Source organism: Sphingomonas sp. CFBP 8765 (assembly GCF_014841445.1).
In the GTDB taxonomy this organism is placed as follows: domain Bacteria; phylum Pseudomonadota; class Alphaproteobacteria; order Sphingomonadales; family Sphingomonadaceae; genus Sphingomonas; species Sphingomonas aerolata.
In genome coordinates, this window is sequence record NZ_JACYTY010000002.1 from 675,569 (window position 1) to 733,239 (window position 57,671).

48 protein-coding genes (2 of these 48 running past the window's edge) are annotated in these 57,671 nt (G+C 68.0%); 24 read left to right on the plus strand and 24 right to left on the minus strand.

Features of this window, described 5'->3' with window-relative positions:
- Positions 1-850 carry the 5' portion of a Ca2+-dependent phosphoinositide-specific phospholipase C gene (locus IFT87_RS07780; RefSeq protein WP_037532924.1) on the minus strand. 236 nt of this gene lie to the left of the window's left edge, so the window shows 850 of its 1,086 coding nt (coding positions 1-850); it begins with the start codon at positions 848-850; the stop codon falls past the left edge of the window.
- 243 nt (positions 851-1,093) lie between these two features.
- On the opposite strand from IFT87_RS07780, the gene IFT87_RS07785 reads away from it, so the two are divergent.
- The 3 genes from IFT87_RS07785 to IFT87_RS07795 are packed head-to-tail and all read left to right on the plus strand — an operon-like array spanning position 1,094 to position 5,434.
- The gene (locus IFT87_RS07785; protein WP_157840588.1) at positions 1,094-1,582 is read left to right on the plus strand and encodes a YfiR/HmsC family protein; all 489 of its coding nucleotides are present in this window, start codon (positions 1,094-1,096) and stop codon (positions 1,580-1,582) included.
- Between the two features lie 2 nt (positions 1,583-1,584).
- Complete coding sequence (locus IFT87_RS07790) at positions 1,585-3,624, plus strand: TonB-dependent receptor plug domain-containing protein (protein WP_192008022.1); 2,040 nt, start codon at positions 1,585-1,587, stop codon at positions 3,622-3,624.
- The gene (locus tag IFT87_RS07795; protein WP_192008024.1) at positions 3,614-5,434 is read left to right on the plus strand and encodes a methyl-accepting chemotaxis protein; all 1,821 of its coding nucleotides are present in this window, start codon (positions 3,614-3,616) and stop codon (positions 5,432-5,434) included. Before IFT87_RS07790 ends, IFT87_RS07795 begins: the two co-directional genes overlap by 11 nt.
- 38 nt (positions 5,435-5,472) lie before the next feature.
- On the opposite strand, the gene IFT87_RS07800 is transcribed toward IFT87_RS07795, so the two are convergent.
- A complete protein-coding gene (locus IFT87_RS07800; RefSeq protein ID WP_037532916.1) occupies positions 5,473-6,156 on the minus strand; it encodes an HPP family protein in 684 nt (227 codons plus the stop codon).
- 113 nt (positions 6,157-6,269) lie between these two features.
- Here IFT87_RS07800 and IFT87_RS07805 point away from each other — a divergent pair, with 113 nt between their 5' ends.
- Positions 6,270-6,941: a DUF6445 family protein gene (locus IFT87_RS07805; RefSeq protein ID WP_037532914.1), complete on the plus strand. Its 672-nt coding sequence runs from the start codon at positions 6,270-6,272 to the stop codon at positions 6,939-6,941.
- Positions 6,942-6,943: 2 nt separating this feature from the next.
- On the opposite strand, the gene IFT87_RS07810 is transcribed toward IFT87_RS07805, so the two are convergent.
- Positions 6,944-7,738 carry a ThuA domain-containing protein gene (locus IFT87_RS07810; protein ID WP_037532912.1) on the minus strand — a complete coding sequence of 265 codons (795 nt, stop codon included), beginning with the start codon at positions 7,736-7,738 and terminating at the stop codon, positions 6,944-6,946.
- Between the two features lie 105 nt (positions 7,739-7,843).
- Here IFT87_RS07810 and IFT87_RS07815 point away from each other — a divergent pair, with 105 nt between their 5' ends.
- Positions 7,844-8,788: a 3-keto-disaccharide hydrolase gene (locus IFT87_RS07815; RefSeq protein WP_192008026.1), complete on the plus strand. Its 945-nt coding sequence runs from the start codon at positions 7,844-7,846 to the stop codon at positions 8,786-8,788.
- Here IFT87_RS07815 and IFT87_RS07820 read toward each other — a convergent pair.
- A complete protein-coding gene (locus tag IFT87_RS07820; protein WP_249403238.1) occupies positions 8,751-9,800 on the minus strand; it encodes an alpha/beta hydrolase in 1,050 nt (349 codons plus the stop codon). The two genes, IFT87_RS07815 and IFT87_RS07820, sit on opposite strands and share 38 nt — an antisense overlap.
- 211 nt (positions 9,801-10,011) lie before the next feature.
- On the opposite strand from IFT87_RS07820, the gene IFT87_RS07825 reads away from it, so the two are divergent.
- The 3 genes from IFT87_RS07825 to IFT87_RS07835 are packed head-to-tail and all read left to right on the plus strand — an operon-like array spanning position 10,012 to position 14,008.
- Positions 10,012-11,301: a cytochrome c gene (locus tag IFT87_RS07825; RefSeq protein WP_192008028.1), complete on the plus strand. Its 1,290-nt coding sequence runs from the start codon at positions 10,012-10,014 to the stop codon at positions 11,299-11,301.
- On the plus strand, positions 11,298-11,789 hold the full coding sequence (locus IFT87_RS07830) for a (2Fe-2S)-binding protein (RefSeq protein ID WP_192008030.1): 492 nt from the start codon (positions 11,298-11,300) through the stop codon (positions 11,787-11,789). The genes IFT87_RS07825 and IFT87_RS07830 overlap by 4 nt, the downstream gene beginning before the upstream one ends.
- Positions 11,786-14,008 carry a molybdopterin cofactor-binding domain-containing protein gene (locus IFT87_RS07835; RefSeq protein ID WP_192008032.1) on the plus strand — a complete coding sequence of 741 codons (2,223 nt, stop codon included), beginning with the start codon at positions 11,786-11,788 and terminating at the stop codon, positions 14,006-14,008. Before IFT87_RS07830 ends, IFT87_RS07835 begins: the two co-directional genes overlap by 4 nt.
- Positions 14,009-14,046: 38 nt before the next feature.
- Here IFT87_RS07835 and IFT87_RS07840 read toward each other — a convergent pair whose 3' ends face one another.
- From IFT87_RS07840 to IFT87_RS07875, 8 genes are all read right to left on the minus strand, one after another.
- A complete protein-coding gene (locus tag IFT87_RS07840) occupies positions 14,047-14,412 on the minus strand; it encodes a DUF4440 domain-containing protein (protein WP_031395307.1) in 366 nt (121 codons plus the stop codon).
- 150 nt (positions 14,413-14,562) lie between these two features.
- Entirely contained in the window at positions 14,563-17,433 is a 2,871-nt protein-coding gene (locus tag IFT87_RS07845; RefSeq protein ID WP_274602528.1) for a TonB-dependent receptor domain-containing protein, read from the minus strand.
- A gap of 151 nt (positions 17,434-17,584) precedes the next feature.
- Positions 17,585-17,905 (minus strand): HNH endonuclease, encoded by a 321-nt coding sequence (locus IFT87_RS07850; protein WP_037531130.1) that lies wholly within the window; start codon positions 17,903-17,905, stop codon positions 17,585-17,587.
- A gap of 31 nt (positions 17,906-17,936) precedes the next feature.
- Positions 17,937-18,434, minus strand: coding sequence for a metallophosphoesterase family protein (locus tag IFT87_RS07855; protein ID WP_037531117.1), 498 nt, complete (start codon positions 18,432-18,434; stop codon positions 17,937-17,939).
- Positions 18,431-18,943, minus strand: coding sequence for a peptide-methionine (S)-S-oxide reductase (locus tag IFT87_RS07860; RefSeq protein WP_192008033.1), 513 nt, complete (start codon positions 18,941-18,943; stop codon positions 18,431-18,433). Before IFT87_RS07860 ends, IFT87_RS07855 begins: the two co-directional genes overlap by 4 nt.
- The gene (locus tag IFT87_RS07865; RefSeq protein WP_037531123.1) at positions 18,940-19,743 is read right to left on the minus strand and encodes an SDR family NAD(P)-dependent oxidoreductase; all 804 of its coding nucleotides are present in this window, start codon (positions 19,741-19,743) and stop codon (positions 18,940-18,942) included. The genes IFT87_RS07860 and IFT87_RS07865 overlap by 4 nt, the downstream gene beginning before the upstream one ends.
- A gap of 10 nt (positions 19,744-19,753) precedes the next feature.
- Entirely contained in the window at positions 19,754-21,292 is a 1,539-nt protein-coding gene (locus IFT87_RS20855; protein WP_192008034.1) for a GMC oxidoreductase, read from the minus strand.
- Complete coding sequence (locus tag IFT87_RS07875) at positions 21,289-22,647, minus strand: alpha/beta hydrolase (RefSeq protein WP_192008035.1); 1,359 nt, start codon at positions 22,645-22,647, stop codon at positions 21,289-21,291. The genes IFT87_RS20855 and IFT87_RS07875 overlap by 4 nt, the downstream gene beginning before the upstream one ends.
- Positions 22,648-22,819: 172 nt before the next feature.
- On the opposite strand from IFT87_RS07875, the gene IFT87_RS07880 reads away from it, so the two are divergent.
- Together IFT87_RS07880 and IFT87_RS07885 are read left to right on the plus strand one after the other, a co-directional pair.
- Positions 22,820-23,584 (plus strand): hypothetical protein, encoded by a 765-nt coding sequence (locus IFT87_RS07880; protein ID WP_192008036.1) that lies wholly within the window; start codon positions 22,820-22,822, stop codon positions 23,582-23,584.
- A 37-nt stretch (positions 23,585-23,621) separates the two neighbouring features.
- Complete coding sequence (locus tag IFT87_RS07885) at positions 23,622-24,635, plus strand: alpha/beta fold hydrolase (protein ID WP_192008038.1); 1,014 nt, start codon at positions 23,622-23,624, stop codon at positions 24,633-24,635.
- Positions 24,636-24,647: 12 nt separating this feature from the next.
- Here the strand turns inward: IFT87_RS07885 and IFT87_RS07890 are convergent, their stop codons facing one another.
- A complete protein-coding gene (locus tag IFT87_RS07890; protein WP_084215291.1) occupies positions 24,648-25,604 on the minus strand; it encodes an alpha/beta hydrolase in 957 nt (318 codons plus the stop codon).
- Between the two features lie 842 nt (positions 25,605-26,446).
- Here IFT87_RS07890 and IFT87_RS07895 point away from each other — a divergent pair.
- Positions 26,447-26,614 carry a hypothetical protein gene (locus IFT87_RS07895; RefSeq protein ID WP_157840578.1) on the plus strand — a complete coding sequence of 56 codons (168 nt, stop codon included), beginning with the start codon at positions 26,447-26,449 and terminating at the stop codon, positions 26,612-26,614.
- 17 nt (positions 26,615-26,631) lie between these two features.
- Here the strand turns inward: IFT87_RS07895 and IFT87_RS20860 are convergent, their stop codons facing one another.
- From IFT87_RS20860 to IFT87_RS20865, 5 genes are all read right to left on the minus strand, one after another.
- Positions 26,632-27,801 carry an AMP-binding enzyme gene (locus IFT87_RS20860; RefSeq protein ID WP_192008040.1) on the minus strand — a complete coding sequence of 390 codons (1,170 nt, stop codon included), beginning with the start codon at positions 27,799-27,801 and terminating at the stop codon, positions 26,632-26,634.
- Positions 27,798-29,087 (minus strand): sensor domain-containing diguanylate cyclase, encoded by a 1,290-nt coding sequence (locus tag IFT87_RS07905; RefSeq protein ID WP_192008042.1) that lies wholly within the window; start codon positions 29,085-29,087, stop codon positions 27,798-27,800. The genes IFT87_RS20860 and IFT87_RS07905 overlap by 4 nt, the downstream gene beginning before the upstream one ends.
- Before the next feature lie 9 nt (positions 29,088-29,096).
- Positions 29,097-29,465 (minus strand): phosphonate transporter, encoded by a 369-nt coding sequence (locus tag IFT87_RS07910; protein WP_037530251.1) that lies wholly within the window; start codon positions 29,463-29,465, stop codon positions 29,097-29,099.
- A 68-nt stretch (positions 29,466-29,533) separates the two neighbouring features.
- Complete coding sequence (locus tag IFT87_RS07915) at positions 29,534-30,136, minus strand: response regulator transcription factor (protein ID WP_037530253.1); 603 nt, start codon at positions 30,134-30,136, stop codon at positions 29,534-29,536.
- Positions 30,126-31,580: an ATP-binding protein gene (locus IFT87_RS20865; protein ID WP_192008044.1), complete on the minus strand. Its 1,455-nt coding sequence runs from the start codon at positions 31,578-31,580 to the stop codon at positions 30,126-30,128. The genes IFT87_RS07915 and IFT87_RS20865 overlap by 11 nt, the downstream gene beginning before the upstream one ends.
- 350 nt (positions 31,581-31,930) lie before the next feature.
- On the opposite strand from IFT87_RS20865, the gene IFT87_RS07925 reads away from it, so the two are divergent.
- The 7 genes from IFT87_RS07925 to IFT87_RS07955 all read left to right on the plus strand — a co-directional run bounded on the left by IFT87_RS07925 (position 31,931) and on the right by IFT87_RS07955 (position 46,286).
- The gene (locus tag IFT87_RS07925) at positions 31,931-32,518 is read left to right on the plus strand and encodes a LuxR C-terminal-related transcriptional regulator (RefSeq protein ID WP_192008046.1); all 588 of its coding nucleotides are present in this window, start codon (positions 31,931-31,933) and stop codon (positions 32,516-32,518) included.
- A 157-nt stretch (positions 32,519-32,675) separates the two neighbouring features.
- Positions 32,676-33,872, plus strand: coding sequence for a hypothetical protein (locus tag IFT87_RS07930; protein WP_192008048.1), 1,197 nt, complete (start codon positions 32,676-32,678; stop codon positions 33,870-33,872).
- 20 nt (positions 33,873-33,892) lie between these two features.
- A complete protein-coding gene (locus IFT87_RS07935; protein ID WP_192008050.1) occupies positions 33,893-34,960 on the plus strand; it encodes a multicopper oxidase domain-containing protein in 1,068 nt (355 codons plus the stop codon).
- A 74-nt stretch (positions 34,961-35,034) separates the two neighbouring features.
- Positions 35,035-35,619, plus strand: coding sequence for an SCO family protein (locus IFT87_RS07940; protein ID WP_192008052.1), 585 nt, complete (start codon positions 35,035-35,037; stop codon positions 35,617-35,619).
- A 369-nt stretch (positions 35,620-35,988) separates the two neighbouring features.
- The gene (locus tag IFT87_RS07945) at positions 35,989-43,212 is read left to right on the plus strand and encodes a peroxidase family protein (protein ID WP_192008054.1); all 7,224 of its coding nucleotides are present in this window, start codon (positions 35,989-35,991) and stop codon (positions 43,210-43,212) included.
- Positions 43,213-43,215: 3 nt separating this feature from the next.
- Positions 43,216-44,976: a type I secretion system permease/ATPase gene (locus IFT87_RS07950; RefSeq protein ID WP_192008055.1), complete on the plus strand. Its 1,761-nt coding sequence runs from the start codon at positions 43,216-43,218 to the stop codon at positions 44,974-44,976.
- Positions 44,973-46,286, plus strand: a complete 1,314-nt coding sequence (locus IFT87_RS07955) for an HlyD family type I secretion periplasmic adaptor subunit (protein WP_192008057.1) — start codon at positions 44,973-44,975, stop codon at positions 46,284-46,286. The genes IFT87_RS07950 and IFT87_RS07955 overlap by 4 nt, the downstream gene beginning before the upstream one ends.
- Positions 46,287-46,298: 12 nt before the next feature.
- On the opposite strand, the gene IFT87_RS07960 is transcribed toward IFT87_RS07955, so the two are convergent.
- Both IFT87_RS07960 and IFT87_RS07965 read right to left on the minus strand, forming a co-directional pair.
- Positions 46,299-47,180, minus strand: a complete 882-nt coding sequence (locus IFT87_RS07960) for a polysaccharide deacetylase family protein (protein ID WP_192008059.1) — start codon at positions 47,178-47,180, stop codon at positions 46,299-46,301.
- A 102-nt stretch (positions 47,181-47,282) separates the two neighbouring features.
- Complete coding sequence (locus IFT87_RS07965) at positions 47,283-48,227, minus strand: GGDEF domain-containing protein (RefSeq protein ID WP_192008065.1); 945 nt, start codon at positions 48,225-48,227, stop codon at positions 47,283-47,285.
- A 550-nt stretch (positions 48,228-48,777) separates the two neighbouring features.
- Here IFT87_RS07965 and IFT87_RS07970 point away from each other — a divergent pair.
- From IFT87_RS07970 to IFT87_RS07985, 4 genes are all read left to right on the plus strand, one after another.
- Positions 48,778-50,169, plus strand: a complete 1,392-nt coding sequence (locus tag IFT87_RS07970; protein ID WP_341786131.1) for an exopolysaccharide biosynthesis polyprenyl glycosylphosphotransferase — start codon at positions 48,778-48,780, stop codon at positions 50,167-50,169.
- Positions 50,170-50,252: 83 nt separating this feature from the next.
- Positions 50,253-50,576, plus strand: a complete 324-nt coding sequence (locus IFT87_RS07975) for a hypothetical protein (RefSeq protein WP_192008072.1) — start codon at positions 50,253-50,255, stop codon at positions 50,574-50,576.
- Positions 50,577-50,589: 13 nt separating this feature from the next.
- The gene (locus IFT87_RS07980; RefSeq protein WP_159512266.1) at positions 50,590-51,078 is read left to right on the plus strand and encodes a PilZ domain-containing protein; all 489 of its coding nucleotides are present in this window, start codon (positions 50,590-50,592) and stop codon (positions 51,076-51,078) included.
- Between the two features lie 202 nt (positions 51,079-51,280).
- The gene (locus IFT87_RS07985; protein WP_156360375.1) at positions 51,281-51,421 is read left to right on the plus strand and encodes a hypothetical protein; all 141 of its coding nucleotides are present in this window, start codon (positions 51,281-51,283) and stop codon (positions 51,419-51,421) included.
- Positions 51,422-51,708: 287 nt separating this feature from the next.
- Here the strand turns inward: IFT87_RS07985 and IFT87_RS07990 are convergent, their stop codons facing one another.
- Positions 51,709-52,839: a glycosyltransferase family 4 protein gene (locus tag IFT87_RS07990; protein ID WP_192008074.1), complete on the minus strand. Its 1,131-nt coding sequence runs from the start codon at positions 52,837-52,839 to the stop codon at positions 51,709-51,711.
- Positions 52,840-52,923: 84 nt separating this feature from the next.
- Here IFT87_RS07990 and IFT87_RS07995 point away from each other — a divergent pair, with 84 nt between their 5' ends.
- Positions 52,924-54,078, plus strand: a complete 1,155-nt coding sequence (locus IFT87_RS07995) for a GumK N-terminal domain-containing glycosyltransferase (RefSeq protein WP_192008076.1) — start codon at positions 52,924-52,926, stop codon at positions 54,076-54,078.
- Between the two features lie 223 nt (positions 54,079-54,301).
- A complete protein-coding gene (locus IFT87_RS08000; protein WP_031396235.1) occupies positions 54,302-55,603 on the plus strand; it encodes a UDP-glucose dehydrogenase family protein in 1,302 nt (433 codons plus the stop codon).
- A gap of 66 nt (positions 55,604-55,669) precedes the next feature.
- Here IFT87_RS08000 and IFT87_RS08005 read toward each other — a convergent pair whose 3' ends face one another.
- The 3 genes from IFT87_RS08005 to IFT87_RS08015 all read right to left on the minus strand — a co-directional run.
- The gene (locus IFT87_RS08005; protein WP_037532997.1) at positions 55,670-56,074 is read right to left on the minus strand and encodes a hypothetical protein; all 405 of its coding nucleotides are present in this window, start codon (positions 56,072-56,074) and stop codon (positions 55,670-55,672) included.
- 150 nt (positions 56,075-56,224) lie between these two features.
- On the minus strand, positions 56,225-56,467 hold the full coding sequence (locus IFT87_RS08010; protein ID WP_031396237.1) for an XrtV sorting system accessory protein: 243 nt from the start codon (positions 56,465-56,467) through the stop codon (positions 56,225-56,227).
- A 295-nt stretch (positions 56,468-56,762) separates the two neighbouring features.
- On the minus strand, positions 56,763-57,671 hold the 3' portion of the coding sequence (locus tag IFT87_RS08015; protein WP_192008077.1) for a hypothetical protein. The gene runs 162 nt beyond the window's last position; the window shows 909 of its 1,071 coding nt (coding positions 163-1,071); its start codon lies off the right edge, out of view — the gene reads right to left on this strand; it ends in the stop codon at positions 56,763-56,765.

A 57,671-nucleotide genomic window follows, 5' to 3' on the forward strand; every position in this document is an offset into this window, starting at 1 on the left:
CCGCGCGCACGTCGCGGCGGATGCGTTCGGCGTCGCGGACCGGGTCGTTGAGCGTCAGATAGGCGGCGGCGGGCGACGCCTCGTCGGTGTTGATGAAGAACACGCGGCCTTCGAGCGAGCGCCGCGCGCCGCGATAGACCGCGACCTTGGCGGGGGGCTCGTCGAGCGCGAACAGGAATTTGCCGCGCGACGCCTCGAGCAGCGGCCAGTTGTCGGCGAGGACGGCGTCACGCAGCGTCGGATAGCGGCCCTGCACGTCGTCGGGCACGATCAGCCTGGCCGGCGCGAGCACCGAGCGGATCTCCGCATCGAGCGCGTCATAGGCGGCCGCGTCGAACGGCAGCGCGTCGATGCCGCCGCGCGCGGCGTTCTGCTCGTCCTTGGCGTTGAACATCAGCAGGATCGGGACGTGGCGCGGATGGCGGGCCGACCAGTCGCGGACGATTGTCAGGCATTCGGTGAGCAGGACGCAGCTCGACGCGTTGTCGATGCCGGGGATGTGCAGCACCTTGAAGCCCGGCCGCTGCAGCTTCGGGTCCGACGAGCCGCGCGCATAATGCCCGCCCTGCGGATCATAGTTCACGTCGATCTCGAGCTGGCGCGCGCCCGCGTCGAGCTGGTCGACGAGGCTGCGATGCGCATAGTCGAGCGCGTCGGCCATCGCCGGATCGGCGGCGCGCACCTTCGCCATCGTCGCGGCGGGCATCGGCTGCTTGTAGCTGTTGTGCGTGCCGATGACGGCGATGTCGTTGATCCGTAGCGGTGCGGCATCCTTCGCGGTCGCGGGGCCGGCGAGCATGGCGAGGGGGAGAACCGCCGCGGTCGCCCGCAGCGTCGTCGAGATACGCATGATTGTCCTGCCCTGTTGGTGCCCGGCCGGCGTCGTCCGCGGGCTATGGCCGCGCCAGATGACGCGCCGAGGACCGTTCTGTTACGCGACCGTCTTAATTGGGTGCACGACGGCTTGCGGGATAGGGCCGCAGATTGTGTATCGCGGTCTCTAAGCCATTAACTAATTGGACAATATCGGGTGATACTCGCTGTCCCCTCAGTGGGGGACAGCGTGTTTAGACCTTGGATATGGATGTGCGGCGTGGCCGCGCTGGGCAGCGCGACGCCGTTGTCCGCGGAACTGAACGTGCCGATCGCGGCGCGGGTCGTGTCGTTCCTTCAGCCCGGTCCGGCGGGGACGGTCGCCGCGGCGATCGTGTTCGAGCCGGGCAATGCGGCATCGGAGGCCGAGGCGGCGGCGATCGAGCGGGCGATCGGATCGGGGCTGGCCGCCGGACGCAGTGCGATCCGCGCGCGCCGCGTGCCGGTCGGCGCGATCGGGTCGCTGGCCGGATTCCGCCTCGCCTTCATCACGACGGGGTTGCGCCCAGAGCATGCCGGCATCGCCGCCGCAGCCGCCAGATCGTCCGTCCTGACGATCTCGTCGGATCCCGCCTGCGTGCAGACCGCGCGGTGCGTGGTCGGCATCACCTCGGGTCCCAAGACCCAGATCACCGTCAGTCGCGCCGCGGCGCGGGCTGCCAATATCAGATTCGGGTCGGCATTCCTGATGCTGATCAAGGAAATTTAACGATGACCGTTTCGACTTTCGCCACCGGATTGCGCGCCATGCTGACGGCCGGTGCAGTGCTGTGCCCGGCCGTCGCAGGGGCGCAGGCCGTCGATTACCAGGCGTTGCAGGAGACGATCGGCGAGCCGGTGACGACCAGCGTCACGGGCAAGCCACAGCGCGCGTCCGAACTGCCCGCGTCGGCGATCATCATCACGCGCGAGGATATCGCCCGGTCGCCCGCCCGCGACGTGCCCGGGCTGCTGAAGACGCATGCCGGCATCGACGTGAACAGCTGGACCGCGGGGCAGAGCGACGTGTCGGTGCGCGGCGGCGTGCAGACCTATAATGCGCGGCTGCTCGTGCTGGTCGACGGACGCCAGGTCTATCTCGATCATTATGGCATGACCGACTGGAATCTCCTGGGCGTCCAGCTTGAGGAGATCCAGCAGATCGAGCTGGTGCGCGGGCCGGCAAACGCGCTGTTCGGGTTCAACGCCGCCAGCGGTGTCGTCAACATCATCACCCGGCGCGTCGGCCAGACGCCGACCGTCACCGCGACCGCCGAGCTCGGCAATCACGACATCAGCCGGCTTGCCGGGTCGGTGACGCTGCCCGTCACCCCGGCGATCGGGATCCGGCTGGCCGGGGTCCGCGCGCGCGAGGACGAGCGTCGCATCCCGACGTCGCTGCTGCGCCCGGCGATGGTCAGCGACGTCGCGAGCGACCAGGTGTCGGGCGACATCACCGGTTCGTTCGACGGACTGGAGACGGTGCTGGGCGGCGGCCATTCGACCAATCGGCAGGCCGAGTATCTGCCGAGCCAGCTGCTGTCGAACCAGCGCTATCGCAGCGACAACGTCCATGCCTCGGCCACGCGCGACACGGGCTGGGGCGGCGTGACGCTGGGCGGCTATGTCAACTGGCTCGATGTGCAATATGGCGTCGGCGCGACGGCGGATGCGACCGAGCCGCTCGGGTTCAAGAACCGGATCATCGTCACCCAGGCGTCGACGCTGGTCCGGCTGGGCAAGAGCGATACGCTGCGGCTCGGCGGCGAATATCGCAACAACCGGCTGCGCTCGGCCTATCAGTTCGCCGAGCGGATTTCCTATGACGTCGGATCGGCCAATGCGATGCTCGACCTGCATCCGGACGAGGCGATTTCGATCACCGCGGCGGCGCGGATCGACCGGCTCTGGCTGCACCAGGCGGGCGCGATCGCGCAGCCGAGCTATGACGTGGCGAGCGACTTCGATTGGGCCTTCACGCGGTTCAGCTTCAACGTCGCGCTGCTCGTCCAGACCGATGCGCGCGGCCAGCTGCGGATCAATGGCGGTCGCGGCTACCAGCTGCCGTCGCTGGTGAATTACGGGATCCGCCTGCCGATCATCACCCCGGCGCCGGTGCCGATCTTCGTGGCAGGGTCGCCGCGGATCGATCCGGTCGGCGTGTGGAGCGGCGAGGTCGGCTATGCGCGGACGATCGGCGGGACGCAGATCGAGGCGAACGCGTTCGTGACGAAGACGGACAATGCGATCGCGTCGCCGGGCGACGGCCTGCAGACCGAGCTGTTCCTGACCCCGCTGCCCTCGCTCGTCGCGCGGTTCACGGCGATCGGCGACTATACCACCTATGGCACCGAGGTGTCGGCGTCGGGCGCGGTCGGTGCGCTCACATGGCGCGCCAATTATACCTGGACGCACACCGACGAGCAGCTGGCGTCGCTGACGCTGCCGATCCCCTATGCGCTGTCGCCCAAGTCGACGACGCCGGTCCACAAGGCCAATTTGGCGCTCGGCTATGACATCGGGCGACTGTCGCTGTCGGGGGTCGCGCGCTACACCTCGTCGACGCGGCAATTCGCCTTCTCGTCGACGCCGCAGCTGCTGCTCTACCGGGTCGACGACGCGGTGGCGCTCGATGCACGGGCGGGGCTGCGGCTGACCTCCGCGCTCGAAGTCTATGTCGCGGGCGAAAATCTGGCGCTGGCCGACGGCGCCGCGGTATCGCCGATCCCGGCGGATCGTCGCGTGCGTGCAGGGGTGCGACTTGCGCTTTAACGCGTTCTTCCGGCTGTCGGACCGGCTCGACCGCAGGCTGGCGCTCGCCGACCGGCCGATCGCGGTCAAGGTCGCGGCGACGCCGGTCATCATGCTGGTGCTGTTCGTGGTGATGGCGCTGGCCAGCACCGCGGCGCTGCTGATCACCGGGCGCAGCGTCGACGACATCGTCAATCGCGACATGCGCGATATCAAGCAGCTCAACGCGATTACGCAGCGGTTCGATATCGCCAACGCGAACGTCTATCACCTGCTGGTCACGAAGGCGGCGACGCCGACGATCGCGGTCGACGGGCAGGTGGCGGCGATCCACCGCGATCTGGCCCGGGTCCGTACGGCGCTGGTCGGCTACCGGCGCAGCCACGCCGGGCAGCGCGCACAGCTGGGCCCGGTGCTCGCCGATCTGGACCGATATACCGCGACCGTCGACGTGCTGACGTCGATGCTCGAGGTCGACTTTGCCAGCACCGCGGCGATGGTCGACCCGTTTCGCGCCAATGCGCAGCAGATCGATGCGCGGATCCGGCGCGTGACCGCCGCGGGGATAGGCCGCGCCGGGCAGGCGGCATCGGGGGCGCTGCTGGTCACGCATGTCACGATCGCGATCCTGCTGCTCGTCCTGCTCGTCGGCACGGGCGGCAGCCTGGTGATGGCCTATGTGATCGGGCGATCGATCATCGGCTCGATCACCGATATTGCGGCGGCGACGGACGCGGTGATGCATGAGGCCGCGATCGATCTGTCGACGCTCAAGCGGCATGACGAGCTGGGGCTGGTCGTCACCGCGCTGACGACGTTCCAGACGCAGCGCGAGGATGCGAAACGCCTCGCGGATCAGGCCGAGCTGCTGCGCCTCCATGCCGAGGAGGAAAAGGCGCGCCAGGCCAGCGCGATCGCCGAGGTCGAGGCGCAGGCGCGGCGCGAGCGCGAGGCCACGCTGGCCGCGCTGGCCGAGGCGTTCGAACGCCAGGTCGGCGGCATCATCCGCGAGGCGCAGGAGGCGATGGCGCTGCTCGAGGCGAATGCGATCAGCCTGCACGATACGATCGAGGGCAATCGCCGGCTTGCACAGGAGCTCGACGCGATCGCGCAGCTGTTCGCGACCGAGATGCTCGAGGCGGGCAAGGAGACGCATCTGCTGGCGCACACCTTCGAGGAGATCGACCGGGAGGTGGCGGGGACCAGCCTCGCCGCAAGGTCGATCAGCGACCATGCGCGCAGTGCGAACGACACCGTCGCGCTGTCGCAGGAACAGGCCAGCAGCATCGAGCAGATCGTCGACGTGATCAGCGCGATCACCAAGCAGACCAACCTGCTCGCGCTCAACGCGACGATCGAGGCTGCGCGTGCTGGCCCTGCGGGCGCGGGCTTTTCGGTGGTGGCGGCCGAGATCAAGTCGCTGGCGACGCGGACGGGCGCGAGCGCGGGCGATGTGCGCTCGAAGATCGAGGCGGTCCAGGATCAGATCCGGTCGGTCGTGGCGAGCACGGGCAGTCTGGGCGCGCTGATCAACGGCATGGACGACGGTGCGGGCCGGGTGGCGGCGATGTCGCGTGCGCAGGCGCAGGCGATCGAACAGCTCAACGGACGGATCGAGGCGGTCGAGGACCGCAGCCAGATGCTCACCGAGGCGAGCCAGCAGATCGCATCGTCGGTCGATCGCAATCTCGCTTCGGTCGACGAGGTGCAGCGGACCGGCGCGATGCTCAAGCGGACGTTGCAGTCACTGGCCGACGACGCGCATGCCTTTACCAGCCATTTCCTCGACGATGACGCAGGCCCTGATCGGAAGCAACGGCAGGTCGCGTGATCTTGCCGGACTGACGCGCCGCGAGACCCGGTCCGCGCTCAGCCGTGCTGGCGGCGTTGCGCGTGAAGTTCGGCCCTGGCGAGCAGCGCGTGGAGATCGTCGCGGGCGATGTCGAAGCTTTCGTGCATGTCCTCGAGCGCGGCGTCGATGTCGTCGGGGTGAAATCCAGCCGCGCGCCGTTCAGCCGCGATCGCCGCGGGGGGCAGCGCACTGTGATGCGGATAGGGGTGCCGCGTCACGCGGTAGAAGAGGCCGGCGACCAGCACGAGCACGACCGAATTGAGCGCGACGGGGACGAGCGCGAAGGCATAGCCCGCCGCATGGATGCCGGGCCCGCCGATCACTGCGGTCAGCGCCGCCGCGCCGCCGGGCGGGTGCAGGCAGCGAAGCAGCGACATCGCCAGGATCGCAGCCCCGACCGCCACACCCGCGGCCAGCCTGGCGTCGGGGATGAGCTGAAACGCGGCGACGCCGATCGCGGCCGACAGCGTGTTGCCGCCGATCACCGGCCAGGGCTGTGCCAGCGGGCTCGACCGGACCGCAAAGACGAGCACCGCCGACGCCCCCAGCGGCGCGACGATCTGGGGAACGTCGCTGGCGGGGAGCAGCGCGACGCAGACGAGCATCGTCAGCGCGATGCCGATACAGGCGCCGACGCCCCCGAGCAGACGGTCAGCAGGAAAGGCCTTCGCCCAGAAGGCTTTGGCGCGGGGCAGGGGCATGAGCGATCGTCCGTGTGGCTGAGCGTGCCGCCCCTACGCTGCGCCCGTGCATTTCGCTATGTCGCGCGTAACCGGGATCGCTAGAGGACGGTGACGATGGATGATGGCGAGGCATGATGCTGGGGGATGTGACCAGGCGGCGTATCGGCCGGGAGGCGGAGCCGCTGGTGATCATCGACGGCTTTGCCGAGGATCCGGACGGATTGCGCAAGGCGGCGGCGGACGCGGCGTTCGGATCCGCGGGCGAGCATTATCCCGGTCTGCGCGCGGCGCTGCCCGAGCGCTATCTGACCGACCAGCTTCCGCGGATCGCCCGCGCGCTGGGCCGCGATTTCGGGTCGTGCCGCCGCATCCATGTCGTCGATGCGCAATTCTCGATCGTCACGGTGACGCCCGACGCGCTCGAGATCCGGCAACGGCTGCCGCACGTCGATGCCTATGCGCGCGACCGGATCGCGCTGATCCATTATCTGTCGCCGACGAACCGCGACGGGACCGCCTTCTTCCGTCATCGCGCCACCGGGTTCGAGACGGTCGACGAGACGCGCGCGCCCGGCTTTTTCGAACGGCTCGGCCGTGAGGTCGCGGCCATGCCGCCGCACGGCTATATCGCCGACGATACCGCATTGTTCGAGCGGACCGCGCTGGTCGATGCCGCCTATAACCGGGCGCTGCTGTACCGCAGCTATGTGCTGCACAGCGGCGCGATCGCGCGCGACGCGGTGTTGTCGACGGATCCGGCGGCGGGGCGGCTGACGATCACCGCGTTCCTCGCGATCGAATGACGCTATGGCCGGCCCGCCCAGCGGATCGCGTTGACGAGCACGCGCCGATAGGTCGGGTCGTCATAGGCCTCTGGTGAATGGCCGAGCGCCGAATAGACCACGCGGCCTTTGGTGCGCGGGTTGGTCCAGATGACGGGGTGCGTCCCCATCGCGAGCTTGGCGCCCGGACGGTAGCTCGCCTCGTCGAGCGTCGCGAGCACGGTCATGCCGCGGGCGGCCGGATTGGCGTTGAACGAATACCATTCGTCGACCGCGGTCCAGGGCAGGCGCACCCCCGCCATGACCGGATGGTCGGGGCGATCGACGACGAGCCGCGCGCGCTGGAACTGATCCTCGCCGCCCGGATGGCCGATGAACTTCGTGCCGATCACCGTGTCGCTGTACCAGGCGTCGGTATGGCTGTCGTCGCCCGCGGCATGCAGCGCGACGACACCGCCGCCGCGTGCGACGAAGCGGGCGAAGGCCGCGCGCTGGTCTGGCGTCAGGAATCCACCGCTGGCGCTGTTGAGCACGACGACGGAAAAGTGGCGCAACTGTTCGTCGTTGAAGACCGCCGCATTCTCGGTCGCGTAGCTCGTCCGACCCAGGCCCTGCACGATGTAGGCGAGCACGCGGTTCGAATGCGGGATATGTTCGATATGCCGCCAGCCATTGGTCTTCGACACGATCAGCACCGCGTCATGCAAGTCCTTGGGCAGCACGGGGGCGACGGAGTCGGTCGTGGCCCTCGGCAAATGCGGATCGGGCGCGGCCTGCGCCGTGGTGAGCAGGGCGGCCAGCGCCAACATCTTGAGCATCGTGCAATCTCCCACCCGGTCCTAGCGCGCGGGACCATCGGAGTTCAACTGGTAGCGATAACGCGCTATGCTAAGCCATAAATATGATGGGGGAGTTGAGAGCGAATGTCTGGAAGATCCAAGCGCGCGCTGGTCGCGCTGATGCTGGTGTCCGCGCCTGCGACCGCGCAGACGTCACAGGACCGGGCGCGGGCGATTGCGGGCGAGCCCGCCGCGGGGCCGCAGCGGCTCAGGCTGACCGACATCCCCGTGGCGACGGGCAAGCCGACCGCGCTGTTCGATGGGCGCAGTCTCACGGGCTGGACCGCCTGGCTCGGCTATCCCGACCCGTCGATCACCTATCAGGCAAAGCCGGGCACGCCGCCGATCGGCACGAGCCGGGACACCAAGGGCGACTTCGCGGTGCGTAGCGTCGACGGGGCGCCGGCGATCTGGGTGAAGGGCGAGACCTGGGGCAGCCTGGTCCACCAGGCCGACCTTCGCGACTATCATCTGCGGCTGCAGTTCAAATGGGGGGCCAAAACCTGGGCGCCGCGGGCGACGCAGCCGCGCAATAATGGCCTGCTCTATCATACGCATGGCGCGCCGGGCGAGGTGTTCGGCACGTGGCGGCCCTCGGTCGAGTTCGAGATCATGACCGGATCGACCGGGATGATCGTTGCGGTCGGCAGCAAGCTGCGCGGCCGTACCGGGGTGAGGTTCGACCCGTCGCTGGTCGAACCGCATCTTCGCTTCCGTGCCGGGGGGCGCGAGATCGACATCGTCAACGGCACGCCGACCTGGAACGTCGAGGCGGCGACCGATGCCGAGCGGCCGGTCGGCGCGTGGAACACGCTCGACCTCTATGTCGTCGGCGACCGCGCGGTGCATGTCGTCAACGGCGTCCCGGTCGGCGAGGTGCATGATCTGGCGACGATCGGCCCCGATGGCCGGCAGCCGCTGACGCATGGCCGGATCCAGCTGCAGTCCGAAGGCGCCGAGACCTGGTTCCGCGCGATCACGGTCGAGCCGATCACGACCCTGCCGAAGATCGTCGTCGTGGGGCAGTAGGGGGCGGGGCAGTAGCGAGCGGGGCAGTAGGGGGCGGGGCGTCCGCGGCTGCGGGCTGGTCGCGCCAGATCCAGCGGAGCATGTCGGGCAGGATCGCGCCGCCGTCCGCGTCCGAATGGCCACCGCGCGTCCAGGCCGTTCGGACGTCGTAGCGCGGGCCCGGGCGGTGCTCCGCATCGGCCTGCGCATTGGCCCAGGCGAGGCTTTTTGCCATCTGCTGGTTGGCGAGAAACCAGTTGCCATGTTCGTTGTCGAGATCGGCGGCCCCGTCCTGCAGGACGATGCGCAACGGGCGGATCGGGCTCTTGCGGATGAGCCCCGGATAGAGGTCGCCGCCGAGCGTGCGCGGTGCGCCGTCCGGGCCGAGCGTGAGTCCGATCGACGTATAGCTGCCGATGAAGCTGATCACGTTGCCGAACGCTTCCGGATGCCGCCAGGCGACCGTCCAGGAGGCGATCGCGCCGCTCGACGTGCCGCCGATCGCGCGGCGCTTCGGATCGTCGGCGAACCGCCAGCGTGCCGCGACTGCGGGTAAAAGCTCGTTGAGCGTCATCCAGCCATAATCGTCGGACAGCGCGTCATATTCCTCCACCCGGTGATCCGGATTCGCCATGCCGAGCGTGTCGGGATAGTGCGCCGCGCGGTGACCGGGGGTGACGAAGATGCCGAGCGTCGGCGGGATCGCGTGCTGCAGGATCAGCGTGTCGAGGACCGCGGGGACCCTGAGCGAGCCTGCCGGATTCGTCGCGCGCTGCCCGTCCTGGAACAGCAGCAGATTGGGCGGGCGGCGTGGATCATAGCCGGGCGGGACATAGACCCAGTAGCGCCGCACCGTGCCGGGAAAGCGCCGCGACCGGAGCTCGAACGGGCCGGCCAGCGTTCCCCGGAGTGCTGGCGCCGGCGCCGGTGGGGGCGCCGGTGGGGGCGCGGTCTGTGCGGGGGTCTGCGCAGCTGTCGCCGACACGGTCAACGCGGCGCCCAGCATGGCGGCCGCCGTCAGGATCTCGCGCATCTCCGCCCCCCTCATAGTGTCGGGTCAGCCTAGCACAGCGCGGGCGCGGTGCGAATCGATGCGGCGGGGCGGGATTATCTCCCTGTGCGGGGAGATTGTCGGCATCCGGATCGTTCAATCCCTGTCCGATCGGCCCGTGCGTCCGATGTCACACGGGGGAGACGAGACGATGCGTATGACGGCGTTCGGCGACGCAAGGGGCTAGGCGAGGATGAGCCGGCCCGGGATCAGGCGCATCGTCGTCATCGCCGCCGTACTTCTGGGCCTGTGCGGGATCGCGTTTGCTGCAATCGCTTACCGGCCCGCCATCGCCCGCGTGACGCGCGCCGATCCCCGGCAGTTCGATCCCGCGCTGGTCGCGCGCGGTGGCAATCTGGCACGGCTTGGCAATTGCGTCAGCTGCCATCAGGCGGCGGGCGGGCGTCCCTATGCGGGCGGCTATCCGATCAAGACGCCGTTCGGGACGATCTACGGCAGCAACATCACGCCCGACTCCGCGACCGGGATCGGATCATGGTCGCCAGCCGCGTTTCGCCGGGCGATGCGCGAGGGCGTCGGGCGCGACGGCAGCCATCTCTATCCGGCCTTTCCCTATACGCATTATGCGGGCGTGGCGGACGGCGATGTGGACGCGCTCTACGCATTCCTGATGACCCGGCCGGCGGTGCGCGCGGTGCCGCCCGCGAACCGGATGATCCCGCCGCTCGGCTTCCGGCCGCTGCTGGCGGGCTGGAAGCTGCTGTTCTTCGATCCGCAGCCGGTGGTCGCCGATCCGCGCCAGTCGGCCGCGTGGAACCGGGGGCGTTATATCGGCGAGACGCTGGCGCATTGTACCGCCTGTCACAGTCCGCGCGGGCTGTTGCAGCAGGAGAAGCGCGGCGACCGGGCCTATGACGGCGGCTGGTCGGGCGGCTGGTATGCGCCGCCGATCAACGCGCGCTCGCCCGCGGTCCGTGCCTGGACCGTCGAGCGGCTCGACGCCTATTTCCGGACCGGGCTCAGCACCGCGCACGCAGCGGCCGCGGGGCCGATGGGGCCGGTCACCTATAATCTGGCGCGCGCGGCGCCGGCCGACGTCCGCGCGCTCGCGACCTATTATGCGTGGCAGATGCGCGCTGCGCCTGCCGCGCGGGCCGAGCCGCGGCTGCCCGATCGTCGCGCGCTCGCGAGGCAGCGGCATCCCGAGGGCGCGGGGCTGTATGACGGCGCATGCGCGGTCTGCCACGAGCCGGGGGCGGCGATGATGGTCGCCGGGCGTCCTGCGCTGCCGCTCGGCACGCCGCTGCACGAGGCGAACCCGCGCGACACGATCCAGGTGATCCTCAAGGGGCTGAAACCGCCGGTCGCGCCGCGTGGGCCCTATATGGCCGCCTTTGCCGATGCGCTGGACGACCGGCAGGTAGCCGAGATCGTCGCCTATCTGCAGGTCCGGCACGGGACGGGACCGGCCTGGCCGGACCTCGAGAAAGACGTCGCTGCGGCGCGCAAGGAGGGTGAATGATCGACCTGACCGTCAACGGGGCGACCGCGCACGTCGATGTCGATCCCGCCACCCCGCTGCTCTATGTGCTGCGCGACGATTTGCGGCTGCATGCCGCCAAGTTCGGGTGCGGGCTAGGGCAATGCGGCGCGTGCACCGTGCTGGTCGACGACCGGCCGGTCTTTTCCTGCCTGCTGCCCGTCGGTGCGGTCGGTACGCGCACGGTCACGACGGTCGAGGGGCTGGGCAGCTCGGCGGCGCCGGGTGACGTGCAGCGCGCGTTCCTGCACGAGCAGGCGGCGCAGTGCGGCTATTGCATCCCCGGGATGATCGCGCGCGCCGAGGGGCTGTTGCGCAAGACGGTCACGCCGACCGAAACCGAACTGCGCAGCGCGATGGCGCCGTCGCTCTGCCGGTGCGGGACGCATATGCGGATCCTGCGCGCGGTGCGGCGCGCGGCGGTGATGCGCGGCGGCGGGGTGGTCGAGCCTGCGGAGCCGGTGACGTGAGCGGACAGGCGTCGCGGCGCGACATACTCGGCGGGCTGCTGGTCGCCTTCGCGCTCGCGCCGACGGCCGGGCTGGCACAGACCGGCGGCGGCGAGGGCAGCGGCGGACCGCCGACGGTTGCGCCCGATTTGCCGGGGACGCTCGCCAAATTCCCCGATCTCGACGCGTGGATCCGTATCGGTGCCGATGGCCGGGTCACGGTGTTCACGGGCAAGGTCGAGCTCGGCACCGGTGTGAAGACCGCGATGGCGCAGCTGGCCGCGGACGAGCTTGATGTCGCGATCGGGCGGGTCGACCTGATCACCGCGGATACCGCGCTGACCCCGAACGAGGGCGTGACCGCGGGCAGCCAGACGCTCGAGCAGAGCGGGACCGCGATCGCCAATGCCGCCGCCTGTGTCCGGCTGCTGCTCGCCGAGACCGCGGCGGCGCGCTGGGGCGTGGCGGCTACGACGCTGTTCACGCGCGACGGCGTCGTGCTCGACGGGCAGGGACGGCGTGCGACCTATGCCGAGCTTGCCGCGTCGACGTCGCTGGCGGTGCGCGCGCGCGCCGACGTGCCGCGCAAGCCCGTGGCGGCGCGGCGGCTGATCGGACGACCGGTGCCGCGCGTCGACCTGCCCGCCAAGCTGACCGGGCTGCCGAGCTATGTCCAGGACATGCGGCTGCCAGACATGGTGCATGCGCGCGTCCTGCGCGGGCCGTCGTCGGGGACGCGGCTGACGCCCGATCTTGCCGCGCTGCGACGGCAGCCGGGCGTCGCGCGGGTCGTGCAGGTCGGGCGGTTCGCGGCGATCGTCGGTCCGCGCGAATGGCCGCTCGAACAGGCGCTGCGCGTCGCCAATCAGGGCGCATGGGCACGCTACGCGGCCGTGCCCGCGCTGCCGCCGATGCCCGACGGATTGCTGGAGATGCGGCGCGAGAGCAAAGTGATCGACACGCGTCGCGACGCGGCCGCTGCGCCGGGCGTGCGGCGGCTGTCGGGGCGGTACGACCGGCCGTATCTGATGCACGGTGCGATCGGGCCGTCCTGTGCGGTGGCGCTGATGGCCGAGGGACAGCTGACGGTCTGGACTCACAGCCAAGGCGTCGAGCCGCTGCGCACCGCGATCGCCGAGCTGGTCGCGATGCCCGCCGACCGCGTCCGTTGCGTCCACCGCGAGGGGGCGGGCTGTTACGGGCATAATGGGGCGGACGACGTCGCGGGCGATGCCGCGCTGATCGCCCGCGCTATGCCCGGCGTGCCCGTCCGGCTGCAATGGAGCCGCGAGCAGGAACATGGCTGGGAACCGCTCGGCCCGGCGATGCTCGCGCAGATCGACGCGACGCTGGATGCGTCGGGACGGATCGTCGACTGGCGGCATCAGGTGTGGAGCAACACACACAGCACGCGGCCCGTCGCGGCGGGCGACCTGCTTGCGGGCGTGGAGGTGGTGCCGCCATTCACGCCGACGCCGCCCAAGCCGATCCCGCAGCCCAATGGCGGCGGCGATCGCAACGCCATCCCGCTTTATCGCTTTGCCAACCAGAGCATCGTCAGCCATTTCCTGCCCGACATGCCGGTGCGGGTGTCGGCGCTGCGCGGGCTGGGCGCGCATCTGAACATCTTCGCGCTCGAAAGCGCGATGGACGAGCTGGCGGCGGCGGCGGGGCGCGATCCGGTCGCGTTCCGGCTGGTGCATCTCGACGATCCGCGCGCTGCAGAAGTGATCCGGCGCGCGGCGGCGCGGTTCGGGTGGAGCCGCTACCGGCCCCGGCCCAATCGCGGGCGGGGCTTCGCCTTTGCACGCTACAAGAACCACGGCGCCTATTGCGCGGTCGCGCTCGATGTCGAACGGATCCCCGACGAGGGGCGGCTAATCGTCCACCGTGCGGTCGTCGCGGTCGACAGCGGCGAGGCGGTCAATCCCGACGGCATCCGCAATCAGGTCGAGGGCGGGGTGCTCCAGTCGCTGAGCTGGACCGCCTACGAGGCGGCGGGGCACGACGGTGCGCGCCGGACCGATTATGACTGGAGCGGCTATCCGATCCTGCGGTTCGCAGACGTGCCGCGCAGCGTCATCGTCGAGGTGATCGACCGGCCGGGTACGCCGTTTCTGGGCACGGGCGAGTGCGCGCAAGGGCCCACCGCCGCCGCGCTCGCCAATGCGCTGGCGGCGGCGACGGGGGTCAGGACCAGGAGCATGCCGCTGGCGGGGGGGCTGGCGACGCGCTCCTGATCACCGGCGGTCACGGGGCGACCGCCGTATCGGTCGGGTCAGGCGCCGCCGGCAACCGGGGCGAGCGTCTGCTGGTGCTGGACCACGCGCCATTCCTCATGCTCGAGCCGGCGCATCGTCGTCGTGCAATAGGCGGTATAGCCGGTTGCGCCTTCGCGGCTCGCCTCGGCCTTGTAGGCGATCGCGATCAGGCCTTCCTGCGGGCGCATGATCTGCTGTTCGCTGAACCGGACCTCCGACCAGCGCGGCGTGTCCGCGACCGCCTCGATCGCCTGCGCGCCGGTCATCACGAAGGGCTGCTCGGGGAGCACCATCACGCATTCGTCGTCGATCAGCGTGTGATACTGGTCCGCGTCGCCCGTCCACAGGCTTTCTTCAAATGCCCAGACTCTGGTGTCGTCCATTGCTCGTCTCCTTCTGTCGGGGTCGAGCGCGGGGACGGCCTACTTCGTTCCTCACAATCGGTGAGACGAGGGTCTTTTGGCGATCGGAGCATCCTATGTTTCCGACGCCTGTGTGGCTGCCGACCGACGCGCCGGTCGGCAGCCCTCGTCCTACAGCCCGTAGGAGAGCCGCAGATAGCCGAACCGGCCCGGGATGTCATAGGTCGTCGGGTCGAAGTTGTTCAGGCTGCAGCTGAAGCAGGCGGGGGGATCCTTGTCGAAGACGTTGTTCACGCCGAAGGTCAGCGCGAGCTTCGAATCGAGCCAGGCCGGCCGGAACTGGAGCTGGACGTCGCCGTAGAGGCGGCTCTTCAGGGCGTTCTCCGCAGCGATTTCGTCGACATTGTCGATATAGCGTCCGGTGACGCTCGCGGTGACCGGCCCCACCGACCAGTCGATCGTGCCCAGTCCCTTGAAGTGCGGATAGGTCTGATCGGGCGAGCCGCGTTCGGTGCCGACATAGTCGGTCGTGACGAAGCCGTCGGTCGCGGGCGTCCGCTCGCTATACTTGAGCAGATAGTTGCCCGAGACGTAGAGGCCGAAGCGCCCGGCGCCGGTCTCGCCCGAGCGGACCGTCAGCGTCGCGTCGATGCCCTTGGTGCGGATGCCGCCGGTGTTGAGCAGCAGGCCGTTGATCGCGGTCACGATGCCGCTGGGGGCACGCCGCACCGCCGCGCAGCTGAGCGCGTCGCCGGTCTGGGCGCAGCGGCTGAGCAGCACCTGGGCCGGGATCGACGCGATCGAGTCGTCGACCTTGATGTCGTAGTAGTTGACCTCGAGGCTGAGCGCCGAGAGCGTGCCGCCGCGGGCCCAGCTGGGGCTGTAGACGCCGCCGAACAGCAGCGTCCGGGCGGTTTCGGGTCGCAGCTCGCTGTTGCCGCCGGTGAGCACCGGCAACTGGCCCGAGGGTTCGGCGTAGCTGCCATTACCGGGGACGCCGTTGGCGACGCAGTTCGCGCGGACGGTCGGGTTGGACTGGAACAGCCCGCCCGCGGCGCTGGTGCAGGGATCGTCGATCGAGGCGTCGAACCGCGACTGCGCGCCGAACAGCTCGCCGATCGACGGTGCGCGCAGCGATTCGGCATATTGGCCGCGCAGCAGCAGGTCGCTGACGGGCTTCCACAGCGCGCCGCCACTAAGCGTCGTATTGCCCCCGAAGGTCGAATAGTTCGAATGGCGGACCGCGCCGTTCAGCTCGAGCGAGGCGATGCCGGGAATGTCGCGCAGCAGCGGCAGGCGGATTTCGCCATAGACCTCGTCGACGTTGAACTTGCCGCTCGCCGCCTGTGCCGGGATGTCCGCGCCGAGACCCGCCTGGATGATCGGGTCGGGCGTGAAGCTGCCGAACTGATAGCGATGCTCATAGCCGATCGCGATGCCGACCGGCCCGCCGGGCAGATCGAACAGCTCGCCGGAGACGTTGGCGGTATAGTCGTTCAGCTTCTGGCGGCTGCGGTCGCGTTCGTCGAAGCCGATATAGCCGAGCATCGCCGGGGTGATCGAGCCGACCCCGCCAAAGAAGTTGAACGGCACGCATTCCCCGGTGCACTGGCTGATCGGGCCGATCGCGCGGGCGAGGCGTGCGGCGTTGATGTTGCCGGTGAACAGCTGCTTGGCATCGTTATAGCCGATGACCGCGCTCGCATCCCAATACCAGTTGTGCCCGAACATCTGGAACTTGCCGTCCAGCGTGCCGGTCAGCGACATGGTGTCGACCTGCTGGCTGTAGGTGCGCTGCCCCGCCTCGACGAGGCGGCGGAAGATCGCGGTGTAGTTCTGCCCGGGGACGAGCGTCACGCCGAACGGGTTGAACGGGTTGGTCGCATCGACCGAGAGCGTGTCGAGCATGTTGCCGTTGCCGACGTCGGGACCGATGCCGAGCGGGAGGAACGCCGCCTGGTTCTGCGAATTGCGGCGGTTATAGACCGCCTTCACGCGCAGGTTGAGCGCCTCCGAAAACTCGGCGCGCGTGTTGACGAAGCCGCCGAACCGCTCGACCGGCGTCAGGAAATAGTTGAGCGGCGCGAAGTTGAACCGATCGGCGGCGGTGAACGCCTTGAAGTCACCGGTCGCGAGCGTCGGGTCATAGACCGGGCGGCCGCTGGCGACGGGGCCACGCAGCGTGATGTTCTGGCCGTTCACCAGGAACCGGCCGAAGGGCGTGAAGCTGGAGCAGCCGCCGATGGGTTCGGCGCAGCTGGTCTGGCCCGGATTGGGGAATTGCGAGATGTCGCGATCGGCGGCGCTGACCGATTCCTGCTTGGTGTAATAGCCGCCCGCGACGACGTGCACGCCCTGGCTGCCAAAGCCGTAGCTCAGCTGGTAATCCTGCGTCTTGCCGTCATTGTCGCCGAGATACTGGCCATATTGCGCCGATCCCTTGAACCCCTTCTGGTTCTGCTTGGTGATGATGTTGACGACGCCGGCGATCGCGTCGGACCCGTATTGCGTCGAGGCGCCCGATTGCAGCACCTCGATCCGTTCGATCATCGAGGACGGGATCGAGTTGAGATCGACCGTCGCCGGGATGCCGCTGGCCGACGCGCCGTTGACGAAGCGCAGTCCGTCGACGAGCACGAGCGTCCGCTTGGGGCCGAGATAGCGCAGGTCGAGCACCGCGGAGCCCGCGCCGACGCCGCCGCCATCGGGCGGGTTGCCGAAATTGCCCGAGCTGTTGAACTTCGAATTGAGGCCGCCCGACGAGGCGGGCAGGCGTTGCAGGATGTCCGCGACGGACGACAGGCCGGTGCGCGCGATCGCGTTCTCATCCACGGTGATGACGGGCGATGGCTGATCGAGCGGGTCGCGGCGGATGCGCGATCCGGTGACGATGATGTCTTCGGTGGGGGCCTCGGTCGCCGCGGGGGCGGTGGGCGTCTGGGGGTCGGTCGCCAGTTGCGCCGCGGCGCCATTGGCCGCGATCAGCAGGCCCGCGCCCATCGCCATCCGCGACGAGCGCATCATCCATTTCGTCCAACGCATTTCTGTCCCCCTTGTGACACCCCGTTTTACGGCGGTGCACCATGGTTACGACGAAAATGGTTTTTATGACCATATGTTGCTGCTCCGTTACGATCAGCAATGGTAAATTGCGAAACGGGTGTTGCTTGCGGGTTACACCACCAAGGTCCGTTCAGGGGGTGCTGCGCTTTCGCGTGGGGGCGCGGAAGTCGGGGGGCTTGTCGACGATCCAGCGCAGGTAGCGGGCGATATCCTCGCGCGCGCGGAGCTGGTCCATCGTCGCGTAGCTGGTGGCGAGGTCGCGGTTGGCGACGAAGGCGTGGATGGTGCGGTGGCAGATCGGGTGCACCGGCACGGTCTGTGTACCGCCCTCGCTCTTGGGGACGACGTGATGGCGCTCGACGCGGTGGCCGAGCGGGCGGCCGCAGAGCGCGCAGGGCGGGTCGTCCGCAGCCTGCGCGGTCCGTGCCGCCGCCTCGGCCAGTCCGGCCATCCGTTTCACGCGCCCGCCCATTCCGCTGCCCCTATCGCCGGGGCCTGAGCAGGCTGTCGAGCCGGACCGGCGCATAGTCGTGACCGTCGACATCGACGCCGACGTCGAACTGGCGGAGCATCGGCTTCAGCCGGCCGTGGCTGTGCCCGTGGAGATTGATCGCGCCGCGGTGCTGGCCGTTCCAGCTGCGGAATGGGTAATGACACAGGACGAGCCGCCGGTCGTCGAGCGTGATCTCCGCATAGTCGGCGACGCTGGTCCAGCCCGGCGCCGCCAGTGTCGCATCGGGATCGTTGTTGCCGCGCAGCAGGTGCTTGGTCCCGTGCAGCCGCGCGAGCAGCCCGGCCACGTCCGCGGGGCGACGCGCGACGTCGCCAAGGTGCCACACCACGTCCTGCGGCCCGACGACCGCGTTCCACCGCTCGATCAGCGCTGTGTCCATCGCGGCGGTGTCGGCGAACGGTCGGCGCGCGATGTTGATCGTGCGGTGGTCGCCGAAATGCGTGTCGGCGGTGAAGAAGACGCTCACGCGCGCGGCTCCGCGGGCAGGGCGACGGCGGCGAAATGGGTGCGGATATAGTCGAGCTTGGGATCGATATAGCGGCGGCAGAAGGGCCGGTCGGGATCGGTCCGGTAGTAATTCTGGAAGCGCGCGTCCGAGGGCCGGAAGCCCGTGCACGGCAGGACCAGGGTGCGGGCCGGTGCCGCCGTCTCGGCTGCGAACCGGGCGATCGCGGCTTCGGCGTCGGGGCGCTGGCCGTCCTCGAAGACATAGATGGCGCTGCGATAGCGTCCGGCGGGAGAATAGCCGGATTTCGCCGAATGCGTGCGCAGATGCACCTCGGCCAGTGTCGCCAGGCTAATGGCGGCGGGGTCGAACGTCACGATGACGCCCTCCGCCCAGGCGTCCGACGGGGCCTCGGACTGAAGGAAGCCCTGCTCGACCGCCTGCACGCCGCGGAGCGCCTGAAAGACGCCCTCGGTGCACCAGTGGCACCCGCCGCCGAACCCGATCCGGTGCACGCGCTGTTCCGTCATCCGGCGATCGTGAACACCGAGCCGGAATCGACGCGTATCCCTGCACCGTTGATGAAGCTCGCCCGCTCCGAGCAGAGGAAGGCGACGGCGGCGGCGACCTCCTCGGCCTTGCCGCGGCGCTTGAGCACCATGCCCGGGCGTTCCTCTTCGAGGAAGCTGTCGATCGCCGCGTCGAAGCTTTCGCCGCGTTCCTCGGCACGCTTGCGCATCATCTTGTCGGTCATCGGCGTGGCGATGAACGCAGGGGAGACGGTGTTCACGAGGACATTGTCGCCGCCATAGGCCTTGGACAGCCCTTTCGCGAGCGCGAGGATCCCCGCCTTCGACGCGCAATAGGCGAGTTCGTCGACATAGGGCTGCACCGCATCCTCCGACGCGAACAGCACGATCCGGCCCCAGCCGCCCTTGCGCATCGCCGGGATCGCCTCGCGGCACATGCGCACCGCGCCCATGAGGTTGATGTCGAGCGTCTGCTCCCAGCCGGCATCGTCGACGTCGAGGAAATCGCCGGTCGCGCCCGTCACGCCCGCGGCGTTGACATAGATGTCGGGATCGCCGAGCCGCTCGCGCACCTCGGCCCAGATCGCGCGGACATCGTCGAGGCTGGTGACGTCGCCGGTCACCGCGACGACCTCGCCGAGCGGTGACAGTTCGGCGAGCGCCGCGTCGAGCGTGCCGCCCGGCTGATCGGTGATCGCGACGCGCACGCCGGCCTCGAGCAGCAGCCGCGCGGTCTCCTTGCCCATGCCGGAATCCGCGCCGCTGATCAGCGCGATGCGCCCCTTGATACCCAGATCCATGTGAAACTCCTCAATCGTCGGATGCGAGAAAACGGTCGGCGGTGCGCAGCGACAGCGCCATGATCGTCAGCGCGGGATTGGCCGCCAATGCGCTGGGAAAGATGGAATTGTCGCAGATCCGCAGGTTCGCAATGTCGAAGCTGCGGCCGTCGGAATCAACCACTGCGGTGTCGCCGTCATGCCCCATGCGGCAGGTGCCGATCGTATGCGCCGAGCGATCGACCGCGAAGATGTCCTGCGCGCCCGCCGCCGCCCAGATGTCGCTAAGCGTGCGCCGCGCGTGGCGATCGATCGCCTGTTCGTTGGCGTGATAGCTGAAGTCGATCCGCGCCTTGCGGTGGCCGAAGGCGTCGACCTCGTCGGCGAGCGTCAGCCGGTTGTCGGCATGCGGCAGGCATTCGCCGTTGATGCCGATCCCCGCCATCCGGTTATAGCCGCGCAGGAGCGTCTGGAGTCGTTCGCCCCAAAGGCCGGCGCCGCGGGCGAGCCCGGTGGCGAGGTTGACGGGGAGCACGCCGAGGCTCTGGATCAGATAGCCCCCCGCGCAGCCGGCATCGCCGGGGCGCATCATGTCCTCGCTGATCAGCGACGAGGGATAGCCGCGGTTCATCCGCATCTCCGCGTCGAACCGGCCCCAGATCTGGGTCGCGACATGCGCCATGAAGTTGCGTCCGACCTGACCGCTCGAATTGGCGATGCCGAGGTTGAGCAGCAGCCGCGGCGTCTCGATACCGCCCGCACAGAGGAAGACCGCGGCGCAAAGCTGGCGATGCTCCTGCCCATTCTGGCTGTACACGACCGCGCTGATCCGGCCGCGGCCGTCATAGTCGAACGCGACCACGCGCGCGCGCGCGCGGATCTCGGCCCCATGCGCGACCGCGAGGGGCAGATAGGTCGTGTCCATGCTCGTCTTGGCGGCGTTGCGGCAGCCCTGGTGACAGGCGCCGCAATTGACGCAGGCCTGGCGCTGTCCCCAGTGCGGCTGGTCGCGATCGCGCGAGACCAGGGCGGCGGGGGCGTCGGTCGCGGTGATGCCGAGCGCCGCGCAGCCGCGCGCCATGGCGTCGGCGGCGGCGTTACGCGCGACCGGGGGATAGGCGTAGCGGCGGGTGGCGTCCCACGGATAGTCGGCCGGGCCCGAAACGCCGGTGAACGCCTCGACCTCCGCGATGTACCGGGTCAGCTCGGCTGAATCGATCGGCCAGTCGGCGCCTTCGCCGGTCAGCGTCTTGAGCCGCAGGTCGCGGGGATCGGGACGCGGGCAAAAGGCGCCCCAGTGCAGCGTCGAGCCGCCGACGCCCATGCCTGAATTGTTCGACCCGAACGCGGTCGGCGTCGATCCGCCGCTCAGCCGTTCCTCCATCCAGTAGATGTCGGCCGCGACCTCGTCGGCGACATGCTCGTCGGGACGGAAGGCGCGGCCCGCCTCGAGCGCGACAACCGACAGGCCCGCCTGGGCGAGCCGGGCGGTAAGCGGCGCACCGCCCGCGCCGGTGCCGATCACGACCGCATCGACGACGTCATTCGCACCATGCTGCCTCGTCGTCACGCCCCGCGCTCCTGCGACGGGCGCTGCCACGCTTCGGGATCGTCGGCGCCGGTGCGGGTATAGCCCTGCTTGCGGGGACCATCGCCGCCGACCGCAAAGCCGTCATAGCCGATCGCGGCCATCGTCGCGGGCTGCGCCATCCATATGCGGACAGTCTCGGCGCGGACATCCTCGAACCAGAGCCGCATCTGCACGGGCGACAGGCGGGTCGCGTCCTTCTCGATGCCGACCGTGCCGCCGGCGATGCGATCGAGCCAGCCGTCCTGGTCGGGATCGGCCAGCGAGACGAAACCGCCCGTCGCCGTATCGAGCGTCGCGAGCCCGCGCGACCACGCGGCGCGGTCGTCCGGCAGCTCGGCGAAGCGCCAGCCGTCGCCGACACCCTGCGCGACCGAGGCGAGGATGCGACCCGCCAGCGCACGGTCGGCGCCGCAATCGGGGAGGATCCGGGCCACCAGCGCCGCGACGGTTGCATGGTCGGCGTCGTCCCATAACGCGGTACCGACGGGCATCGGGTAGATTCGGTCGAGCATCGCGGCGCGCGTCCCGCTGCTGACGCGATCGGAGTCGAGCAGCCGGGCGAAATCTTCGGGCAGCGCGGCCATCGTCGCCAGTGCCGCGTGCTCGCGGATCAGCGCGGCGAGCGCGCGGGGCTGTTCATAGGGGATGAGGTGCGCGGCACCCTGGACGACGCGCATCCGGGCATTGGCATAATGCGGCAGGTTGAGCCGGCGCTGCGCATCCTCGCCGAGATCGCCGTCTTCGGTCCCGGCAATGATCAGCGCGGGGAGCGCGAGCTGTCCGACCGCGGCAGCCCAGTCCTCGCGGCTGCCGCGTTCGAGCCAGCCGAGCCAGGCCGCGCGGTTCGAGCGTCGCACGTCGTCGATCGCCTGATCGCGCAGGGCCTCCGGGAGCGTCTCGGCGCTGTTGGCATCGACGAAGGTTTCTGCATCGTCGCGCGAGGCCTGGCCATCGGCGAACCACCCGATCATCTCCGCCCGGCGTTTTTCGTCCATCGGTTCGGGCGAGGGGGGCGAGGCGGCGACGAGGACGACGCCGAGAATGTTCGCGAGACGCGGCTCGCCCGCGGCAGCGCGCGCGGCGACGAGCGTGGCGATCTTGCCGCCCATGCTGTGCCCGACGAGCACGCAGGCGGTAAGGTCGCGGGCGCGGATTTCCTGCGCCAGCCAGTCGGTCATCGTCCCGACATCGGCATGCCCCGTATCGGCCGCGTCGCCGAACCCCGGCAGATCGAGCGCGACGCAATCATGGTCGGACAGGTGATCGGCGACCTGCTGCCATTCGCGCGCGCTGGCGCCAAGAGCGTGTAAAAACAACAAGGTGGGTGGGGTCATGGGGCCTCGCGAAACTGACCCCTACCGGACGATGCAGGCGCGGAACCGTTCCATCGCACCGGCCGTCGTAATTGACATAGATCAATTTGACGTCGATCTGCGATCACTTTGGCTGCGTCTGTCGCACCGCGCGGGTCTGGACCGGGCGCGCAAAGACCGGCATCCTCGCGCGATGGACGACAATAGCGGTCAGCGCGCCCTGATGATCGACCGTGCCCGCAGCGTCGCGGCAGGGTTCGCCGATGTCGGGCTCACCCAGGCCGAAGAGCTGCTCCGGCGGCTGTCTCCCGAGGGCCGCGAGCAGGCGCGGCGCGAGCGCGAGGCGAGGGCGCGTCGGCAGAAGCGGCTGATGGTCCGGCTGGTCCTCGCGGCGATCGTGTCGCTGCTCGGCGGCGCGGCGTTCGCCGCGGTCCTGCCGGCGATGCTGGCGCTTGCCGTCGCAGCGGCGCTGATGCTGTTGCTGGTGATCATGATCGTCGCGCAGGCCGATCCGCGCGCGCCGGGACGCGAGGCGCTGGTGGAGACCGAGCTGGCCGGGCTCGCCGAGCAGGCGGGGATCTGGCTCGCCGCGCAACGCCGCGGGATGCCGCTGCCCGCGCTGCGGCTCGCCGATGCCCTGAGCAGCCGGTTCGAGGCGCTGGCGCCGCGCCTCGCCCGGCTCGATCCGCGCAGCCCGGCCGCGGCGTCGATCCGCAAGCTCGTCGCGGTCGAACTGCCCGCGCTGGTCGACAGCTGGCGGATGGTCAGCATTTCGGCGCGGCGCGAAATGCAGGCGGATGGCCGGACGCCCGACGATCACCTGATCAACGGGCTGCGGCTGATCGATGCCGAGCTCGCGCGCGCCGGCGAGTGCCTCGGGCGGAGCAGCCTCGATGAGATTGCGATCCAGGGGCGGTATCTCGAACTCAAATATGACGCGGACGGTCCGGGCCTGTAGGACGGGACACCTCGCCGCGGCCGGTCGTTAGAGGCGGATGATCCGTTTCAAAATCCCCGCCGCGATCGCCGCTATCGCCGCGTTCACCGCCTCCGCCACGCCGGGCCTTGCCCAGACCGTGCCGCTCGGCGCCAATCTCGAGCGCTTTGCCTACCCCGCGTCGCTCCGTTGGTATGACGGATCGTCGCAGGGGCAGGCGGTGCGGATGGCGTATCTCGACCTCGCACCGACCGCGCGCGCGAACGGCACGACGGTCGTGCTGCTGCACGGCAAGAATTTCTGCGCCGCGACCTGGGACGAGACCGCACGCGGGCTTGCGGGTGCAGGCTACCGGGTGATCGCGCCGGATCAGGTCGGCTTCTGCAAATCGTCCAAGCCCAAGGGCTATCAGTACAGCTTCAACGCGATGGCCGAACTGACCCGCGCGCTGCTCGACCGGGCCGGGGCGGGCAAGGTCATCCTGGTCGGCCATTCGACCGGCGGGATCCTCGCGACGCGGTTCGCGCTGCTCCATCCCGAGCGCGTGTCGCGGCTCGTGCTCGTCAATCCGCTCGGGCTGAACGACACGCTGGCGCAGGGCGTGCCCTATACCGATCTCGGCGCGTTGCGGACCGAGGAGGCGAAGACCGATGCCGCGTCGATCAAGGCGTATCAGCTGCGCAACTATTATCACGGGGAATGGCGCCCGGCCTATGATCGCTGGGTGGCGATGCTGGCGGGGCAATATGCCGGTCCCGACGGCGATGTCGTGCGCGATGCGCAGGCGCGGCTGTCCGACATGATCCAGACCCAGCCGGTCGCGGCCGAGCTGCCGCGGCTGGCGATGCCCGTGCGGCTGATCATCGGCGACCGCGATCTCACCGCATTCCGCGCGGGCAGTGCCCCGCCCGCGCGTCGTCCACAGGTCCAGACCGTGCCGCAGGCGGCGGTGACCGCGGCACGACGCATCCCCGACGCGCGGCTGATCCGCCTCGAGGGGCTGGGTCATGCGCCGCAGGTCGAGGCGCCGGCGCGGTTCCTGCAGACGCTGGAGGCGGCGATCGCGTCGTAAGGGGCGCGGTTATTACGCCGGCTTGATCCAGCCGTGCATCGCCATCCAGCGCGCGAATTCGTCGAACCAGCCGGTGCTCGTGGTCGTCTTTGGATACATGCCGAAGCCGTGCCCACCCTGTTCGTACAGGTGAAACTCGACCGGGCGTTTGGCGGTGCGCCAGCTGTCGATCAGGCCGTAGCCGGCATTGCCGAACAGCGGATCGTCCGCCGCCAGCGCGACGAACATCGGCGGTGCGTCGGCGGGCACCGTCATCGCGCCGAGCGGGCCGTAGATGTTGCCGATGAATGCGGGCTTCGCGTCCTGACCTGCCAGTGTTGTCGCCATCGTCAGCATCGCGCCCGCCGAAAAGCCGACCATGCCGATGCGCGCCGGATCGACGTGCCATTCGCCCGCCCGCTTGCGGACGAGCGCGAACGCCGCGCGCGCATCGGCGATCTGCGGCGCTAGGCCCGCCATCATCGCCGCGGGGTCCCGGCGTGGCGGGGTTGCGCCAGCGGAGGCACCAGCGGGAGCGGGACGCGCGAAGGTCTCGAGATCCGCCGGCGTCTGGTTCAGCCGGTATTTGAGCACGAACGCCGCGACGCCCCGCGCGGCGAGCGCGCGCGCCACGTCCCACCCCTCATTCTCCATCGACAGCGTGCGGAATCCACCGCCCGGCGCGACGATCACAGCGGTGCCGTTGGCCTTGGCGGGATCGGGCAGGACGGGGGTCAGCGTCGCGACCGTCACGTTGCGCGCGAACACGCTGCCATATTGGCTGTGCCAGGCTTCGGGGGCGGTCGCCCCGGGGAGCTTCCCGGTACCGAGGTCGATTGCGCCGGGCTGCGCGGGGATGGCGATCGACGCCATGGTGTCGGAGGACTGCGCCAGCGCGGGCGGGGCGACCGCGATCGTCAGGCCGACCAGCCACGCAAGACGACGTCCTGTCCCTCGAACGACTTGGTTGCCGCGACATCCGATGCGCATATCCGCTCTCCCCTTTTCGACTGTTTTCGGGATGATATCGATAGCGCTATCACTGCACAATGGTAGTCGGGCGCTTTTTCCGTGCGATCGGCGGTTGTGGGGAAGGTGAAAGGTGGGCGTGATAAATCACCGCTGCAATGCGCACAGAATTTGCTGCGGTGCGGCAATGTCGAAGGGAGTAAAGGCTCAGACCTTTGGCGAACATCCTTGCGAGCGATGGCGGGCGTTGCTGGTTCATCTGCCACGTCCGGCCGTCGGGTGAGTCTCGCTGGTCCGGCTGTACTTGCGTAGAGCGTCGGTCGCGATCGTCGATCCTGTAGAGACAGTGCGGACCGCGCCGCTCGCGGCGTGGCGAACCGCGTCCCCGCGCGGCGCGGGGCGCTGTGTCGGTTTGGGACAAGCCATTGCTCCTTTTGTAAGAATCTGAGCATGGGGCGGACGACGCGACGACAGCAGTGGGGCCGCAAGATGCCGGATTTCGCAAGAGACTGTTTGAAAGCCAGAAATGACGGCCGTATCGCCGCCAGCGATCCGGTCGCCCATCTCGCGCTTTGCCCCTATGACGAGATTCGCGATCCAGTGCTGCGCGCGATGTGGCAGGATGGGTTTGTTGTCACGCGTCTATATGGGTCAGAATCTTAACTCAGATTGCACGGCCGTGACGGCGACCGTGACGGCGGAAATCCGCGATGCCGATGCCGGAATAGTATCCGCAGCCGTGCAACGGCGCCCGGACATGCGCAACATCTCTGGCCAGTTAAGCAGCGTTTTAAGCAGGTTGCGGCCGGAAGCAGGCCATTTATCGTCACGGGACATCGTGAAGAGGAATGAACGGCAGACCCATGCCAGACCAAGACCCGACCCCCGACTATGAGCGGCTGACGATCGACGCGCTGGCCGCGGCCGCTGCTGCGAAGACGGACGAACAGCGCCACCTGCTCCTCGATCAGGCCGCGATCTACGCCGCGCTCGGCGAGAAGACCCGCGGCTATGCGCTGAGGGGGCGCTAGACGCCGGCGGGGCGGCATCAGCCCCAGTCTTCGAGCTTGCCCAAGACCGTGCGCGGCACCGCCGTGCCGAAGCGATAGGCTTTCGGACGTTCGGGATCGGTGAGCCGGTTCGCCGCGAATTGCTCGATCCGCGCGGACAGCCGGGCGGGGTCCTGACCGGGGTGCGGCACGACGAACGCCTTCAACCGGCCATTGCCGTGCAGCCGCACCGCGACGTCCGCGACACCCTCCATCGTCCGCAGCACGCCGGCGACGCGCCCTGGCCAGACATTGTGCCCGGCGACCTGGACCGCCCCGTCGCGCCGGCCGACCGGGCGAATGACGCGCTCGCCGAGACGCGCGACATGGTCGGGTAGGTCGTGGTGCCGGCCGTCGCAGTCGACGAGCCGCCAGTCATCCGGGTCGGCGGCGGTGAGCTGCCAGCGGGGCAGCAGATCATAATCGAGCGCGGGCAGCGTGCGCATCGCGATACCGCCGGTTTCGGAGGCGCCGTAGATATCGGCCAACCCGGCAAGCCCCGCCGCGAGCAGCACGGCGGCGATGGCGTCGTCGAGCGGCCCGGCGGAACTGATGCCGATGACATCCCCCGGCCAGTGGCGCATCATCCGCGACAGCGCGCGCCACTGGTCGGGCACCGCGACGACGAGGTCGCCCGCCTCGAGCGACAGCGGTGCGCCGATCGTCCGCACGGCGACGGGAATATCCAGCACGTCGGGCAGCAGCGCGGTCCAGACCAGCCCGTAGAGATGATCGGCGGGGACCAGTGCGACGACCCGGCGCCGATCGGCGAACCGTGTCGCGAAGAAGGCTGCTTCTTCAAGCAGGTCGGGGACGGCATGGACGCAGAGGCGCGGGCTGCCGGTCGAGCCGGACGTCCGCACCCCGATCCGGCCGGGGCCCTTAGCGTGCGCGCGCAGGATCCAGTCGGTCCAGGCGCCGACCGTCTGCGGCGGACCCTCGCCGAGCGTATCGTCGTCGAGGTCGAACGCCTCGGCCAGCGCGCCCAGCGCGCCGAGCTGCTCCATCGAATCGAGCCCGAGGCCCTCGTCGCCGATCGGCATGGTGTCGGGCCAGTCGCCGCGTGTTGCGGCGGGCGGCGCGGGATCGCGGAGCCGCGCCATCTCCGTCGCGACGACCGCGCAGGCGATGCGGTGCACCGCGGCGCGCGACAATCCGGGCCGGGTCACGCGGTCGCGGTCTCGCGCGAGCGGACCCGGTTCCGCCCGGCATGCTTGGCGGCGTAGAGGCGATCATCCGCGAGCGCGAGCAGCGCATCGATCGAACCGTCGGTTTCGCCGAGCGTGGCGCAGCCCAGGCTGGCGGTGACGTGCAAGCCACCGCGCGGCGTGTCGACCGCGATTCCGGCGATCGCCGCGCGCATCGCTTCGGCAAGCGCCGCCGCCTGATCCTCGTCATACCGCGGCAGCAGGACGCCGAACTCCTCGCCCCCGAGCCGCGCGAATATCCCGCAGGGCGGGAGCAGCGCGGTACACACATCGGTAACGCGGCGGAGCAGCGTGTCGCCGACCGGGTGGCCATGCGTGTCGTTGACCGCCTTGAAATGATCGAGGTCGAGAACGATCAGCGACAGCGATTGCCGCAGCTCGCGCCAGTGCCGCTGTTCGCGTTTCAGCACCTCGCCGAAATGCCGTCGGTTGGCGGCGCCGGTCAGGTGATCATGGTTCAACAGGCGACGCATGTCTTCCGCCGCCTCGCCACGCCGCGGCACGTCGCGCAGGATGACCGAGAAGCCGGAGGCGCGCGGCTCGCCCCGTTCGGATCGCGCGACGACGAGCCGCTGGCACCAGTAGCGCTCGCCATCCGCGCGCTGCTGCCATCCTTCCTGAAGATGCCAGCCCTCGCGCGCGGCGATCAGCAGCTGCTCGTCCAGGCGAAGATCGCCGCCGCTCGCCTCGGTCCCGCCGATCTCGGCGAGGTGGCGTCCGATGACATCGGCGGCGGCGTGTCCGGTCTGGCGGGCGAAGCAGGCGTCGGCGGACTGGATCTCGCCGCTGGGCGTGATCGTCAGCGCGGCATAATGGCTGACGCTGTCGAGCAGGGTCGCAAACCAGGTATCCGCCTGACGCAGCCGCGCCTCCTGGGCGACCTGCTCGCTGATATCGGACAGCGTCGCCATCAGTCGATCGGGGCCGAGCTTGACCAAGGTGCACGCCAGCACCTTGGGCGCGGTACCGCGTCGACGCGTGGCGAGATCGACGAAGATCCGGTGGCCGTCGCAGATCCGGCCCGTCGCCGGCGCATAGGCCGCGACGATGCTGCGCAATTCGGGCGCATGATGTTCGAGCGCGGCGAAGAGATTGCCGGGGTCGCGCGGCCCGGCGAGCGGCAGGAGATGCTGCATCGCGTGCGGGTTCATCATCGCGATCGCGCCGCTGCTGTCGCACTCGATCAGGCCGACGGGGCAGGCGTACAGAAACTCGAGAAGCTCTTCCTCGCTCGACCTATCGCTCATCGACGCGGCTTAGCGTTCGATGAGGATATAGCGGCGCGCAACGCCGGGTGCCGCCAGCAGACGCAGCCGGACCCTGGTCGGGCGCATCCGCAGCGTGAGGACATAGGGGACGATGTCGTCGATCTCGGGCTCGTCCTCGAACCGCTGCGCGACCATGAAATTGTTCATGCACTGCGCCACCGCATCGAAGAACGGCACGCCCATCACGGTCGCGGGATCCAGGCCCGACATCCGCGCCTCGGTCGCGTTATAGACCTGGACGAGCGTGTCGGCTTCGAACCCGACCACCCCGAACGGCAGGGTGTCGCGGTCCTCGACGCGCATCGTGTCGAGCTCGGGCAGCGCGACATTATCAAAACTGTATTGTTCCAGTACCATAGCCACGGTCTCCCTGCGACAGCGCTATGGGGCGGCGGGGTTAAGTATAGCCTAAGATCGGCTGTTTCTTACAACGGCACGCACGTGACGCGCGCCTCGACCGCGAACCGGACGAGCTGCGCCAGGCTCGTCGCGCCCGTCTTGCGCATGAGATGCTCGCGGTAGGTTTCGACCGTGCGCGGGCTGATATCCAGCCGCGTCGCAATCTGTTTCGCGGTCAGCCCCTCAACGATCTGGCGCAGGACCTGGCGTTCGCGGTGCGAGAGCGAGGCGAGGCGCTGCTCGAGCAGGGTCGATTGCAGGATCCGGTCGCGGACCGCCGCCACCGCGCCGAGCAGCCGCTGCGCCTCGAACGGCTTTTCGAGCAGGTCGACAGCGCCCGATTTCATCGCCGCTACCGCCATCGGGATATCCGCATGACCGGTGACGAGGATCACCGGGTCCGACCGGTCGAGCGATGGGAGGGTCTGCAACAGCTCGAGACCGCTGAGGCCGCCCAGCGCGACGTCGCTGAGAATGATTCCGGGCGGAAGCCGCGGCAGGTCGAGCATGAACGCCTCGACGCTGGGGAAGGAGCGGGTCTCGAACTCCTCCAGCGCGAGGAGCATTTCGAGCGAGCGGCACATCTGGGGCTCGTCATCGATGATGTAGATCGGCCGGTCACGCGGCATGGGCGACCATTTCTCCACTGGACCCGGCACCAGGACGCTGCGGCAGCGAGACGCGGAAGGTCGCGCCGCCGCCGCTGTTCGTCGCGGCAGTGATCGTCCCCTCATGCGCGTCGACGATCGCGCGGCAGATGGCGAGCCCGACACCGAGGCCATGGGGCTTGCTGGTGCGGAACGGGGCGAAGATCGCCTGTTCCTGGCCGGGCGCGATGCCGGGGCCGGTGTCGGAGACGGTGATCGTGCACTGCCCGTCAGGCCCCGAGACGGCGCGCAGGTCGATCACGCGGATCGCCGTGTCGGACACCGCATCGGCCGCATTGGCGATCAGGTTGAGCAGGACCTGCTGGATCTGGATCGCATCGATCCACAATTCGCCGAGATCGGGCGCGATACTGACCTTCAGCTCCGCTCCGGCCTGACGGACCGCGAGCATGCCGAGCGTCGCCCCCTCCGCGATGATGTCGCGCGCATCGACCCATTGCGCCTGCAGCGGACCGCGCTCGACGAACCGGCGCAGCCTTTTGAGCACGGCGGCCGCCCGGAAGATCTCCTGGACCGCGCCGTCGAGCGCCGCGCCGACCTCGACAGTGTCGCGGCCGCGCGCCAGCGCCGCCTGCGCGACGGTGGCGAAGTTCGCGGCGGTCGCCAGCGGCTGGTTCAGTTCATGCGCAATCGCCGAGCCGAGCTGGCCGAGCGCGGTGGCGCGTGCGAGCTGGTGGAGCTCCGCCTGCAGCAGCGCGAGCCGTTCGGCGGCGGCGACCTGTTCGGTCTCGTCACGGAGATGGAGCGTGCGCAGCCCGGTCGCGGCGAACGGCAGCGTCCCGCTCGACAGCGACAGCGCGAGACGCGTGCCATCGGCGCGGCACAGTTCGTGCGCGGTCGCGGTCTCGCCGGACAGGTCGGGCAGGCCGGGAAGCAGGTCCGCGAGCCGCAGGCGTCCGGTATCGGGGTCGGTGATCCCCAGGATGCCGCGCGCGCTCCGGTTGATCGCGAGCACGTCGCCCGCCGCGTCGACGATGAGCATCGCCGCGGGGGTGGTGTTGAAGATCGAGTGGAGACAGAGTTCGCGCTGGTGCGACCGGCCCTGCGCGAGGCCGGCGCGCTGGCGCAGAAGGGTCATGCGACCGCCGAACAGCGCGAGGACGATCGCAAAACCGGTCACGACCAGCGTGTTCAGCGGCGTCACGAGCGGATGGTGCGCGCTGAACACCAGCGCGGTGGGGATCGTCGTCGCGGCGCCCACGCACGCGGTCAGCGCACCCCCCAGGACGGCGCCGATCGCGATCGCCGCCAGCGCGAAGGTGAAGGGCAGGTCGATCCCGAACAGGTGCCGGCCGACCGCCGTGGCAACCAGCGCGGCGCTGCCGAACCCCACGCCTTGCAGCAGGTTCCAGCGCCAGTCGGACGCGGTCTCCTGCTGGTCGACGATGGCCCATAGCCGCTGCACGATCGCTCCAAATTCGAATCCGCCGGAAAGAACCAAAATGCTACGCTTTCCGCATAGGGGTTTCCAGACACCGGCCGGGGTCTTCGTGCAGTGCAACCGTCTCAAATTGAAGCAAAGCCGGTGTGGTGGTCATGGTGTGCCAAGCCTGAACAGACTGTCTGGGGTCCGTATCCGTACGGACTTGCCTAAGACCCGGCGTGGTCGCAGCCTCAGCCAATGGTCTAGGCAGCTTTGGTAAGATTATCGCGTAATATTACAAAAACATCCAATGGAGGGGCGTCATGAATGAGCAGATCATTCGCAATGATGAATTGGATAGATCCAACGCTATTGTCGCAAGCAATGCCGAAATGTTCCGCTACGCCATATCGAGCATTCTCAGCCAGCAGCATCTAGCCGATACGGTTCTGACGACATCGAACTGGAGCAGCGTCCAGGCGCATCTCCTGAGGGCGCACTGCACCAAGCTCGCCGTCATCAATACCGATGTTCTGAACGGCCAAGGTCACGGGATGATGCGCCGGCTGCGCCTGTCCTACCCGCACCTTCGGATCATCGTCGTCGGGCAGACGCGCGAGCGGATGAAGATCCTGTCGCTGATCAGCGCGGGTGCGCACGCCTATATCCTCGAATCCATGCCGATGGACGAGATCGCCAAGGCGGTGCGGATGGTCGCCGCGGGCCATATCTACCTGCCCGACATGGTCGGCGACCTGTCGGCGCCCGAACCGGACTCGGTGCGGGCCGAGGGCGCGCTCACCCGGCGGCAGCAACAGGTGCTGCAACTGCTCGTCGGGGGCGCGTCGAACAAGGAGATCGCGCATGCGCTGAACCTCGCCGAGGGGACGATCAAGGTGCATCTGTCGGGGCTGTTCAAGGCGCTCGGGGTGCACAACCGAACCGGTGCGGTCGCGTCGGTGCATGCGCAGGCCTATTGACCCGGCCTGCAACCATGTCGCGCGGCGGCCCGCCCGGGCCCTGCATCGTCCATGGTCTTAGACCGAGCGGCCTACTTGATCCTGCGGCAGCGTCTGGCACCTAAATACCGGGAAATCGGGCAGATATTGCGCTGCGCGAACGTCATGGGGATAGTCGATGGAGCGCCGGGACTTTCTGAAGATTGGGGCCGGCGCAACGACGGTGGCGCTCGCCGCGACGGCGCAGCAGATGATCACGCCGACCGACACGCCGCTCAGCAGCCCGGCGCCGACGCCGATGTCGCTGTCGGGGTCGTCCGATCTTGCGCAGTCGCTCCGGCTGGTCATCGAACCGGTCGAGAAGGAGATGATCGACGGCAAGATCGTCTACATGGTGTTCTATTTCCACGAAAGCGGCCAGCCGCAGCCGGTGTTGCGGTACCGCGAGGGCGAACCCGTCTCGCTCAGCATCACGAACAACGACCTCGTCCCGCACGGCTTTGCGATCACCGGCATCCCGCAGGCGACCGTGCCCGAAATCCCCCCCGGCCAGACGCGGCAGGTGCCGGACTTCGTCGCGCCGGTCGGCGGCTCCTATCTCTATCATGATCCGTATGAGCCGCCGCTCAACCGCATCCTCGGGCTGCACGGCGCCTTCATCGTCGACCCTGCGCTGGGCACGACGGTCGCGGGCTCGGCCACGCCGTTCAGCCGCGCGATGCACACGCCGCAGATCGCCGCGGTGTTCGATGCGTTCGGGCGGCATCCGCGCTTTCCCGGCGAGCGGTGGAAGGCGGGGGATCCGGCCCGCGACAAGCTGTGGCTGTTCTCGCAGACCGATTCGGCGATTAACGCGCGCGTGGCGGCGGGGTACCGGATATCGGGCCAGGCGCTGATCGATGCGTTCCTCCCCGATTATTTCCACATCAACGGCCTGAGCGGGTTCGATACCGCGGTCCACGACACCACGGCCAGCGTCGACCGGGCGGCCGCGCAGGCGATCGAGCCGGTCGGGAAGCAGGGTCAGCCGACGCTGTTGCGGGTGATGAATGCCGGGCTGTGCACGCATTCGGCGCACATCCACGGCAATCACCTGTTCGAATGTACCGAGGCGGATGCGAGCGGCGTCCCCTATTGCGAGACCAACGTCTACGAACGCGACGTGTGGGTCATGCGGCCGATGGACCGCAAGGACATGATCCTGCCGTTCGAGCGGCCACCCGACGTGCCGGTCTGGCCGCCGAGGGAGGAGCCGTTCCCGCTGAAATACGTCATGCACTGCCACACCGAGATGTCGCAGACCGCGGGCGGGGGCAATTATCCGCAGGGACTGGTCACGCACTGGACGATGACCAGCCCGATCTACGCCTTCTGATCCGGTCGAGACGATGGGGAATGACCATGGGCGATGAGAGTATCAGTCCGTCGGGGATCGACTGGACCAAGACCGCGGCACAGGGCGTCACCAATTTCCGGACGTTCGGCTGCAACGTCTTCAAGGCGAGCCTGCCGACGCCCGACCGGCTGACGCCCGACATCAGCTTCGTCCGGCAGGTGACGACCAGCGGCAATCTGGTCGCGCCCGACGGGGTACGGCTGCGCTACTGGGCGTTCGAGGATCCGGCGAGCGGCGTCAAATCGCCCTATCCCTCGCCGCTGATGCGCGTGCGGGAGGGACAGATCGTGCATGTCACTTTGCTCACCGCCAAGCATGCGCACACGATCCATCATCACGGGATCGAGCCGACGACGATGCATGACGGCGTCGGCCATGTGTCGTTCGAGGTGGCGAACCAGTTCACCTATCAGTGGAAAGCGTCGAGCCCGGGCACCTTCTTCTATCACTGCCACCGCAACACGCCGCTGCATTTCGAGATGGGGATGTTCGGCGGGCTGATCGTCGATCCGCCGGAGGGGCCCGGCTATCTCTATTCGTCGCCGATGGCGAATGCGCCGTACCAGCGCTATCAGGTCGAGCGGCTCTGGGTGTGCGACGACATGGATGCGCGCTGGCACAATGTGCTGAGCAACAACCATGATGCGGGCATGTGCGGCGAAAATGTCGGGCTGAACCGGTTCGAGCCCAAATATTTCCTGATCAACGGTGTGTTCCCGACCAAGACGATGACCGATCAGAAGGTCGCAGCGAAGGCGCGGGTCGGCGAGACCGTCCTGATCCGGCTGCTCAACGCGAGCTACTCGATCCTCAGGGTGACGTTCCAGGTGCCGGTGACCTGCGTGTCGTGCGACGGGCACCGGCTGGGCAAGGAAAACTGGAATGCGCCGATCGTCTTTCCCGCGGGGACACCGATCGAGCTGACCAGCGCCACAAGGCTCGATTTCCTGATCACCGCGGCTCAGCGTGGCGCGATCAACGCAACGATCGAATATCTCCACTGGATCACCCGCCGCGTCCAGGACAATGGCCGCGGCGTGGCCAAGACGCAGATTGTCGTATCATGACCACATTCCCGACCCGATCCGCCCCCCCGTCCGCCTCCCCGTCCGCACGTCCCGGCCATGCGACGCATGCGGCAATGCCCACGCAGCTGGGCGGGGCGTTCGACTTTTCCGATGTCGCAGGCCGCCCGATCGGTGCCGCGGACTTTCGCGATCGCTGGACGCTGCTGTTCTTCGGGTACAGCCGCTGCCGCGCGAGTTGCCCGATGGCCATTCCGCGCATGGTGCAGACGGCGGAACGGCTGCGCCAGTCGGGGATCGCGGCGCGTGCGCTGTTCGTCGACATCGACGTGCCGCCGCTCGGCGTGGTGCGATTCCGCCGGCCGGCCGCGGCGGCGGCGATGGCGTTGCAGGCGCCGCCGCATCACGGCCATGGCGAGCTCGACCGCATTGCGGCGATGCGCGCGCTGGCGAAGAAGTTCGACGGGCGGCTGGTGGTCGCGACGGGGACGCGCGCGCAGCTGAACGCCGCGACCCAGGCGTTCAACGTCGCGCGTGAACATATCCCGCCAAGGCCCGGCGAGATGGGGCACAGCATCAACCATTCCTCGCTCATCTATGTCCTCGCGCCCGACACGCGTGTCGCGGGCTATGCGATGCACGACCAGCCGTCGGTCGCGCTCGAGGACATGATCCGTCATCTGGCACGCCGCCGGGGCTGACCCGGCGGCTTTTGTGTCCAGTATCGTCTCGACCGGCTGACTCGCTCGCCGGATCGGGACCCCGCCGCCGGAACGAGCCCCCCCTCACTGGCGGCGGGGTAGCGCCGCGCATGGGCTTGCTCGACCTCGCACAGACCGGGATTCGAAGCGTGTTCGGATCCATCGCCAGGCGGAGCGGCCGCGAACCCGGCCGTTCGGCCTAGGACAGAGCCTAGGCTGCCAGGGGCCGGCGTAGGTCCTTCATGGGCCTTATCCCGCCGAACGAAGAATGGAAGGTTGGCGTCACGACGTGTGCCGGTCTTCGATCACGACCCGATCACGATCGCTCGAGACGTTTCGCGTTTCGTCATTCAGAGGGGAAATTGCATCATGTCTGGTGACTTTACCGTCGATCTGGGAGATCTGAACTTCATCCTGGCGCAGATCAGGATCAGCGAGCGCAATGCCGCTGGCGAGTCACTCGCGGATATCCTGGGCCCCCAGGCGCAATTGATCCCCTATGGTCTGCGGACCGTCGATGGCAGCTACAACAATCTGCTGCCGGGCAATGCGGTGTTGGGCGCGGCGGACCAGCTGCTGCCGCGGCTGACGACGCCGGTGTTCCGCAATCTGAACGACGGCGCGACGTTCGGCACCGGGCCCGGCGGGCCGGTCCTGACCAACACCGATTACGGCACGCCGGGCAGCGTGGTCGATGCCGACCCGCGGCTGATCAGCAACCTGATCGCCGACATGACCAACACCAATCCCGCGGCGATCGCCGCCTGGTACGTCAACGCGCATGCGCAGGCGGCCTATGCCGATGCGCATGGCGGCGACGCGCCGCCCGATGGCTATATCCCGACCAACGAGGAACTGGCGTCGATCCCGAACCTGTCGCCGGACATCGGCCTGTCGCCGTCGTTCAACGCGTGGATGACGTTCTTCGGCCAGTTCTTCGATCATGGGCTCGACCTGATCACCAAGGGCGGCAACGGCACGGTGCTGATCCCGCTGCAGCCCGACGATCCGCTCTATGTCCCCGGCGGCCCCAACTTCATGCCGCTGACCCGGTCGACGCAATATGACGCCAACGGCAACCCGGTCGTCGGCGGGACCGAGACGGTCAACACGACGACGCCGTTCATTGACCAGAACCAGACCTATACCTCGCATGCGTCGCATCAGGTGTTCCTGCGCGAATACAAGTTCTCGGTCGATTCGGATGGCGACGGGGTGAAGGATTCGCATGCGATCTCGACCGGGCGGCTGCTCGACGGCGCGATCGGCGGGATGGCGAACTGGGCCGAGACCAAGGCGCAGGCGCTGACGATGCTCGGCATCCGGCTCGACGACTACGACGTGCACAACGTGCCGCTGCTGCTGACCGACGCGTACGGCCGGTTCATCCCCGGCGCGAACGGCTATGCGCAGATCATGCTGAAGGACGGCACGCTGCTCGAGGGGACGGCCGAGGGCGTCGCGGTGCCCGCGAACGCGTACTTCACCGGCCACGCGTTCCTCAACGACATCGCGCACCATGCCGAACCGGTGCTGGTCGACCTCGATCACAATCCGGCGACGCCCGCGGTGCGGCAGACCGCCGATACGGACATGCTCGACTTTAATGGCGACGGCGTGTCCGACGAGGCCGATCTGGTCGCGGGCGAGGGGCGGATCGTCGATGCGGATGGCGACCACGCGATCACGCTCGACGACCTGCGCGACGTCAATCTGGACGGCGTGATCAACGCGCGCGACCTGATCGCCGACGACAACAACCCGCTGACCTATGACGACGAGATGCTCGACGCGCATTTCGTCACGGGCGACGGCCGCGGCAACGAGAATATCGGGCTGACCGCGGTCCACACCATCTTCCATGCCGAGCATAATCGCGTGGTCGAGGCGGACAAGCTGACGATCATCGCATCGGGCGACCTCGCCATCGTCAACGAATGGCTGCGCCCTGCGGCGGACGGCACGCGCAGCGCGATCACGCAGGCGGAGCTCGATGCGATCGAGGCGCTGACCGGGACGGCGAAGACGCAGGCGATCGATGCACTCGACTGGGATGGCGAGCGGCTGTTCCAGGCGGGGCGGTTCAGCACCGAAATGCAGTATCAGCATCTGGTGTTCGAGGAGTTCGCGCGCCGGATTCAGCCCAATATCGATCCGTTCATCTTCAGCAATACCGCCGACATCGACCCTGCGATCACCGCCGAATTCGCGCACGCCGTGTACCGGTTCGGCCATTCGATGCTGACCGACACGATCGAGATCACCGATCCGACGCTGTCGACGCAATCGCTGAGCCTGGTCGAGGCGTTCCTGAACCCGCAGGCGTTTGGCGAAGCCGGTCTGGATCCCGTCACCGGCGAGGAGGATGCGGCGATCGCCGCGGGCGCCATCATCCGCGGGATGACGCGCGTCGAGGGCAGCGAGATCGACGAGTTCGTGCCCGATTCGCTGCGCAATTTCCTCGTCGGGCTGCCGCTCGACCTCGCCGCGCTCAACATCGCGCGCGGCCGCGATGCCGGCGTCGCGGCGTTCAACGTGGTGCGTGCGCAGCTCTATGCCTCAACCAACGATTCGCAGCTCAAACCCTATACGAGCTGGCTCGACTTCGCGCAGAACATCAAGAACCCGCTGTCGATCGTCAATTTCGTCGCCGCCTATGGCACGCATCCGCTGATCACCGGCGAGACGACGCTGGAGGGCAAGCGCGCCGCCGCGACCCTGCTGGTGATGGGCGGCGCGGATATCGTCGTGCATGCGAATGCCGCGATGGGCGTCGAGGAGCATGTGCTCCAGGCCCCGGCCGATCGGCTCAACTTCCTGCAGAGCAAGGGCAACTGGGCGCCCAGCATCGTCGACGGGGTCAATAGCCACGAAACCGGGCTGAACCTGGTCGATCTGTGGATCGGCGGTCTGGCCGAGGAGAAGATGGAATTCGGCGGGATGCTGGGTTCGACGTTCAACTATGTGTTCGAACACCAGCTCGAAAGTCTGCAGAACGGCGACCGCTTCTATTATCTCAGCCGTACGCAGGGCATGAACATGCTCAACGAGCTGGAGAAGAGCAGCTTCGCCGATCTCGTGATGCGCAATTCCGACCTGGGCGACGTGCATTCGACGCATGTCGACGGGCAGATCTTCAACACCGCGGACTATATCCTCGAACTTGATCCGCTGACGCCGCAGGTCACCAATATCGGCGAGGACGGCACGTATCTGGCGGGCGGCACGTTCGATCCGGTCTGGGAGGACAGTTTCCAGCAGGCGTTCGACCCCAAGGTGGTGCGGATCGCCCCGGGCGAGGACGTCGACGGCGACGGCCATGACGATGGCGGGATGCTCAAATATAGCGGCGGCGAGCATGTCGTGCTCGGCGGGACCGAGGGCAATGACCGGCTCTATGGCGACAAGGGCATCGATACGCTGTGGGGCGATGGCGGCGACGATTACCTGAACGCGGGCACGGAATCCGATCAGGTCTATGCCGGTGACGGCGACGACATCATCGAGGACCCGTTCGGCGACGATTTCCTGCGCGGTGGCGAGGGCAATGACGTCGTCAGCGGCGGCTCCGGGCTCGACATCATGTTCGGTGGCGGCGGCCAGGACTTCATGGTCGGCGGCACCGACGCGAAGGAGATGTTCGCCGGCCGCGGCAACGACTTCCTGCTGGGCGGCAGCGGCAGCGACGGTCTGATGGGGAATGAAGGCGACGACTGGATCGAGGGCGGCGACGGCTTCGACAGCGTGACGGGCGAGAATTCGAACCTGTTCTTTAACAGCCCGATCATCGGCAACGACATCCTGAACGGCGGCGGCAACGACACCGATTATGACGGGGAGAGCGGCGACGACATCATGATCCAGGGGGCGGGGATCCAGCGCAACAACGGCATGGCCGGGTTCGACTGGGTCATCCACCAGGGTGATACGACCGCCGCCAATTCGGATCTGGGGCTGAGTGCCGCGGTCAACCAGCAGGCGTTCACGCTGCGCGACCGCAACGACCTGGTCGAGGCGTTGTCGGGCTGGAAATATGCCGACACGCTGACCGGCCGGCAGATCCCGCTCGGCCTCGTCAGCACGGGCGCCAATTTCCCGGACCTGCTCGGCGACGACAATCCCCGGATCCTCGGCAACAACCTGTACGAGGACGGCGTCCGGCTGATCACCGGGCTGCGCGAACTGCTGAGCTTCAAGACCTGGGATGCGAACGATGCCGATGCGCTGGTGATGGACGGCAGCACGACCGACGACTTGCTGATCGGCGGCGGCGGTGCGGACGTCATCAAGGGGCGCGCGGGCAACGACGTCATCGACGGCGACGCCTTTATGCACGTCTTCATCAGCGTGCGCGAAAACAAGGACGGGTCGGGCGCCGAGCTGTTCCGCGCGGATTCGCTGACCGAGATCCAGGCGCGGCTGCTGAACGGGACGATCAACCCCGGCCAGCTCGTCGCGTCGCGCGAGATCGTCTACCGCGAGACCGTCAACGGCTATGCCACGGGTGCGGCGACGATCGGGTCGGGGATGGATACCGCGGTCTATATCGGCAACCGCTCCAACTTCACGATCACGCTGCGGCCCGACGGGCGGGTCAGCGTCGTCGACAATGTCGGCGACGAGGGCAGCGACATGCTGCGCAACGTCGAGCGGATCCAGTTCGCCGACAGCGTCGCCGAGATCAACCGCCAGCATGTCGGCAGCTTCGAGATCGATAACGTCGAGCCGGAAATCGATCAGGTGCTGACGGTCACGACGGGCAGCTTCATCGATTATGACGGCACGACGAGCTTTGCGCGGCAGTGGCAGCGTCAGGTTGAAGGGACGTGGGTCGATATCGCGGGGGCGACCGACGACACGTACAAGGTCACGGTCGACGATATCGGCCAGCCGCTGCGCGTCGCGACCAACTATACCGACAATCGCGGGTTCAGCACGCAGGGGACGAACCAGCCGGAATCGGTGGTCTATTCCGACGCGACGATGGCGGTCGCGATCCCCGATTACGCGATCCTCGGCGACGAGGAGGCCAACGTGCTCACCGGCACGGAGGACGCCGACCTCGTCTTCGCGCGCGGCGGCGATGACACTTTGCTCGGGCTGGACGGAGACGACCGTCTGTTCGGCGAAGACGGGAATGACAGCCTCGACGGCGGCAGCGGGGCCGACCGGATGGCGGGGGGGCTGGGCGACGACACCTATGTCGTCGATGACGGCGGCGACACGGTCGTCGAGGGCAGCGAAGGCGGCACCGACACGGTGACCAGCAGCATCAGCTACACGCTGGGCACCGAGGTCGAAAATCTGATGCTCGGCGGCTCCGCGGGGATCAGCGGTACCGGCAATGCGGGCAACGACGTGCTGACCGGCAACGGTGCCGCCAACACGCTGACGGGGCTCGCCGGTGCCGATTTCCTCGATGGCGGGGCGGGCGCCGACACCATGGCGGGCGGGCTGGGGGACGACACCTATGTCGTCGACAGCACGGGCGATGTCGTCAGCGAAAGCGGGGGCGACGGGACCGATACCGTCCTCAGCAGCATCGCCTACACACTCGCGACGGGGCTGGAAAACGTCACGCTGACCGGAAACGCGGCGCTGAACGCCACCGGAAACGCCGCTGCGAACACCGTCACCGGCAATGACGGGGACAATGCTCTGGCGGGGCTCGCGGGGGACGACTGGCTGACCGGCGGCGGCGGCAACGACCGGCTGGACGGCGGCACCGGTGCGGACACGATGTCGGGTGGGCTCGGCAACGACACCTATACGGTCGACAATGTCGGTGACGCCGTCGACGAGACAGGCGGCGACGGCGTCGATCTGGTCAACAGCAGCGTGAGCTTCGCGCTAGCGGCCGGGGTGGACAACCTCACGCTGACGGGCAGTGCAGCGATCAACGCGACGGGCAATGCCGATGCGAACGTCCTGACGGGCAATGCCGGGGTGAACCGGCTGACCGGGCTGGAAGGCGCGGACACTCTGCGCGGGCTTGCGGGGAACGACCAGCTGTTCGGGGGCGACGGGGCCGATGACCTCGACGGCGGCATCGGTGCCGACCTCCTGTCCGGCGGCACGGGCAACGATACCTATACGGTCGACAATGTCAGCGACGTCGTCGACGAGACCGACGGCGATGGCGTCGACCTGGTCAAGAGCAGCGTGACCTTCACGCTCGCCGCCGGTGTCGAGAATCTGACGCTGACGGGGAGCGGTTCGCCCAGCGCGACGGGCAACGCCGCCGCCAACATCCTGACGGGCAATGGTGCGGCGAACACGCTGACGGGTCTCGACGGCGACGACACGCTGATCGGGCTGTCGGGCAACGACCGGCTGAACGGCGGTGCGGGGGCGGACATCCTGAACGGCGGCACCGGATCGGACATCATGACCGGCGGCGACGGCGACGATCTCTATAGCGTCGACACGACCGGCGACATCGTCGACGAGACCGGCAGCGACGGTATCGACACCGTCACCAGCAGCATCACCTACACGCTCGGCGCCGGCGTCGAACGCCTCACCCTGACCGGGACGGGGGGAATCGCGGGGCGGGGCAATGCCGCCGATAACGTCATCACCGGCAATGACGGCGCCAACGCGCTGTCGGGCTTTGCCGGCAACGACCAGCTGTTCGGCGGCGCGGGCACGGATACGCTCGACGGCGGCACCGGCCAGGACGTGATGTCCGGCGGGCGCGGCAACGACAGCTATGTCGTCGACGATATCGGCGACGTGGTCGACGAGACCGGTGGGGACGGTCTCGATACGGTCACCAGCAGCGTGTCCTTCACGCTGGGGGCGGGGGTCGAGCGTCTTACGCTGAGCGGGGTGGCGGCGATCGATGCGACGGGCAGCGCGGACGCCAATATCCTGACGGGCAATGCCGGCGTCAACATCCTGTCGGGCATGGAGGGGGCCGATACGCTGCGCGGGATGGCCGGCAACGATCAGCTGTTCGGCGGTGGCGGCGCCGACACGCTCGACGGCGGCACCGGCGCGGACGTGATGGCAGGCGGTCTCGGCGACGATATCTACATCGTCGACACTCTGGGCGACAGCGTCGACGAGACCGACGGGGACGGCGTCGATCTCGTCACCAGCAGCATCACCTTCACGCTGGCCGACGGGCTCGAGAACCTGACGCTGACGGGCACTTCCGGGGTGCACGGCAACGGCAATGCCGGCGCGAACGCACTGACGGGCAATAGCGCGGGCAATATCCTGTCCGGGTTCGACGGCGACGACCTGTTGCAGGGGCTGGGGGGCAACGACCAGCTGCTGGGCGGCGCGGGGCAGGACCGGCTCGTCGGCGGCACCGGCAGCGACCGGCTGACCGGGGGCACGGGCGACGACGTGTTCGTGTTCGTGACCGGGCAGGGCAATGACACGGTGGTCGATTTCGACTTCGATGCGGCCGGGGGACAGGACCTGCTCGATGTTTCGGGTTGCGGCATCACCGCCGCCAATTTCGGGGCACAGGTGCTGATTTCGCAGGTCGGCGTCAACACGGTGATCACGATCGGCACGCAGACGATCACGCTCACCGGGGTGAACGCGACGACGATCGACCACAGCGATTTCGGGTTCTGATCGATGATGCAGATGTTCGGGGACCGGCTGGCGCAGCCGGTACGGGATGCGGTGACGCGCTGTCGGTCGCATCTCCTTGCCGCCTTGCTGTTCAGCGCGCTGGTCAACATCCTGTACCTCGCGCCGACGCTGTACATGATGCAGGTCTATGACCGGGTGGTGCCGACCGGGGGCGTCGTCACTCTGGTGATCCTGACGCTGGTGCTGGGGGCGGCGATCGCCACGATCGGGGTGCTGGAGGCCCTGCGGTCGCGGCTGATGGTCAAGGTGTCGCTGCGGCTCGACCAGCGCGTGTCGCGGGCGATCCTGGCGCGGCTGATCGAGCGCGGTCACACCCGGCAGCGCGACCCGACGACGGCACAGGCGATGCGCGAGTTCGACACGCTGCGACAGGTGATCACCGCGCCGACGCTGGTCGGGATCTTCGATGCGCCCTGGACGCCGATCTATGTTCTGGCCGCGGTGCTGATCCATCCGCTGCTGGGGCTGTTCATCATCGCTGCGGGCGCGTGCCTCGCGGTGCTGACATGGATGTCCGAGCGGGGGACGCGCGGGCTGATGACCGTTGCGCACACCGCCAATGCCCGGTCGGCGATCGTCCAGGAGGATATCGCCCAGCAGGCCGAGCTCGTCCGCGCGCTGGGCATGGGCCGGGCGATGGTCGACCGGCAGATCGCCGAACGCTGCGACGGGCAGGCGGCGCTGGCCGCGGCGCAGATGGCGACCGCGCGCTATGCCGCGATCGCCAAGTTCATGCGGCTGTTCCTCCAGTCGCTGGCGCTGGGGCTTGCCGCGATCCTCGCGGTCCAGCGGCAGATCTCGGTCGGATCGATCATCGCCGCCTCGGTGCTGCTCAGTCGTGCGCTGCAGCCGGTCGAGCTGCTGATCGGCGGTTGGTCGAACCTGCAGAGCGCGAACGAGGCGCTGAAATCGCTGAAGCAGTTGTTCGACACGGACGCGGCGGCGGCGCCCGCGACCGTCCTGCCGGCGCCGCTCGGCCGGATCACCGCGCGCAAGATCACCACGCGCAGCGCCGATGGCGCGGCGATGCTGCTGAAGGGGGTGAGCTTCGACCTGCAGGCGGGGCAGATGCTGGGGATCGTCGGGGCATCGGGGGCGGGCAAGACGACGCTGATCCGCATCCTCGCCGGGGGTATCGCGCCCGAGTCCGGACAGGTGCTGCTCGATGGCGCGGACTCGATCCTCTGGGATGCGCAGCGGCTCGCGCGGTACCGCGGCTATGTGCCGCAGGAACCCGGCTTCCTGACGGGCACGGTGGCGCAGAACATCGCCCGGTTCGCCGATCCGAACGCGGTGGACCCGGTCTCGTTCGACCGGCGGGTGATCGACGCGGCCAAGGTCGCGGGGTGCCACGCGCTGATCCTGTCGCTGCCCGGTGGCTATGACTGTCCGATCGGGCGCGGCGGGCTGGCGCTGTCGGCGGGTCAGCGGCAGCGGATCGCACTGGCGCGAGCGATGTTCGACGACCCGCCGATCCTCCTGCTCGACGAACCCAATGCCGCGCTGGACGCGGAGGGCGAGGCGGCGCTGATGCGCGCGCTGGAGACCAGTCGCCAGCGCGGCGCGACGATCGTGATCGCGGCGCACCGCACCAGCGTGCTGGCCGCCGCGGATCGGCTGCTCGTCCTCAACGCCGGATCGGTCGACTGCGAAGGTCCGGCCGAGGAGGTTCTGGCCGAGCTGGCGCGCCGCGCCGGCGGGAGCCGCGGCAATGTCGTCGGACTGAAGGGGGCTGTGTCATGAGCATGATCGACGATTCGGCGCGGGTGGAGATCCGGCGCGGCCTGCGCGTCGCGGCGCTGTTCTTCATCGGGCTGCTGGGGGGCGCGTCGATGATGCCGCTCGACGCCGGCGTCTATGCCCGCGGCGCGGTGATCGTGTCGGGCAAGCGGCAGGCGGTGCAGAACCGCGACGGGGGCATCGTCACGGCATTGCGCGCCGTCGAAGGCCAGAAGGTCGCCCGCGGGCAGGTGCTGCTCGAGATCGCGTCGGCGGATCTGCACGCGCTCGAACGCGGGATGACCGCCGAGCTGATGATGCTGTTCGCGCAGCGCGAACGCCTGCTCGCCGAACGCGACCGGCGCGCGGTGATGGCCGAGCCGGTCGAATTCCGCGCGCTGCCGGCGGCGGACCGGGTGCTGGCGGAGGATGCGCTGCGCGGGCAGCGGTTGCTGCTGGCGGCGCGCCTGCGGACCGCGCAGACCGAGAAGGCGGTGTGGATGCGGCGCGCCCACGCCAATGCCGAACAGATTGGCGGGTTCGGGGAGCAGATCACGGCGAACCGCCGGCAACGCGCGCTGCTCGACGACGAGCTGACGGGGATGCGGGTCATCGCCGCCAAGGGCTTTGCCTCGATCAACCGGATCCGCGCGCTCGAGCGCACCCAGGCCGCGCTCGACGGCGAGCATGGCGCGCTTGGTGCGCAGATCCTCCAGACGCGCGATGCGATCGGCGAAGCCGAACTGTCGGCCGCGGGCGTCGATCGTCGCCAGATCGAGGAGGTGGAGGGCAGCCTGCGCGATCTGCTGGTCCGGATGAACGAGCTGCAACCCAAGTTGCTCGCGGCGCGCGAACAGCTCGCCCGCTCGATGGTGCGCGCGCCGGTGGCCGGCACGATCGTCGGCCCGACGATCTACACCATCGGCGGGGTGGTCTCGCCGGGGCAGACGCTGATGGAAATCGTGCCCGATCGCAGGGCGCTGGTGATCGAGGTGCAGGTCTCGCCCGACGATGCCGACGACATGCGCCCCGGCCAGACGACGCAGGTCCGCTTCACCGGCTTCCACGACCGCGCGATGCCCGCGCTCGACGCCCGGATCGACACGGTGTCGGCGGACAGCTTCACCGAGGAGCGGACCGGCAACCGCTTCTTCCGGGCGGAGGCGTCGCTCCTGCCGGAAAGCTATCGGACGCTCGTCGCGCTGAAGGGGCCCGGCGCGCTGACGCCGGGCATGCCCGCCGAGATCCTTGTCCCGCTCCGGAAACGGTCTGCGTTCGACTATCTGATCGGCCCGTTGAAGGAGAGCCTGTGGCGCGGCGGTCGTGAGGCCTGAGTGAGTGCGGGGTCAGGCGGCCAGCCCGTTCGCCTCGACATGCGCGGCGATGTCGCCGGCGGTGGTCCACCAGATGCGCGGATCGTTCGCCGCGCGGAGTTCGGTCAGCACGCGGGCGAGGGCGGGGACGCGGTGTGCCTGTCCCATGATATAGGGATGGAGCGCGATGCCGAGGACGAGCGGACGCCGGTCGCATTCGGACAGCAGCTGTTCGACGCCGTCGCGGATCATGGCCGCGAACGTCGTCGCCTCCTGCTTGCGCGCGATGATCGCGGGCAGGTCGTTGATTTCCTGGGAATAGGGGATGGAGAGCAGTCCGCCATGAGAGGTGGCGAGCCGGGTCGGCTGGTCGTCATGCGCCCAGTCGAGGACATAACGATAGCCATTTTCGGCGAGCAGGTCCGGCGTGGTGTCGCTCTCCGATACCCACGGTCCCAGCCAGCCGGTGGGACGCACACCGAGTGTCGCCAGCCGCTCGGTCACGTCGGCGATCATCTGGGTCTCGCTCGGGTGCGCAAGGGACCCTTGCGCGGTCGCGTTGGTGCCGCCATGCGCCGCGATTTCGTCGCCGCGGTCGCGGCACGCCTCGGCGAGCCCCGGGCAGCGATCGAGGACGTCGGCGTTGAGCAGCGCGGTGGTGCGCAGGCCCAGCCGATCGAACAGGTCGAACAACCGCCACGCCCCGACCCGGTTGCCATAATCGCGCCAGGCATAGTTCATCACGTCCGGGTCGGTCTGCGCAGGCGCTAGTTCCGGACCCAGCCCGCCGCCGAAATCGAACACCTCGTAATTCACCCCGAAATAGATGGCGAGGCGGCGGCCGTCGGGCCAGTCATAGTCCGGGCGGTCGACGATCGGGCGATAGGCGTAGCGGCCATGGTGCGACGTGCTCATCACGCTGGAACGCGCGGGTCGCGGGATAGAAACGCCATGATGCAGATACTTATGGAATCCATGATCGCGGCCGGAGCGAGCGAGCCGTCGGGTCCGACCCGCTCAGCCGTCCACAGGGGCGAAACCCTCGACGGTGGCACGGTACAGATCGGCGCGCGCCTGGCTCAGGGCGGCGTCCTGGTCGTCGCCCTGGCCGACCACCAGTCCCGCGAGCGCGCGGACCGGGCCGATCCATGCGCCGCTGCCGCGCAGCTTGAGGCGGCGGGTTTCGAAGGCGGCGATGGCTTCGTCGGCGAGGTCGCGGGCCGCCGTCAGGGCGACGTCGGTCACGACCACGACGAATTCATTGCCGGTCCAGCGGATGATCTCCTCGTCGGGAAACACCCGTCGCAGGTTCGCGACAAAGGCGCTCAGCACATTGTCGCCGACGGCGTGGCCGAAGCGTTGATTGACCCCGGCCAGATCGGCGACGCTGAAGATCATGAGGACATAGCTTCGCGCCTGTTCGGCAAGCTGTGCAAAGATCGGTCGCGCGCCCTCGGACGTCAGCGCGCCGGTGGCTGTGTCGCGCATTGGATCGTGCCGCGCCGTACCGAGCGAGCCGAGGTCGGACTGGAGCCGGGCGACGTCGCGGCGCAGCTCGGCCAGCTCGCGTTCGGCATCGGCCAGCCGGGTCACGAGCAGCGTCGCATCGGGCCAGTTCTCAGCCTCGCTCGCCATCGCGCTGACGTCGTGGCTGAGCGACCGCGTCAGCGTCTGCGCATCGGTGGTCAGCGCGCCGAGCTGGTTCGCGCGTGCGGTGACCGCGCTGTCGCGTTCGGCGGTCGTGTCGCGCTTGATCGCAAGATGGCGTTCGCTGAGCGTTTCGAGCGCGCGTGCGGTCAGCCTCAGGCCGCCATCCGTCTCGGCCGCCACGGCGCGCGCCAGGTTCGATCCGGGATCGGCGACCACGGCAAGCGCGAACGTATAGTTTTCAGCCACCGGTGCGAGACGATGTGCCTCGAGAAAGGCGAGCGCGTCGCGCGCCGCACGAAAAGCCTCTGGCATGCTTGTCTCGAACCTTTTTATGTACTGGAATGTACAACGCGGGATCGCGCGCGTCCGTTTCATTCCGACGCCCCCTAGCGCGAAAGAGCGTGCGATCAATCCTTGCGCGGCGATCGGTTCCGCGTTCGGGGGCGTGTCGCGGCTACGGGCGGCGGCTGATCGCGGGCGGCAGCGGCGCGGTTTTTCTTATGATGGGGGGCATGTTCCGGGATGGGACGGCCCGCTGGCGCCCGTTGTCCGCTATTAGAGGGGTATGTTGCGCCAAGGGGGGAGTCCGGTCGTACCGGTCTCAGTCCATTGCCGGGGGAGCCGCACCAGGCTGCTGGGCGGTGCTGCGCGCATGCTGGGGGTGCTGCGGCGACGGCAAGGTGGTGGCGTTGGCATAGCGGCGGCGGGCCGCGTTGCGCAGGCGGCGCGGTGCGTGCCGACCGGGTGGCGCCCCGATGGGATGAGCCGCGCATCTCGGCTCTGGTTTCTTCAAACCGCCTATGGCAGAGCCTTGGCCCTGCTGAGCATAAGTCGAGATTGTGGCGGGCAGGGAGCTGGCACTGTGGAAAATACTAAAGTTACCGGCACGCGCGGTGCAGTGTTCGATCGTTTTGGCTCGACCTCGCATCGTCACCAACTGCGCATCGCGCTTTATATCCTGTTGGTGTTTGCTGATCTGCTCGCGGTGGTTGCTGCATTCGAGCTCGGTATATTTGCAAAATATGGCCGTTTTGCTGTTACGTCGCATATGAACGTCGTCATCGTCACGGCGCCGATATATGTGCTGACGGCGTTCAATAATGGCGCCTACTCGATTGACGTGCTGCGCAAGGCCCGGGCCGGCATCATGCGGTCGGCGACAGCGCTTTTACTAGCCTTTTCAAGCTTCTTGTTCATCTCCTACTATTTCCGGGCGGTGCAGGCGGAATCCCGTGGCGTCATCAGCATCGGAATGCTCGGCAGCTTCGTGCTTCTCGCAGTCTTTCGATTGGTCATCGATCGGTTTGTCCGCCTGACGATTGGCGGCAACGTGACCACCGATCTGGTGATCTTGGACGACGTCGAATTCGCGGTGCCTGCACATTGCAAAGTCGTCGAGACGCGGGCCGCGAACCTTCGCCCGAACATGCAAGATCCGATGATGCTCGATCGACTCGCGCGCCAATTGCGTGGTGTCGACCGCGTCGTGATCGCCTGTCGGCCCGACAAGGAGCGCGAATGGGCGATGCTCCTGAAGGGGGCGGGCATTCGCGGCGAGATTATTTCGAACGAAATCGACCAGGTCGGCGCGATCGGGCTCGACACTTTCGTCGGGCGGTCGACGCTGGTCGTCGCGGTCGGACCGCTGAGCACGCGCAACCGGATGATCAAGCGGACGTTCGACCTGGCCTTTGCGGTGCCCGCGCTGATCGTCGTGCTGCCGCTGCTGCTGATCACCGCCGCGGCGATCAAGATCGACAGCCGGGGACCGGTCTTCTTCCGGCAGGATCGCGTCGGCCGCGGCAACGCGCTGTTCAAGGTGTTCAAGTTCCGGTCGATGCGGGTCGACCAGTCCGACGCGAGCGGCAGCGTTTCGGCGTCCCGCACCGACGACCGGATCACGCGCGTCGGTCGCGTGATCCGCGCGACCAGCGTCGACGAGCTGCCACAGCTGCTGAACGTGCTGCTCGGATCGATGAGCATCGTCGGGCCGCGACCGCATGCACTGGGGTCGCTGGCGGGGCAGCAGCTGTTCTGGGAGGTCGATGAACGCTATTGGCACCGCCACGCGCTCAAGCCGGGGATCACCGGTCTTGCGCAGGTGCGCGGATTCCGCGGGGCGACGCATCGTCGCGACGATCTGACGCAGCGCCTCCAGGCCGATCTGGAATATATCCTGGGCTGGTCCGTATGGCGCGACTTTGGCATTCTCGTGTCTACGGTACGGGTCGTTGTGCACCGCAACGCATTCTAGTGCACCGTAAAACACGTACAAAAAATGCCGCGACAGCAATTTAACATACGCTTTCTTAACCACCAGTATGGCATGGTGTCGTCATGCCCCTTCACGCACCTCTTGCTAACCTGGCTGACCCCGTATCGCCACATGCGGCGTTTCGTGGCGGCGATCCGCTTTCCGGCGCTACGACGGATTCGTTCGACGGGGCGCGTTCCGTCGCAGACCCGCTCGGGGCCGAGCTTCAGGTCGTCGACCCGCGTGCCGCCAACCCGTTGGCCGGCGACCGGATCGATTACGAGAACTGGCTCCTTCCGGTCGAGCCCGCCTCGTTGGGCGAACGCGCGATCCGGGCCGGTTCGACCATCGCCGGCGTGGCGGTCTTCGCCGCGGCGCTCGCTGGTGTCCTTGCCTGGATCATCTAGCGTGCGGGCGGAGATGACGGCGATCGAGCCGGTGGCCGAGCGTCGGCGAAAGCCGAGTCGAGCAGCAATAGCGCGCGCGAGCACGGTCCGTGCGGCCGATGCGCGGGCGATCGACGTCCGTGTCGAGGACCTGTCCGAAGGCGGTTTCCGTTTTTCCAGCGCCAGCGTCCTGCCGGTCGGTGCCCATATCCGCGTCGGCCTGGCCGGTGCGGGGCAGGCGACCGCGCGGATCGCATGGCGCGATGGCGAGGCGCATGGCTGCGCTTTCCAGCCCCTGCTGACGAACGACCAGATCCAGTCGGCCTTCACGCACACGATCTGCGAGTCTGCGGTCCTGTCGTTGATCCCCGACAGCGCGGTGGTGCCCATGCCCGCCGCGGGTGCGGCGCTTGCGCCGCCGCAGCGCTTTGCAGCGCCGGTGCGGCTTATCCTGCTGGTTGTGGCCAGCTGCGCATGCTGGGCCCTGGCGACGCTGCTGCTGCGCGGACTTTCATCGTTCTGAACCGAGGCTGACGCCGGAGTGGTGGTCTGCGCGTTGCAACCCTGCTCCGGGGGCGTTTGCCAGCCTTGCCGACCCGTTGAACGCACAAGATTTTCAGGATCTTAGCTAATTTTGCGCTAGTCTAGATATTAGTGTTGATTATTTATGACCCCTGTCCCATGTTGAGACAAGACGGTTGAAACGACCGCTGAGGAGAGTGTTCATGACTGCGCTTCCCGGCCCGGCTATCCAGGCCCCATCCTATCCCGAAATTCCCTCGGCCGTGCTCGGTCTTATCACTGGCCTCGCAGTCAGCGTTGCGCTCTGGGCGCTGATCGTCCTGATGGCATTCTTCCTGGCCTGATCTCAAGCACATGGGCGGTCGCTTTCGCGCGTCCGCCTGTGTCTGACGATCCCAGTCGTCGGATTGTCAAAGTGCTTGGGCGCCCGGGGTACGATGGTTCGTCTTTGCCCTAGGGCCGCGGTGATCCTTAGGCTTGAGCGTTAGCCTGACCCGCTCGACGCAACAGGCCTTGTACGTTCGCGGTGACGTCGCCGTCAGCGGTATGGGCATCGTGATCGATGCCGAGCGACGATACGCTCCTCCTCACCGAATCACCTGCGGACAGGCCGTGCGACACCCCGGCGTTGTCAGCCCCGCGCGTCGCGTTTCCGCAGGACATCTTTATACACATCGGCGAACTGCCGCGCGACGCTGCGCCAGTCATAGGCCAGACTCGCGGCGATGTTGTTCGCGCGGTTCGACTCATAGGCGGCGCTTGAATCGCGGTGCGCGGCTTCGATCTGGCCCGCACCAGCCTCGACATCGTCGATGTCGAACAGGATGCCGCTGCCGGACGAGCGAACCAGCCGGCGGAAGGGCGGAATGTCGCTGACGATCGGGGTTAGGCCTGCGGACAGACCTTCGACCACGCTCAGCCCGAAGCCTTCATAGCGTGACGCCGAGCCGATATAGCTGGCCTCGCCGATCAACGCCTTGATACCCTCGTCACTGGGCGAGGGCACGAGCGTGACCGCCCGTTCGGTACCGGTCCGGCGCATATGCTCCTCGATCTGTGCAGGCGTGACGTCGGCCGGGCCGCCCGCGATGATCAGCCGCCAGTCGCCATGAAGCCGGCCGAGCGCGGCCACGAGGTCGATCAGGCCGGTGATGTTCTTGTTCGAGGAAAAGCGGCCGATATAGATCATCGTCCTCGTCGGCTGCGGCGACCCTGCGCCCTGCCATTTGCCGATGTTGACGCCATTCTCGATCGTCACCGTCTTGCTCGCGGCGATCTCGTTGAACCGGGCGGCGTCGCTTTCGCTCGAGGCGATGATCCGGTCGTAGGCGAGCGACGACGCGCGCGTGACGCTGGCGAAATAGGCGAGCTTCAGCCGGCTGGCGAAATCGGTGTGGAAGAAGCCGCCATGCGTCGAGGCGACCATCGGCCGGCGGTGGAGCGGGCGGGTGAGCGCCATGCCGTCGAAGAACGAATCGATCGCATGGACGTGAACGATGTCCGCCTGACCGAGATGCTGCAGTACGGTGGGTGCGAGCGGATAGCGCGTCGAGCCGCGGAACGGGATCCGCTGCACGGGCACGCCCTGATAGGTGTCGCGCGGCGGCAGCGTCGCGTCGAGACGCGAAAACTGGCGGTCGAGCGTGACCACCGACGTCGTGATTCCGCAGTCCCGCTTGAGCGCGACCGCGAGATTGCTGACGGCGTCTTCCAGCCCGCCAATGGCCGGATAAAATTGACGAACGACGTGAAGAACGTGCATCGGCTTCCCAACGTGATCCAGATTGCCAGCCCCTTTGTCTGATTACGGCCAACCGTCCAGCCCAAAGTCGATGGAGTGTCATGCATGTCCGATAAGCCAGCGCCGGCGCAGCCAAAGCATTCCCGTGTCGTCATCCTGTCGGCATTTCAGGATTACCGGACGCCCAAGCGCGCCAGCATCCATCAGGTCGCGCATGCGCTGGCGCAGGATGGCTGCGACGTGTCGTTCATCTCGACCCGGTTCAGCCTGATCTCGAAGAAGAAGGGCGATTCGCGCCTGTTCCTGTGGGACCAGGCCAATGCCTGGCACAAGGTGGACGGCGTCAATTGCTATCTCTGGCGGACGCCGCTGCATCCCTTTGCGACCAACAATGCGGTCGCCGATGCGGTGATGGCGAAGCTGTTTCCGCTGTTTGCCAGGCTGCCCAATGCCGATATCGACGGCGCATTCCAGGCGGCGGACTATATCGTCATCGAATCGAGCGTCGCGGCGATCTTCATCGACCGGATCAAGCGGCTCAACCCGACCGCGAAGATCATCTATTACGCCACTGACCGGCTCGATACCGTCGGCGCGCATCCCTATGTCCGCAGCCATCTGGTCAAGAATGCGCGACATATCGACCATGTCTGCCTGCGGTCGACCAAGATGGTGTCGGATTTCCTGTGGGCGAAGGATCGCCTGTACCGCGCCGAATTCGGGATCGATCCCGCCGACTTCGAGACCGTCGGTCCGTCGCCCTATACCGCGCAGCGCAATGCCGTCGCGGTCGGGTCGATGCTGTTCGACGAAAGCTTCTTCCACGCGGTCGCGCCGCAGTTTCCCGATGTGCATTTCCACGTGATCGGCTGCGGGAAGAGCTTCAAGGGGCCCGACAACGTGTTCGTCCACAAGGAAATGCCGTTCCGCGCCACGCTGCCCTATATCAAGCATGCGAGCATCGGCATCGCCCCCTACCGGCTGGCGCCGGGGGTCGAGTATCTTGCCGAGTCGAGTCTGAAATTGGGACAATATGAATATCTGCAGATCCCCGCGGTCTGCCCCGATTTCGCGGTCGGGACGAACCCGTTCCGCGCGGGCTATGTGTCGAACGATCCGGCGTCGATGATCGCGGCGACCGAAAAGGCGCTGGCGCTGGCGGGGCAGGTGCCCGCGCGGCATTTCTCGACCTGGACAGAGGTCGCCGACCGCGTGCTTCGTCCCGAAAACTACCCTGACGCCCGCATCGTCGCGGGCTGAATGGGCGGGGCCGGCGCGTCGCCCGCGGGCGCGGGCCGGCCCGCCAACCCTCTCGGATATCGGCGTTTGATCGGTATCGGCACGGATCGCTGGAGCAGCGTACCGGCCCGCCGCATCAGGTGAACCACCTTATTGATGGCCGGCGGTTCATCTTCTAGGAGTTCCGCCGAATATCAATGTCCGTACGACGATCGTAGGGACCAACATCGTCTGAGGGATTATAATGCGCATAGCGATGGTGGGATCGGGTTACGTTGGTTTGGTGTCGGGCGCATGTTTCGCCGATTTCGGACATGACGTGATCTGCATCGACAAGGATGCCGGCAAGATCGCGGCGCTCGAAAACGGCATCATGCCGATCTACGAGCCGGGTCTGGATGCACTGGTGGCGCGCGGCGTCGAGGCCGGGCGGTTGCGCTTCGGTACCGATCTTGCCGCGAGCGTGAAGGGCGTCGACGCGGTCTTCATCGCCGTCGGTACGCCGTCGCGGCGCGGTGACGGTCATGCCGACCTGTCCTATGTCTATGCCGCCGCCGAGGAAATCGCCGGCGCGATCGACGGATTCACCGCGATCGTCGACAAGTCCACGGTCCCGGTCGGCACCGGCGACGAGGTCGAGCGGATCATCCGCCGCGTCAATCCCGATGCCGATTTCGCGGTCGTGTCGAACCCCGAATTCCTGCGCGAAGGCGCCGCGATCGACGATTTCAAGCGTCCCGACCGCGTCGTGATCGGCAGCGACGATGAGAAGGGCCTCGCGGTCATGCGCGAGATCTATCGTCCACTCGCCCTCGGTCGGTCGCCGCTCGTCGAGATGAGCCGGCGTGCCGCCGAGCTGACCAAATATGCCGGCAACGCGTTCCTCGCGACCAAGATCACCTTCATCAACGAGATCGCCGATCTGTGCGAGAAGGTCGGCGCGGACGTGCAGGACGTCGCGCGCGGCATCGGCCTCGACAACCGCATCGGCTCCAAGTTCCTGCATGCCGGCCCGGGCTATGGCGGTTCGTGCTTCCCCAAGGACACGCTCGCGCTGCTCAAGACCGCGCAGGATCACGACGCGCCGCAGCGCATCGTCGAGGCGGTCGTCGCGGTGAACGACAATCGCAAGCGCGCAATGGGCCGCAAGGTCATCGCCGCCGTCGGTGGCGACGTTCGCGGCAAGACGATCGCGGTGCTTGGCCTGACCTTCAAGCCGAACACCGACGACATGCGCGACAGCCCGGCGATCGCGCTGATCCAGACGCTGCAGGATGCGGGCGCGACGATCAACGTCTATGATCCCGAGGGTCATGAGCAGGCGAAGGCGGTCATCAAGGACGTGACCTATTGCACCGGTCCCTATGAGACGATGGAGGGCGCCGAGGCGCTTGTCATCGTGACCGAATGGGACATCTTCCGCGCGCTCGACTTCAAGCGCGTCAAGTCGCTGCTGGCGTCGCCGGTGCTCGTCGACCTGCGCAACATCTATCCGCGCGACATGGTCGAGAAGGCCGGGCTGACCTATCACGCGGTCGGCCGCTGATCGACCGGGACAGGCGGCGCGCCGATCGGTGCGCCGCCTGTCTAACTAAGCCGAGGGCCAGTCCGGTTATTCGACCAGGCTGGCATATTGCATATGATCCGGGTCCCGCATCGTGTCGGGGGGGATGACCGCATCGTCGGTATCGCTGGTGGCTGGTGTGCCCGCGTCGGCGCCGGTCGCCGGTGCAGGCGGTGCCGCTGCTGCAACCGCAATACCGGATTCGCTCGGTCCGGCCCCCGATCTCACGACGACGATTCCCGCTTGTTCGGGCGCTTCGACCGCGGATCCGCAGGCGGCGAGCATCGCCAGCGCTGCGATGCCGACCATGCCGCGCAGGGCAGCGCCGATGCGGGCAGGTCGACCACCATCACAAAGTGAGCGCGGCAGGACACGGTTCAGGGCATGCGGGCGAGCGACCGGGGCCGGCGCGGCGGACGCGACGGCGCGATGCGCGTCGTGGATCAGGGGCATTGGAAATTCTCCGTTGGCACCCGATCCTTCACTCGGCCGATGCAAAGGAGGTCTCTTCAAACCTGGTTAGCGGCGGGTTTAAGGTAATGGAGATCCTGTTCTACCATGATCGACCGCTGCTGCCGGGGTCGGCGCGTCCGGCCGGCCGGATCAGCGCCCGGGCAGGGATGGGCGCAGCACGTAGATGATATAGCCGACACTGGCCGCAAGCACGAGCACGGCGGGGATCGCATAGCCTTCGTTGCCGAGCCAGTTGCTCAACGCACAGGCGATCGCGGGCGGCAGATAATGCCACACCGTATCGACCGGCTCATCCTCCATCGAGCGTTGCAGATAGAGTAGCGCCAGGCCCGCAAATACCGCGACGCTCAGCCAATCGTAAATTGTTTCCATGATATACTTCCCAAGCCGCCCGGAACCCGGCCGGCGCCACATTCCGTCAGAGGCGATCCCTATGCCCGGTCCTTCTAGATTTTCTCATCGTCTCGGGCAAATGCAGTATCTTGCCCCCGCTCTCGCGGTGGGACTGCCCCGACGACGACCACGGCGCTGCGCCCGACCCCGAACGGGCGCGACGTAGAGGCCTGGCTGGCTCGCGACGGTCCGCTGCAATCGGGGAACAGCCAGCGTCAGGCGGTGCTGCGCAAGGCGGCGAAGATCGACGATGCGAAGGGCTTCGCGCCCGAGGTCAGCCCGACGCCAAATTCTTGAATCGCGCGAGCATCGCCTCGGACAGTCGCATCGGGTCGAGCGGCTCCAGGTCGGGGCGGCCGCCCGGTGGGCTGGTGCGAAGCGTGTCGATGCTCGCGCGCAGCGCCGGCGGCGCGAGCGGGGGATCGAACAGCGTGACCCAGCCGCCGGCGATCTCCGCCGCCAGGCTGGGCAGCGTGCCGACCGCGGGGGCGAGCAGCGGGCGGTCGAGCGACAGCGTGACGAGCGCGGTGCCCGAGTTGAGCGTCGATGTCTGGTTCATCAGACAGGCGTCGCAGGCGGCGATCGCCGAGGCGAAGCGCGCATCGTCGAGCGGTCCGGTTACGATACGGATCGTCCCGTCGGACCGGCCCGCGACCGCGGTAAGCCGCGCGGCGATGTCGTCATCGCCCGCATCGCCGGCGATCAGCAGCATCTCATCGGGCCGGCGGATCGCGAGGAACGCCTCGGCGGCCTCGACCAGGTTCTTGCTGGGACGGAGCGACCCGATCATGCCGAGCACCCAGATACCGTCGGGAATCGCCCAGGCCGCGCGCGCTTCGGCACGAGGAATCGCGGAATAGTCCTCACGGTAATGCGGGTGCGGAATGATCGTCCCCGCGACCGCGCCGATCGCCGGATGCGCGGCGCGATAGCGCTCGAGCGAGGCCGCGGACAGGCCGATCAGGTGGTCGATCTGGCCGAGAAGCCGCGCATGATAGGCGTGCCAGACCCGGTGCCGCCAGCCGGTCAGGTCGCGGTGCGGCGTGACATTGTGCGCGGTCACGACGAGCTTGCCGCCCGATCGCCGGATGCCCCGCGCGGCGTTCAGCACACGCGCCGCCTTCGCTGCGACGATCGCCGGGTTGTTGCTGCCCGAGCCTTCGAAGATCCCCTCGGGCCAGTG

What these genes read in the sequence shown, in the direction of transcription:
- IFT87_RS07790 (WP_192008022.1), top strand. Translation starts at nt 1,585, where the DNA reads ATGACCGTTTCGACTTTCGCCACCGGATTGCGCGCCATGCTGACGGCC.
- IFT87_RS07800 (WP_037532916.1), bottom strand. Translation starts at nt 6,156, where the DNA reads ATGCCCCTGCCCCGCGCCAAAGCCTTCTGGGCGAAGGCCTTTCCTGCT.
- IFT87_RS07805 (WP_037532914.1), top strand. Translation starts at nt 6,270, where the DNA reads ATGATGCTGGGGGATGTGACCAGGCGGCGTATCGGCCGGGAGGCGGAG.
- IFT87_RS07810 (WP_037532912.1), bottom strand. Translation starts at nt 7,738, where the DNA reads ATGCTCAAGATGTTGGCGCTGGCCGCCCTGCTCACCACGGCGCAGGCC.
- IFT87_RS07815 (WP_192008026.1), top strand. Translation starts at nt 7,844, where the DNA reads ATGTCTGGAAGATCCAAGCGCGCGCTGGTCGCGCTGATGCTGGTGTCC.
- IFT87_RS07820 (WP_249403238.1), bottom strand. Translation starts at nt 9,800, where the DNA reads ATGCGCGAGATCCTGACGGCGGCCGCCATGCTGGGCGCCGCGTTGACC.
- IFT87_RS07825 (WP_192008028.1), top strand. Translation starts at nt 10,012, where the DNA reads ATGAGCCGGCCCGGGATCAGGCGCATCGTCGTCATCGCCGCCGTACTT.
- IFT87_RS07830 (WP_192008030.1), top strand. Translation starts at nt 11,298, where the DNA reads ATGATCGACCTGACCGTCAACGGGGCGACCGCGCACGTCGATGTCGAT.
- IFT87_RS07840 (WP_031395307.1), bottom strand. Translation starts at nt 14,412, where the DNA reads ATGGACGACACCAGAGTCTGGGCATTTGAAGAAAGCCTGTGGACGGGC.
- IFT87_RS07845 (WP_274602528.1), bottom strand. Translation starts at nt 17,433, where the DNA reads ATGCGTTGGACGAAATGGATGATGCGCTCGTCGCGGATGGCGATGGGC.
- IFT87_RS07850 (WP_037531130.1), bottom strand. Translation starts at nt 17,905, where the DNA reads ATGGCCGGACTGGCCGAGGCGGCGGCACGGACCGCGCAGGCTGCGGAC.
- IFT87_RS07860 (WP_192008033.1), bottom strand. Translation starts at nt 18,943, where the DNA reads ATGACGGAACAGCGCGTGCACCGGATCGGGTTCGGCGGCGGGTGCCAC.
- IFT87_RS07865 (WP_037531123.1), bottom strand. Translation starts at nt 19,743, where the DNA reads ATGGATCTGGGTATCAAGGGGCGCATCGCGCTGATCAGCGGCGCGGAT.
- IFT87_RS07875 (WP_192008035.1), bottom strand. Translation starts at nt 22,647, where the DNA reads ATGACCCCACCCACCTTGTTGTTTTTACACGCTCTTGGCGCCAGCGCG.
- IFT87_RS07880 (WP_192008036.1), top strand. Translation starts at nt 22,820, where the DNA reads ATGGACGACAATAGCGGTCAGCGCGCCCTGATGATCGACCGTGCCCGC.
- IFT87_RS07885 (WP_192008038.1), top strand. Translation starts at nt 23,622, where the DNA reads ATGATCCGTTTCAAAATCCCCGCCGCGATCGCCGCTATCGCCGCGTTC.
- IFT87_RS07890 (WP_084215291.1), bottom strand. Translation starts at nt 25,604, where the DNA reads ATGCGCATCGGATGTCGCGGCAACCAAGTCGTTCGAGGGACAGGACGT.
- IFT87_RS07895 (WP_157840578.1), top strand. Translation starts at nt 26,447, where the DNA reads ATGCCAGACCAAGACCCGACCCCCGACTATGAGCGGCTGACGATCGAC.
- IFT87_RS07905 (WP_192008042.1), bottom strand. Translation starts at nt 29,087, where the DNA reads ATGAGCGATAGGTCGAGCGAGGAAGAGCTTCTCGAGTTTCTGTACGCC.
- IFT87_RS07910 (WP_037530251.1), bottom strand. Translation starts at nt 29,465, where the DNA reads ATGGTACTGGAACAATACAGTTTTGATAATGTCGCGCTGCCCGAGCTC.
- IFT87_RS07915 (WP_037530253.1), bottom strand. Translation starts at nt 30,136, where the DNA reads ATGCCGCGTGACCGGCCGATCTACATCATCGATGACGAGCCCCAGATG.
- IFT87_RS07925 (WP_192008046.1), top strand. Translation starts at nt 31,931, where the DNA reads ATGTTCCGCTACGCCATATCGAGCATTCTCAGCCAGCAGCATCTAGCC.
- IFT87_RS07930 (WP_192008048.1), top strand. Translation starts at nt 32,676, where the DNA reads ATGGAGCGCCGGGACTTTCTGAAGATTGGGGCCGGCGCAACGACGGTG.
- IFT87_RS07935 (WP_192008050.1), top strand. Translation starts at nt 33,893, where the DNA reads ATGACCATGGGCGATGAGAGTATCAGTCCGTCGGGGATCGACTGGACC.
- IFT87_RS07940 (WP_192008052.1), top strand. Translation starts at nt 35,035, where the DNA reads ATGCCCACGCAGCTGGGCGGGGCGTTCGACTTTTCCGATGTCGCAGGC.
- IFT87_RS07945 (WP_192008054.1), top strand. Translation starts at nt 35,989, where the DNA reads ATGTCTGGTGACTTTACCGTCGATCTGGGAGATCTGAACTTCATCCTG.
- IFT87_RS07950 (WP_192008055.1), top strand. Translation starts at nt 43,216, where the DNA reads ATGATGCAGATGTTCGGGGACCGGCTGGCGCAGCCGGTACGGGATGCG.
- IFT87_RS07955 (WP_192008057.1), top strand. Translation starts at nt 44,973, where the DNA reads ATGAGCATGATCGACGATTCGGCGCGGGTGGAGATCCGGCGCGGCCTG.
- IFT87_RS07960 (WP_192008059.1), bottom strand. Translation starts at nt 47,180, where the DNA reads ATGAGCACGTCGCACCATGGCCGCTACGCCTATCGCCCGATCGTCGAC.
- IFT87_RS07965 (WP_192008065.1), bottom strand. Translation starts at nt 48,227, where the DNA reads ATGCCAGAGGCTTTTCGTGCGGCGCGCGACGCGCTCGCCTTTCTCGAG.
- IFT87_RS07975 (WP_192008072.1), top strand. Translation starts at nt 50,253, where the DNA reads ATGCCCCTTCACGCACCTCTTGCTAACCTGGCTGACCCCGTATCGCCA.
- IFT87_RS07980 (WP_159512266.1), top strand. Translation starts at nt 50,590, where the DNA reads ATGACGGCGATCGAGCCGGTGGCCGAGCGTCGGCGAAAGCCGAGTCGA.
- IFT87_RS07985 (WP_156360375.1), top strand. Translation starts at nt 51,281, where the DNA reads ATGACTGCGCTTCCCGGCCCGGCTATCCAGGCCCCATCCTATCCCGAA.
- IFT87_RS07990 (WP_192008074.1), bottom strand. Translation starts at nt 52,839, where the DNA reads ATGCACGTTCTTCACGTCGTTCGTCAATTTTATCCGGCCATTGGCGGG.
- IFT87_RS07995 (WP_192008076.1), top strand. Translation starts at nt 52,924, where the DNA reads ATGTCCGATAAGCCAGCGCCGGCGCAGCCAAAGCATTCCCGTGTCGTC.
- IFT87_RS08000 (WP_031396235.1), top strand. Translation starts at nt 54,302, where the DNA reads ATGCGCATAGCGATGGTGGGATCGGGTTACGTTGGTTTGGTGTCGGGC.
- IFT87_RS08005 (WP_037532997.1), bottom strand. Translation starts at nt 56,074, where the DNA reads ATGCCCCTGATCCACGACGCGCATCGCGCCGTCGCGTCCGCCGCGCCG.
- IFT87_RS08010 (WP_031396237.1), bottom strand. Translation starts at nt 56,467, where the DNA reads ATGGAAACAATTTACGATTGGCTGAGCGTCGCGGTATTTGCGGGCCTG.